Here is a 50668-nt window from a genome sequence, read left to right as displayed (position 1 = left end):
CCCCTACTCCCCTACTCCCCTACTGCCCTATTCCCTACACATTCAGCAACAAATACTCCCGCTCCCACGGGCTGATCACTTCCATGAAGGTCTCGAACTCCGCCCGTTTGATCGCCGCATAGGTGGCGGCGAAGGACTTGCCCAGATGCGCGCAGAGTTCCTCGTCGCCCTCGAACAGGTCGACGGCTTCGAGCAGGCCGCGCGGCAGGTCGATTTCGTCGGCATTGGCGGTGGTCAGCACGGGAGGCTCGGCCTTGATCTTGTTGGTGATGCCGATCAGCCCGCAGGCAAGCGATGCCGCCAGCGCCAGATAGGGGTTGGCATCGGAGGACGGGATGCGGTTTTCGACGCGCCGCGCCGCCGGATCCGAGCGCGGCACACGAAACGCCGTGGTGCGGTTGTCATAGCCCCATTTGTTGTTGACCGGCGCCGACGCCGCCTGCGTCAGCCGGCGGTAGGAATTGACATAGGGCGCGAACATCACAAGTGCGTTCGGCACATGCTTCTGCATGCCGCCGATGAAATGGAAAAAATCGTCAGTTTCCGAGCCGTCAGCGGCCGAAAAGATGTTCAGTCCGGTCTTCTTGTCGATGATCGACTGATGGATGTGCATGGCGGAGCCGGGTTGCCCCTGGATGGGCTTGGCCATGAAGGTGGCATAGATCTCGTGCTTGAGTGCTGCCTCGCGAATGGTGCGCTTGAACATGAACACCTGGTCGGCCAGTTCGATCGGGTCGCCGTGGCGCAGATTGATCTCCAACTGGCCGGCGCCCTCCTCGTGGATCAGCGTATCGATCTCAAGGCCCTGGCTTTCGGAGAAATGGTAGATGTCGTCGATCAGTTCGTCGAATTCGTTGACGCCGGCGATCGAATAGCCGGCGCCGCCGCCGATCGCGCGTCCCGACCGGCCGACAGGCGGGGTCAGCGGATAGTCCGGATCGGGATTCTTGCGCACCAGGTAGAATTCGATCTCGGGCGCCACCACCGGCTTCAGGCCGAGCTTGTCATAGGCGGCCACCACACGTTTCAACACATTGCGCGGCGTGAACTCGACCGAGCGTCCGTCCTGGTGGACGAGGTCGCAGATGACCGCGGCCGTCGGGTCTTCCTCCCAGGGCACCACCGTCAGGGTCGACAGGTCCGGCATCAGTTTGAGGTCGCCGTCGTCTTCCGGATAATGGAAGCCATTGCCATCCTCGGGGTAGCCGCCGGAAATCGTTGTCATGAAGACAGCCGAAGGCAGTGCCAGCGAGGTGTTGGAGGTGAATTTCTTCGATGGCATCATCTTGCCACGCGCAACGCCTGCCTGATCGGGCGTGATGCACTCGATGTCCTCGATGCCGCGCCACTCCAGCCAGGCGCTGACTTCCTTCCAGTTCTTGACGCCCCGTTGGTTTTTCACGAAGGCAGGCGTGCGGGCGCGTCCTCCGCGGCTCGACGGACGGACTTCCTTTTTTGCAGGCGGCATCATTCACCAGATTGGGTTGCGGATTGTGGAGTATAGCCGTGCCCTCCTATGGAAGGGAAGGGGAGCCGCGTCGGGCATTGGCTGACCGCGGTTGAAAATCACGCCAATCGGCTTAGTTTCGGCCGTCCCCTTCAATCGAGGCCCCAAATCTTAATCGAGAAATTGAATGCGGCCCAACGGCAAACTGACAACGATCGGATTCGATGCCGACGACACGCTGTGGCAGAACGAGCAGTTCTTCCGGCTGACGGAAAAGCGCTTTGCCGCCATGCTCGTCGACCATGGCGAAGCGGAGCACATCTCGGCACGATTGCTGGAGGCCGAAAGGCGCAACCTCGCCGTCTATGGCTTCGGCATCAAGGGATTTACCCTGTCGATGATCGAGACGGCGATCGAGGTCACGCAAGGCCGCGTACCGGCTCCGGTCATAGCGGAGATTCTCGATGCCGGCCGCGAGATGCTGAGCCATCCGATCGAGGCCTTGCCGCACGCCCGCGAGACGGTCGAAAAGCTTGCCGGCGCATTCCGCCTCGTGCTGATCACCAAGGGCGACCTCTTCGATCAGGAGCGCAAGCTGGCTGGCTCAGGCCTTGGCGATCTGTTCGACGCGGTCGAGATCGTCAGTGACAAGAATGCAGCCACCTATAGCAGGCTCTTCAACCGCCACGGTGATGGTCCGGCGAAAAGCATGATGGTCGGCAACTCGCTGAAGTCGGATGTGGTGCCGGCCATAGAGGCCGGCGGCTGGGGTGTCCATGTGCCGCATGAACTGACATGGGTGCTGGAGCATGTCGAGGCGCCGGTAACCGAATCGAGGTTCCGCCAGATATCCGATCTCGGACAACTGCCCGGACTGATCGAAAGCATCATCGATCCGTGATCGCCGGGCCTTACCTGGTTTGCTCAATTCCGGACGGAAAACCGCCTGCGTACTTTTCCCGCAATTGCCTTAGCGGCCGATCAGGCGATCGATCACCGGTTGCAACCGTTCGGGCGTGATCGGCTTGGCGACCACCACGTCGATGATACCAGACAGGCCCAGACTTTCCGTCGTGCCGTTCTTGGTTGACAGCAGGATTACCGGTGGCAGCGATTTGCCCGAGGCGCGGCGCAACGCGTCGATGCTGGACATCAGATTGTCGCAGTCCTTGTTGTCGGCGCCGCCGTCAAGGACAACCACACCGGGAATGAGCGACCGCAAGATCCTTGCCGCTGTGTCGGGAGATTCCGAAATCGGCTTGAGTCCGGATCGCTCGACGATCTTTGAAATCACCACGCGATTGATGGGCGATTTCCCGACGACAAGCACCTGCGACGGATCGCGGGTCGCCTCGGTGGTTGAGTCGCGGGTCACCAGATTCGGATGTCTTGGAGTCTCGCCTTCGCGATTCACCGGGCACACAAGTCGGCCAAGAAGCTCGCCCCTATTTCAATGCAGAGTTGAATCCGGAGCGCAATTGGCGTGAGATCGGAGCCTATGTCAAGTTGAAATAAAAGTGCCCGAAATCATCGCCGGGAGCAGTGAATTTCAAGCAACGCTACTGTACTCAACTGTCCACACGTGCATTTCATAAAAAGAAAATTCACCTGCGCAATGGATGCGCAGGTGAAGGGTCGGTTGCATGGATTCCGGTCAGCCGTGGCGCTGCTGCGTGACGATCACCGGGATCAGCAGATCGCCCCAGTTGCCGTCGCCGCCGTGATGTCGTGCCGAGCGCACGAGTTCCACCGAGACGCCCGCCTCGACCGCCTTCATCACCGACTGGTTGAGGCGGTGCAGGTCGTTTGCCAGCATGCGGATCGTCGCCTGCTGGTCGACGCTCATCGTCGTCGACTGTTCCTCGGCGCGTTCCTTGACGCGGCTTATCGATGCCATTGGTCTTCTCCTGTGTTCCCAGCCCTGTTGGGCGTTTCCTCTGTACTTTGCTGCTCGCTATTCCGCGGCCGGTTTGAACTGCGCGTGCTCGGTCGATTCATGCATGGCGGTGGTCGATGACTGGCCGCCGGTGATCGCCATCGACACGGCGTCGAAATAGCCGGTGCCGACTTCGCGCTGATGTTTGGTCGCGGTGTAGCCATCGGCCTCGGCCGCGAACTCCGCTTCCTGCAACTCGGAATAGGCCGCCATCTGCCGCGCCTTGTAGCCGCGCGCCAGTTCGAACATGCCGTAGTTGAGCTGGTGGAAGCCGGCGAGCGTGATGAACTGGAACTTGTAGCCCATCGCGCCGAGCTCCTTCTGGAACCTGGCGATCGTCGCGTCGTCGAGGTTCTTCTTCCAGTTGAACGAGGGCGAGCAATTGTAGGCGAGCAGCTTGTCGGGATGATGCTTGCGCACGCCCTCGGCGAATTTCCTGGCCTGCGTCAGGTCCGGCTTCGAGGTCTCGCACCAGATCAGATCCGCGTAAGGCGCATAGGCAATGGCGCGGGCGATGCAGGGCTCGATGCCGTTCCTGACATGGTAGAAGCCTTCCACCGTGCGCCCGGCGTCGTAGTCGACGAAAGGCTGGTCGCGTTCGTCGATGTCGGAGGTGAGCAGCTTGGCGGCTTCCGCATCGGTGCGCGCGACGACCAGGGTCGGCGTGCCCATCACGTCCGCCGCCAGGCGCGCGGCGTTGAGGTTGCGGATGTGCGCCGCGGTCGGGATCAGCACCTTGCCGCCGAGATGGCCGCATTTCTTTTCCGACGCCAACTGGTCCTCATAATGGACGCCGGCGGCGCCCGCCTCGATGAAGGCCTTCATGATTTCGAAGGCGTTGAGCGGTCCGCCGAAACCGGCTTCCGCGTCGGCGACGATCGGCGCGAACCATGTCTCGACGGAAAGCCCGTTGCCTTCGGACGTTTCGATCTGGTCGGCGCGCTGCAGCGTCCGGTTGATGCGCTTGACCAGTTCGGGCGCTGCATTGGCCGGATAGAGCGACTGGTCCGGATACATCGCGCCAGCCGTGTTGGCGTCGGCGGCAACCTGCCAGCCCGACAGGTAGATCGCTTTCAGTCCGGCGCGCACCTGCTGCATCGCCTGATTGCCGGACATGGCACCGAGCGCGTTGACGAAGTCCTCCTCATGGATGAGCTTCCACAGCCGGTTGGCACCCATTTCGGCGAGGCTCTGACGGATCTGCACCGAACCGCGCAGACGCTTCACATCCGCCGCGGAGTAGGGCCGTTCGATACCGTCGAAACGACCTTCCGGGGCCGATGGGACGAGGTTGTAAAAATCAGTCATTGGTCACTCCGAGGAATTGCTGAACTGTCTCAAGGCGTCGAGAATCTGGGGTCGTTGGGTATGACTGGATTTACATTTCTGCGCGAAATCAGCCACAAAAATCCGGGAAGCCGACGGAATATAAGAGAAAACCTGTGTTGCGTTTGACAGAGGTGCGTTGTAAATTTGTCATTATTGTAAAAGGCCAGAGCCCAGAAAGTTCATGTAAATTGCTGTAAAGGACAGTCCGTGGCTGACCAGAAGATCTTCGCCGGGCCGCGCATCCGCCGCATCCGCAATGCCAAGGGCCTGACCCAGACGGCGATGGCCGAGGGCCTCGGCATTTCACCGTCCTATCTCAATCTGATCGAGCGCAACCAGCGGCCGCTGACGGTGCAGCTGATCCTCAGGCTGGCTTCCGTCTACAAGGTCGATCCACACGAACTGCAGGGCGAGGCGAGGGGATCTGTCGCTGCCTTGAAGGAAGTGTTCACCGATCCCCTGCTGGTCGGCGAGTTGCCGGGTGATCAGGAACTGATCGAGCTTGCCGAGGCCGCGCCCAACGCGTCTGCGGCGGTGATAAAACTGTTCCGCGCCTATCGCGAGCAGGCCGAGCGCCTGTCCGACCTCAACGAACTGTTGGCGCGCGAAGGTCGGGCGACGGCGCTTTCCGGCGCCCGCCTGCCGATCGACGAGGTGCACGAGATTCTCGAGCGCCGGCCGAACCATTTCGCTGCCCTCGAGGAGGAGGCCGCGGCGTTCACCTCGGTGCTCGATCCCGGCGACGATCTGTTCGGCGCGCTGAAGGCCTGGCTGAAGCGAGAATATGGCATCGTCGTCAAGGTGCTGCCGGTCGCCACCATGCCTAACTGGCGCCGCCGTTATGATCGTCATTCGCAGCGCCTGTTCCTGTCCGAACGCCTGTCGCCGTTCGACCAGTTGCGCGAAGTCGCGATGGAGGCCTGCCTGATCCGCATGACGGTCGCGGTCGCCGGCGAGATCCAGGCGCTCAAGCTGAGCACCGACGAGGCGCGCCGCCTGGCCCGCTTCGAACTTGGCCGTTATGCGGCGCATGCGCTGATGATGCCCTATCAGGCCTTTCACGCGGCTGCCGTGCGCGCCCGCTATGACATCGATGTCCTGCGTTCGCGCTTCGGCGTCTCCTTCGAACAGGCAGCCAACCGGCTGACCATGCTGCAGCGGCAGGGTGCCTCGGGGGTGCCGTTCTTCATGCTGGAGGTCGACAATGCAGGCAACCGCTTCCGCAAGGCCGGCAGCCAGGGCTTTCCACAAAGCCGCTTTGGCGGCGGCTGTCCCAAGCTGCCCGTGCATGTTGCCTTCACCCAACCTGGCCAGGTCTTCGTCGAGGCAGTGGAAATGCCCGACGGCGCCGAGTTCCTGTGCATCGCCCGCACGCTGGAAGGGCCGCAAGGCGCGTTCTCGGAACGTCCGCGCCGCACCGCATTGCTGCTTGGCTGCGATATCGGCTTTCGTGACGAAATCGTCTATGGCGCGGCATTACCCGGTGCGGCAATCACCGCAAAGGCCGGCAGTATTGCGGCGACGCCGGTCGGGCCTGCCTGCCGGCTTTGCGAACGCGTCGGCTGCCTGGCGCGCGCCGAGCCGCCGGTGACGCGCCCGCTCGGCCTCGACGAGATGGTGACGGGCCTGAGTGCCTTCGATTTCCAGTGACGACATGAGTCGGCAAGAATATCTTTCGTCCGGCGGCGAAAGCTGCGGAGTCTTTCCTAGATAATATTGCCGAGTATTGCCGATCGAAATATTGATTCGGCGTTGACGACGAGGTATCAAGACGAACTACGCAAGGCTGGGGGGCGGCGATGGGCAGGACGGTTTTTTCGCTTGGGCTGACATTTGCCCTCTCAGCTTCATCTGCATATGCAGAAAAATCCTCGGATTTCTTCAGCTCCTACAAACAGTACAATGATGCCGGCAAGGCATTCCTGGACAAGATAGATCCAAAGACCGGACCGATAGACCTCGCCGAAGGCATTCACCTCGATCTCAAGGGCAAGTTCTATTTTCTGAATAAGAAGGACGCCGTCTCGGTCCTGACCGAGGCTTGGGGTAACCCACCCGATGCCGGTTCCGACGCGATCGGCATGATCTTCCCGAGCAATTATGACCCCATCGCCGACAACAATTGGGGAATAGAGCTGCGCTGGGAAAGATCGGTTATGTCGATGACGGCGACGCTGCCTCCATCAACTACAGCGAACTATTGAGCAGCATGAAGGCCGACACTTTGTCGGGCAACGATCAACGGGTGAAGGACGGTTTTCCGCCCGTCACGTTGATCGGTTGGGCTTCGCCGCCAGTCTATGATGCCGTCAACAAGCGTCTGCATTGGGCCAAGGAACTCCAGTTCGGAAACGACGCCGTCCACACGCTCAACTACGATGTCCGTTTCCTTGGCAGGGAGGGCGTCTTCGTGATGAGTTACATCGCCAATGTGGAGCAGTTGCCGGAGATAAAGCAGAGCCTGGATGAAGTGCTTGGCCTGGCGGGCTTCAGCACGGGCAAGAGATACACGGATTTCCTGCCCGGCACCGACACGGTCGCCGCGGTTGGGATTGGCGGCCTCATCGCCGGGAAATTGGCGGCAAAGGCTGGTCTTCTGGCGGTGGCGCTCATCGCCTTGAAGAAATTCGGCCTGATCCTGCTGATTCCGTTGGCCGGCCTTTGGCGGCTCATTCGGGGCAACAGGAACGCTTCCTCCTAGATTGGGATGATCAGCCAACCCCAGCAGGGCGAATTTGGTCCAGACGTCTGACCAGTGCGCCAAAGGGGAACATGAAGCTGGATCACGCCCGGCCGTTGCCGATGCATTAGGCGAAAATGGCACGTCCTTGTCGCCCATCGCGCATCGTGCACCGCCGGAAACACCGACAGTGGCAGCCATGACCAATACCGCATCGCCAATCGTCGCATCGCCAGCCGTGTCGCCGCGCGAGGAACGCGTCGGCATGCTTTTGGTCTTCCTGTCGGCGCTGATGTGGAGTTTCGGCGGCACCATCGCCCGCTTCATCACCGTCGGTGACAGCTGGACGGTCATTTTCTGGCGCTCCGTCTGGGCAGCCGCCTTCCTGGTCTGCTTCATGGTCTGGCGTGACGGCTGGCGTGGCACGTTGAAGCTGTTCCACGACATGGGTCTGCCCGGCCTTGCCGTCGGGATCTGCTTTGCCACCGCATCGACCGCCTTCGTCGTGGCGCTGGCCTACACCACCGTCGCCAACATCCTTTTGATGCAGGCAGGCGTGCCGTTGCTGGCGGCGCTGTTTGCCTGGGCGTTGTTTCGCGAAAGGGTCGGTGTCGCCACCTGGGTGGCAATCGCCGCCGTCATCACCGGCGTCGCCATCATGGTGTCGGAATCGCTGGATGGCGCCGTCTCGCCCATAGGCGATGGGCTGGCGCTGTTGATCGCGGTCATGTTCTCGGTCGCCACCGTCATCACCCGGCGGTTTTCCGGCGTGCGCATGACGCCGGCGACGTGCCTCGGCACCATGCTCGCGGCCGGCTTTGCCGTCTCGCAGGCATCGACCTTCACCGTGTCAGTCAGCGACATGGGCTTTCTGTTTGCCTTCGGCGTGGTCAATCTCGGCCTCGGTCTCGCCTTCTTCGCCACCGGCGCACGACTGATCCCGGCGGCCATCGCGGCTCTGCTCGGCACGTTCGAGCCGATCCTGGGCCCGATATGGGTCTGGCTCATCCATTCCGAGGTGCCGTCGGGGCGCACCATCATCGGTGGCGCGGTGGTGGTCACGGCGCTGCTCGTCCATATCGGGCTCGAATTCAAGCGCCAGGCACGGCCCGAACGCGCAGGGGTCACCGGGGTGCCGTCGCCTAATTGAAGCGGCCTGCAGCTTTGCCATTGACAACGTCGCTGCAGCACGGGCAGGCTGGGAATACGGCAACAACAAGACAGGCGTATCTTGCCAAGTCTCCCAGCCGGTCCGATCGGGACCGGACCATATCGTCGTATCTCTGCCCGCGCCACGGCGAAAGCCTATGACGGTATTGGCACGCCTCCCAGGCCGCCTCAGGGGCAACCAGCCATCTCATCGAACCGCCTGCATGGTCTCGGCAGTTCGCGCTTGTCGCCCCTTGGAAAGCTCAATAGTCTGAAGAAAATGCCGGTCGCGCTGATATCGCGACGAGCCGGTGAAGGAACACTCATCAAAGGAGAATAGCATGATCCGCAAAGCGCTCTGGCTTTCGGCAACTTCGGCATTCCTGACATTGTTCACCGTCGGCGGTCACGCCGCGGATCGTGTCGTCAACGTCTTCAACTGGTCGGACTACATCGACAGTTCGATCATCGACGATTTCACCAAGGAAACCGGCATCAAGGTCGTCTATGACACCTTTGATTCCAACGAAATCCTTGAGACCAAGCTGCTTGCCGGCGGCAGCGGCTATGACGTCGTCGTGCCCAGCGGCAATTTCCTTGCGCGCCAGATCCAGGCCGGCGTGTTCCAGAAGCTCGACAAGTCGAAACTGCCCAACATTTCCAACATGTGGGACACGGTTACCGAGCGAACCGCCAAATATGACCCCGGCAACGAATACTCGGTCAACTACATGTGGGGCACGGTTGGCATCGGCTACAACATCAAGAAGGTGCAGGCGGCGCTAGGCACTGACAAGATCGACAGCTGGGACGTCTTCTTCAATCCCGATAGCCTGGCCAAATTGAAGGACTGCGGCGTCTACGTGCTGGACTCGCCGGCAGATATCATCCCGGCGGCGTTGAAATATCTCAACCTCGACCCGAACAGCACGTCACCCGATGATATCGCGAAGGCCGAGGAGACCTTGCTCAAGGTGCGGCCTTACATCAGGAAGTTCCATTCCTCCGAATACATCAACGCGCTCGCCAACGGTGATATCTGCCTGGCGGTCGGCTGGTCGGGTGACGTGTTCCAGGCCCGCAACCGCGCGGTCGAGGCCAAGCAGGGCGTCGAAATCGGCTATTCCGTGCCGAAGGAGGGCGCGCAGATGTGGTTCGACCAGATGGCAATCCCCGCCGACGCGCCGCATGTGGCGGAGGCGCTCGAGTTCATCAACTACATGATGAAGCCGGAAGTTATCGCCAAGTCGTCGAACTACGTGCTCTACGCAAACGGCAACAAGGCTTCGCAGCAATTCGTCGACAAGGCATTGTTGGAGGATCCTTCGGTTTATCCCGATGCCGAGACCATAAAGAAGCTCTACACCGTCTCGCCATACGATCCCAAGACCCAGCGCGTCATCACGCGCACCTGGACCAAGATCGTCACTGGCCAGTAAGCAATCCGACACGGTCCCGGCAGCCACCTGCCGGGACCGTTTCTACCTGGGGCAAGAAGCAAGAAAATCAGGACGGAGTGGGACATGAAATCGCTTGGCAGCATCCGCAGGGATTTTGCACCGTGGAACGACCCGAATGCCAAGCCGTACATCCAGTTCGACAACGTCACCAAGAAGTTCGGTGACTTCACCGCCGTCAACAATCTGTCTCTGACCATCTTCGAGCGCGAGTTCTTCGCGCTGCTGGGCGCCTCCGGTTGCGGAAAGTCGACGCTGCTCAGGATGCTCGCCGGCTTCGAGGAGCCGACAGCCGGCCGCATTCTGCTTGACGGCCAGGATCTGCGCGGCATCCCGCCCTACCGGCGGCCTGTCAACATGATGTTCCAGTCCTATGCGCTGTTCCCGCATATGACGGTCGAGAACAACATCGCCTTCGGCCTTAAGCAGGACGGCATGCCGAAGCCCGAAATCGCATCGCGCGTTGCCGAGATGCTGAAGCTGGTCAAACTCGAGCAGTTCGCCAAGCGCAAGCCGCACCAACTGTCCGGCGGCCAGCGCCAGCGCGTCGCGCTCGCCCGCGCCCTGGCGCCGGAACCGGAAGTGCTGCTGCTCGACGAACCGCTCTCCGCACTCGACCTGAAGCTGCGCCAGGCCATGCGCGACGAGCTGCGCATCCTGCAGCGCAAGACCGGCATCACCTTCGTCTTCGTCACCCACGACCAGGAAGAAGCGCTCGACATGTCGGATCGCATCTGCGTTCTCGGCGATGGCGAGATCCAGCAGCTTGGCACACCCGCGGCGATCTACGAGGAGCCGTCGAACCGCTTCGTCGCCGATTTCATCGGCGAGACCAACTTCCTCGATGCTGACGTGATTGCCGTGGACGGCGAGCAGGCAACCGTGAAAACGCAGCTCGGCATGACTTTGACGGCCTCTCACAAGAAAGCGGTCGCCGGCCAGAAGGCCTTCATCTCAATACGTCCGGAGAAAATTAGCCTGCCCGCCCAGGACAACCCGATCGCTGTCGATGGCACGATCATGAGCACCAATTATCTTGGCGGCTACACATACTATCTGATTGAAGCGGGCGGCACCAAGCTGCGCATCTCCAAGCGCAACAGCGTCAGCCGCGGCCAGATGTTCGAAATCGGGCAATCGGTAAAAGTCGGCTTTGCCGCCGAATCCGTGCGGATCCTCGGCGCATGAAGGCACGCACAAAAAGTCCTGACTGGAATGTCCTCGGCCTGCTGCCGGCCCATCTCATCATGCTGCTGACGCTGATCATCCCGATCGGTATCATCATCGTGGTGTCGTTCTCGACGCGCGGACCTTACGGCGGGTTCGAATATGTGTTCACCACAGCGCCCTACAAGCAGCTTTTGTTCAACGAAGGCTGGACCGGCGAGATGGAGTTCAATCCGCAATATCTCATCGTTGTTGCCAGAACGCTGGTCCTGTCGGCCGTGACAACATCGATCTGCCTGCTTCTGAGCTTCCCGGTCGCCTATTTCATCGCGCTGCAGCGGCCGGCGATCAAAGTGCTGCTGATCTATCTCGTCACGCTGCCATTCTGGGTTTCGATGATCGTGCGCGTCTATTCCTGGATCATCATCCTTGGCAAGGATGGTGTCGTCGAAAAGACCCTTCGCGGTCTCGGCCTCGTCGACAACATGGACTCGCTGCTGTTCGGCAACACCGCCATGCTGCTCGGTCTCGTCTACAGCTACATTCCGCTGATGATCCTGCCGATCTTCGCCTCGATCGAGAAACTCGACCCTGCGCTCATCGAGGCGTCGCATGATCTCTATGGCAACCGCGTCACCACATTGCGCCGCGTTATCCTGCCCCTCACCCGGCCCGGCATGATCGCCGGCGCGATCCTGGTGTTCGTTCCAAGCCTCGGCGCGGTCCTGGAGCCGACCCTGCTCGGCGGCGGCAAGACAATGATGATGGGCAATCTCATCCAGCTGCAGTTCGGTGGCGCCCGCAACTGGCCGCTCGGCGCCGCCATCGCCATCGTGCTGATGGCCGCGGTCATGGTCTTCCTGATTTTCCAGGGTCTGCGCTCGATGCGCACCGAAGGCCTGGAGCGTGCGGCATGAACGCGGACGATGATGTCAGGCGCTATCCGGGCTTCGGTCTCTTCAGCGCGATCTTCTTCGCCTATCTCTATTTGCCCATCGCCGTCGTGGTGTTCTACTCTTTCAACGCGAACCGGATCGTCTCCAATTGGGGCGGCTTCTCATTGCACTGGTACGCCACCGCTTTGTCCAACGCGAACCTGATGACAGCGGTGAAGACCTCCCTGCTCGTCGCCGCGGTCGCCACAGTCGCCTCGACGCTTGTCGCGTTGATGGCGGCATTGGTGCTGGTGCGCGGCCGCGATGTCCGGTTCCGCCGCATCTCCGAAGCGGTGGTGAACCTGCCGCTGCTCCTGCCCGAAATCGTCGTTGCTGTCGCCGTCCTGATCCTCTTCTCCGAGATAGGGCTCGCCAACGGAATGGTGAAGCTGATGATCGCCCACACCACCTTCTGCATCCCGTTCGCCTTCCTGCCGATACGCGCCCGCCTGCAGGGAATGGACTTCGATCTGGAGGAAGCCGCCCGCGATCTCTATGCAACCGGTTGGGTCGCCTTTCGTCGCGTCACGCTGCCGCTCATCCTGCCGGGTGTGTTCGCCGGCGCCATGCTCGCCTTCGTCATCTCGATGGATGATTTCATCACCAGCAACCTGTTGAATTCCGGCGGCGCCACCACGCTGCCGGTCTACATTTTCTCGCTGATCAAGCAGGGCGTGTCGCCGCAGCTCAACGCAATCTCGACCTTGATCATGATTGTTTCGGTGGTGCTGGCGACCGTGGCCTTCCTGCTTCAGCGACGGCAGTAGCAGCGGCGTAGTTTTTCCTAATCAAGGCGTCGGGCAAATCGAATTTATCGAACCCGACGGTTTGTTATCGTCGCCCCTGGGAGAACAACAAACAGGGGAATGACATGACGACCAAAATTGCAGCGCTCGCCATGGCCGGTGCCATGAGCCTCGCCTTTAGCGTGCCCGCTCTCGCCGAGGGCAGCCTGGCCATCTACGCATGGGCGGATTCCATCTCGCCCGAGATGGTCACGAAATTCGAGAAGGAAACTGGCATAAAGGTCACGGTCGACGCCTTCTCATCCAACGAGGACCTGCTGACCAAGCTGCAGGCCGGCTCGTCGGGCTACGACATCGTCACGCCTTCGCAGCACTTCGTGAAGATCATGATCGATAGTGGGCTGCTCGAGGATTTCGGCGCCAGCTCGATGGCGGCCTACAGCCAAGTCCTGCCGGACTGGCAGAAACCGTGGTGGGATGCGACAGGCAATCATTCGATCCCGCTCGCCTTCGGCAATGCCGGCTACACCGTCAACCGCGACCTCTACAAAGGCCCGGTCGACAGCTGGAAGACCTACTTCGAGCCACCGGCGGAGCTGCGCGGCAAGATCGCCAGCCTGGCGCAGCCCGACGAAGTCATTCCGGCAGCGGAAAACTATCTCGGCATCAAATATTGCAGCGAAGACCCGCAGGAGATGAAGCGCGTGCTCGACCTCTTGCTGGCGCAGAAGCCATTCGTGGCGGCCTATTCCAGCGACAACATCGAAAACCGCATCGGCAGCGGCGAGGTTACCGCCCATTTCTGGTGGGACGGCAACACCATGAGGCTTCGCCGCAACGACAAGGCCAATGTCGAATACGCGATGCCGAAAGAAGGTCTGGTCGGCTGGCTGGATTCCTATGTCGTGCCGAAGGGCGCGGCCAATATCGAGAACGCCAAGAAGTTCATCGATTTCATGACCCAGATCGACAACGCGACGGCGCAGTACAATTATTACGGCCACTCTTCGCCGGTGAAGATCGACGAGAGCAAGGCGCTCTACAACAAGGAGAACGCTCCGGAGCTGTTCCCGACCGTTCCCGTCAAGATGGGCCAGGCCTGCTCGCCGGCGGCGCAGGAACTCGTCACCAAGGTCTGGACGCAGCTTCTGCAATGAGCCGCTCAGCCGGGGCGCGCGCCGCCCCGGCATCTCCATTCTCAAAGGGGCTGGCCATGCAGACCGAAAATCTTGACTACGATTACATCGTCATCGGCGCAGGCTCGGCCGGTTGTGTCCTTGCCAATCGCCTGAGCGCCAACCCGTCCCACAAAGTGTGCCTGATCGAAGCCGGCGGCAGCGATAGCGGGCTGCGGGTCAAGGTGCCTGCCGGCATCCTCTCGCTCTACGGCAATCCGAACTATGACTACTGCTATGTCGGCGTGCCTCAGCCCAACCTCAACGGCCGCAGGATTCCGGTCAATCGCGGCAAGGCGCTGGGCGGCTCCAGTTCCATCAACTCGATGGTCTACATCAGGGGCGCCGCGCAGGACTATGACGAGTGGTCGCGACTCGGCTGCGCAGGCTGGGCATTCAGCGACGTGCTTCCCGTCTTCAAGAAGCTCGAGCGCAACCTGCTTGGCCAGGACCCGCACTACCACGGTACAGGCGGGGAACTGCTGGTCGACAAGCCGCGCGATCCGAATGTGCTGTCGTCGATGTTCGTCAAGGCCGGCAACAATGCCGGTCTTCCGGCCAACAGCGACTTCAATGCCGAAAGCCAGTTCGGCCTCGGCATCTACAATGTCACCCAGGATCGCGGCCAGCGCTTCAGCAGTTTCACCGCCTTCATGCGCCCGGTGCTCGATCGCAAGAATCTCACAATCCTCAGCGAATGCGAAGTGATCGACCTCGATATAGCCGAGGGGCGCGCGACAGGGGTACGGGTGCGGTACAAGGGCGAGCAGAAGACGCTGTCGGCCCGCCGCGAAATCGTGCTTTCGGCCGGGGCGATCAATTCACCGAAGATCTTGCTGGCGTCCGGCATCGGCGCAGCCGCCGAGCTGCAGGCGATCGGTATAAAGCCGGTTGTCGATCTGCCGGGCGTGGGCAAGAACCTTCAGGACCATATCGACGGCATGATCACGGTCCGCTCCTCGAGCACGAAGACGCTCGGCCTGTCGCTGCCCAACTTGCCCCGCGTGCTGGCTGCGCCCTTCCGGTATTTTGCCGGCCGCAAGGGCATGCTCACCACCAACTACGTCGAAGCCGGCGGCTTTGCCCGGACGAAGTATGCGAACGGCATTCCCGACATCCAGTTCCACTTCGTGCCCGGCTATCGCAGCCATCGCGGCAGGCTGGTGGAGTACGGCCATGGCTACGCAATCCACACCTGCGTGCTCAGGCCCAAAAGCGTCGGCGAACTCAAACTGTCAGGCCAGGCATCGAACCGGGATGTGCTGATCGATCATCGCTTCTTCTCGAACGACGAGGACGCCAGGGTGTTGGTCGAAGGCATCAAGATCGCGCGTCAAATCTTTGCCGCATCCGAGTTCGACCCGATCAGGGGGACGGAGATGCTGCCGGGCAAGGATGTTCGCAGCGATGACGAGATCCTCGCCTATCTGCGTGCCGAAGCGCTCACCGTCTATCATCCGGTGGGGACGTGCAAGATGGGGACCGATGCGATGGCCGTCGTCGACCCGGCAACGCTCAAGGTGCGCGGTATCAGTGGCTTGCGGGTCGCGGATGCGTCCGTGATGCCGAAGCTGATCGGCGGCAACACCAATGCCCCCAGCATGATGATCGGGCACCGGGCAGCGGAGATGATCCTGGGCCGGGGATAATTTCTGTAGCGCAACTCCAGGAAAGGCGTGCAGCGGCCTTCCTTCAGTAGCCGCGCAAAAACAATGAGTTGGAGCGGTTCAGTGAATCAAACATTGAACCGGCGCTTTTGCAGCTGGGCTGCGGCGGGCACGCGCCGTCGAATTCAAGCGGCTTGATCGTCCCGCTCATCCGCCTCGCCGTTGATCTCGCGCAGCAGCCTTTCGATGTCGGCCTTCGGGAGACGGTTCGGCGAGTTGGTCGCGCATCAGCCGGCGCAACGTCGAGGTCAGCGAGCCCGGCGTCGCATTGTAGCGCGCCAGCAGTGCCCGCTCGCGGATGATCCCATCCAGGACCACCGAGTGCCATGTCGCGCATCACTTTCTCGTCGAGAGAAAGCGATCCCACCTTGGCGAGCGCCCGGCTGGGTCGCTTCGAGCAATCGAAAGCCGCGGTTGGGCTCGTAACTTACGACCCCTTCGCGCCTGCAATTGCACCAGAGCGTGAGGAACAGGTGTACGCGAGACGCCAAGGGTCGCCGCGACCTCCGCCTCGTTGATCCGCTCACCGACTTGAATTCGCTCGAAGAACTGAGCCCGAAGCTGATTGCGAATGCGTTCCTGGAGCGGCGAGGCTGCGGTCATACTGACCCTGCATGCGGGCCAAGCAGGATCGAAGCCGAACCGCATCCGAAGACATGGACACGACAAACATGGCGCGCCACTACATCGCAACTTGGCTATCGTGGCCTTGGGAGACGCGGTTTACCACCGAAATGAAATCCGCGACCAGCTTGTCCGGCGTGCCTCGATAATCGATGGCGATGACGCATTCCTGCATGGTCGGGCTTATTTGGCAGCCTGATCGTAGCCTTCGTGCTGTCGCTCAATGGCCCGAATATCTCGTTCTACCCGGCGCCACGCCTACCATGCCATCGGTCGCCTGGAGCGCACTGCGCTATGGCGTCAAGCCGGAGCTCTATGCGCTTCGTCGATCACCAACATTATGGTATTTGCCGCAATCGCGGTGCTTATTTCGTTGCACGCTCGGACAGAAACGGCCGATGGAGTGACATGTCATGCTTGTGGTGCTTTCGGCGGGCCGGAATTCTGGTGAGGCCTGCTTGCACGTCCTGCATTGTGCCCCAGGGGCTGGCGAATGACGATGGGGGTCCCCGACGAGAAAGTCGATTGCATCGTCATCGGCGCCGGCGTCGTCGGCCTGGCGATTGCGCGGCGGCTGGCGCTCGAGGGACGCGAAGTTCTTGTCGTGGAGGCCGAGGACAGCCCAGGGCTGGGCACGTCGAGCCGCAACAGCGAGGTCATTCATGCCGGCATCTACTATCCGAAGGGCAGCCTGAAAGCGCAGCTATGCGTCGAAGGAAAGAACGCGCTTTACCGCTATTGCAAAGCGCGCGGGATTCCGCACAAACGCATCGGCAAGCTGATCGTCGCCGCCAGCGACGCGGAGTTGCCGATTCTGGAGGGGATCCGGACCAAGGCTGCGGACAATGGTGTTGCGGACCTGGAGATGCTCAGCCGCGCGGATGTGGAACGGCTTGAACCTGAACTGGACGTTGCCGGCGCGCTTTTGTCCCCAAGCACGGGGATCGTCGACAGCCGCGCGCTGATGCTGGGGCTACAGGGCGATGCCGAGAATGCCGGTGCCACCTTTGCGTTTCGCGCGCCGGTTCTCGGCGGCAGCGTCGCCGAAACGGGCTGCGAGCTCCAGTTTGGCGGCGATATGGAAGGCTATAGGATCGCCGCAAATCTGGTCATCAATGCGGCCGGATTGTTAGCCCATCTGGTTGCCCGGAGCCTTGCGGGCGGGCATGGCGGCAAAATCCCAGATGTCACCTACGTCAAAGGCAATTACTTTGCGCTTGGACGCCGCCCGTCCTTCAACCATCTTGTTTATCCGGTTCCGGAACCAGGCGGCCTCGGAGTTCACCTGACGCTGGATATGGCCGGATCGGTTCGTTTCGGGCCGGACGTCGAGCCCGTCGATGAGGTCGGCTACGCGGTCGACGCAACTCGGGCCACACCATTTTACGCGGCCATCCGACGCTATTGGCCGGGGCTGAGGGACGGGGAACTGGAGCCGAGCTATTGCGGGCTGCGGCCTAAAACGAACGGGTTGCAGTTCGGCGATTTCGACATTCTGGCAGATCAGTCCGGACGGCTGATCAGTCTTTTCGGAATCGAGTCACCTGGCCTGACAAGTGCGCTCGCCCTGTCGGATAGGGTTGCCCAACTAGTCAGAACGACGAACTTCGTCTTGCTTTAGCCTTTGACCGCTCCAGCGGTCATGGATCCTGATATCTGCCGATACATCACAAGACCCAGCAAGGCCGGCGGCAAGGCGCCCAGCATCATGACCGCGGAAGCGGTTCCCCATTTTACGCCGCCGCCGCTTGCGGCGAAAAAAAACGATGCGCCGACCGTCATCGGGACGGCACGGCTGGTTGTCAGCATGAGGCCGAAGAGGAATTCGTTCCAGGCGGTGATGAAGCCGAAGATGAAGGTCGTGACCAGCGCCGGTCGGATGACGGGCCGGACGATCATCATCATCACCTGCAAGGAACTTGCGCCATCGACTTTCGCCGCCTCGTCGAGTTCGACCGGTACATCTGAAATCGCGTTCACCAGGATGACGAGCGCAAGCGGCGCGTTGACGATGGTCAGGATGAGCCCGAGCCCGATCCGCGTATCGAGCAGGCCCAGCCACTGGTACATCATGTAAAGCGGGATCGCGAAGATGATCAGCGGCACGGCGCGAAGATTGATGACGATCGGCAGGACCAAGCGCTTTCCCGCCTCGCTACGCGCGATCGCATAGGCAGCCGGGAACGCGAGCACGATCGCAAGGCCGGTTCCGATCAGCGCCGCCACGGTGCTGTTCAGCAGGTAGGCATAGATGTTGAAGCGGCTGGTCTGCGTCAGAACCTCCAGATAGTTGTCGAGCGTCGGTTGGCTGATCCACAAACCGGGGTTCGTCGAAAGCTCGCGCTGGCTTTTGAGCGATGTGATCAGCGTCACGATAATGGGGAAATTCATCGCCAGCACGGCGATGGCAAAAACGATCCAGCGCAGTGCCCTGACCATCGTCAACGCTTCCTGCGGCCGGCAAGCCGGTTAAGGCCGTGGAGAACGATGAACGACGCCAGGAACAGGATAACCGAAGCGGCGACCGCCTTGCCGATAGCCCCTTCCTTGAAGAAGGCCTGATAGATGTAGATCGACAAGGACGTCGTTGAACCGCCAGCGCCACTGCCGGTCAGCGCATAGACATTGTCGAACACCCGGAAACCGTCGATGAAACGGATGAAAAACGCGATGACCAGCGTCGGCTTCATCAAGGGCAGATCGATCCAGCGGACGATCTCAAACGGTGATGCGCCATCGAGCGAGGAGGCTTCGCGCACGTCGAGCGGTATGGCCGAATAGGCCATGTAGAAGAGCAGGAAGGCGAAAGGCGTCCATTGTAGCGTCTCCACGACGACAAGGGTGCGGAAGGCATTGTCGATGTCGAGGAAGGCCGGGCTGTCGCCAAACCATTCGAAGAGATAGTAGGGGACGGGGCCCGCGAATTCATGCAGCACCAGCCGGTACATGAGACCGACCATGGCCGGTGCGACCATCAGCGGCAGCATCAACGGCGCCATCAGGACTGGACGCTTGCTCAGAAGCGGCGCCAGGAAGATGGCAAGGAAAAGGCCGATCAGACATTCCGCCGATGCGGTAAGAATACCGAAGCGCAGCGAGAACCAGGCCGAGCTCCAGAATTCGCGGTCGTTCAACACCGCGACATAGTTACCGAAACCGCTCAACACCGGACTGCGCAAGGTCTCGAATGTGACGGTCGAAACGGAATAGATCAGATTGACGATCGCCGGAAAGCCGAGGAACAGAAGCAGGAAGCCGACCAGCGGCGTCAGATACATCCTGCCTTCGGCACGTGTCACAAGGGCCATGTCGATCCGCCAAACGCGCCGGACACCGGGCCTCGACCCGGCGTCCGGCAAATGGTTCATTTCTTGAGAAGGTCCTGCATGCCCGCCTTGGTGTGGGCGAGCGCATCCTCGAGGCTCTGCTGGCCGGACCAGTAGCCGGTGAACTCCTTTGCCTGCAGTTCATAGACCGGGAGCGCACTCGCGGACGTCGCTCCGGTCATGACATAGCCGTACTTGCTGGCGAATTCGCCGAGCTTGACGAGGTCGGGACGTTCCTTCGCAACCTTGGCGACGACATCGGGAGACAATGCCGGCGAACCGCCGCTGCGCGCATAGAGCAAGGCCGCATCCTCGGTGGCGAGCCACTTCAGGAACTTGACGGCGCCTTCCTTGTTCTTGGCGTTCTTGTTAAGGCCCAAACCAAGGCCGTGGATGTGATCGGCGCGTCCGTCGGGACCTGCCGGTGGCGCGACGATCCCGGTCACCTCGGCGACGGCCGGGGATTTTTCGGTGCTGGTCAGATCCGCCGCCGCGGCATTCCACTGCAGCGCCGTCGCGGCCTGGCCGGATGCGAAGGCCGCGTTGGTTTCCGCATATTCGTAGCTCAGCGAATCCTTGGGCGAAGAACCGGCATCATAGAGCTTCTTGTAGAGTTCGAGGCCGGTCTTGTAGGCATCGGAATCCACCGTGACATTGCCGTCCTTGTCCATCCAGTCGCCGCCGTAGGAACGCGGCAGGGACTGGAAGACCATCATGTTGAACAGCAGGTTCTTCATCTGCAGGACCGTGCCATAACGCACCGGGCTGTCGGGGTTCACCTGCTTGGTGAAATAGAGGGCGGTGGCCGCCCAGTCGTCCCAGGTCCAGCTATCCGGGTCTTTCGGCTGCAGGGGCTTGCCGAGATATTTCCGGGCGATTTCACCATAGGTCTTCCTGGCGGCGTCATCCCTGATCAAGGCGTCGATGAGATCCTTGCGGTAGTACATGAAGTGCAACGAAAGGTCTGTCGGGACGCCGTATTGCTTGCCGTCGAACTGCATCGTCTTGAGAACGGATTCGCCGAAAATCTTGGCCGCGTCCGCGCCAAGATCGACCGGCTCCATATAGGGCGCGTAGCGACCGAGCGAGTAGGTGGCGACGAGGTTCACGTCGAAGGCACTGGATCCGGCCGCCATGTCAGCCTGCAGCTTGTCGTAAAAGCCTTCCCGGTTGAAGAACAGCAGTTCCACCTTGTCGGCATCGCTGGCCTGCTTGTTGTAGGTTTCCACGGTTGCCCGCAGTGCGGTTTCCTCGGAGCCGCCAGGCCAGCCGAGCACGGTCACGGTTGCGTTGGCAAAGGTCGGCAAAGCCGTCCCCGCAAGGAGGGTGGCCATAAGCGCAAAAGATGTCCTGCTCAATTTCATGATCGTTCCCTTCTTTTTTGATGATTTTTGCATGACACGACCGGGGCGCCGTTACCTTGCCCATTCGGCAAGATCGGCAACACCGATGACGCCGGCGTGGCCTCCGAGCTTCGCCGCCACGAGATGGGGGGAAAGGCGCGGCGGGACCTCGCTCAGATGTGCGCGCACCCGGTCGAGATAGCCTTCTGCAAGACCGATGCTGCCACCGATGACGATCAATTTCGGATCGAACATCATCTGAATGTCCCGGCACAGCGCCGCGACCCGCGAGGCGCTTCGCGAGACGATGGCGCCGGCCCAGTCCTCGCCCTTCAGCGCGTGTCCGAACACATCGGCGGCGTCCGCCTTGGAACCGGCCTTGAGGGCCTCCGAAGCGATCCAGCGGCCGGACGTGCTGTCTTCGAGCGGAGCCCGGTCTTCAGACAGACCACGGATCAGACCGAAGTGACCGGCTAGACCGGACAGCAATCGGCCGTTGCAAACGATGCCGCCGCCAATTCCGGTAGAGATGGTCAGAAAGACGATGTCGCGACCTTGCCCGGCGCCGAATTTGTATTCGCCCCAGGCAGCCGCCTGGGCATCGTTGAACGCACAGACCGGCTTGCCGAAAACAGCGGATGCTCTTTCGACCAGCGGGTAGCCGTCGGGAATGCCAAGGGTTGCCGGATTCAATGCCGACCAGCGTCCATCCTGCACCAGTCCGGTCACCGCAATGCCGATGCGGCTGAAGCGGCTCGACCAGGCCGACGTACTTTGCGCCAAGGACGCAAGCCAGGCCTCGGGTCCAGCCTCTCGCGCAGTCGGCACGATCATGTCCTCGACCACCGTGCCATCGTTGACCAGCGCGGCCATCGTCTTGGTTCCCCCGATGTCGATGCCCAGGACGGATGGGCCCAGAACGGTTGGGCCCAGGACACTTGTGCCAAGGGCGGTTTGCGCGCCCCTCGCCGCATAGGCGTCGGAAAGCGCCTGGTGGAACCATGAGGTGACGTGCTCGGTACGGGTGATCGCCGAGCCGACAACCACGGCACAGGCGCCGGCGCGCGCGGCGGCAGCCGCCTGCTCAGGCGACCGGATACGCCCTTCGGCAATGACGTAGGGGGTCAGGGTTCGCATTTCAGCGATGAGGGCGATATCCGGATCCTGCGGCTCCGGCCCGCCGACATAGCCGGAAAGCGTCGTGCCGACGAAATCGACACCCGCGGCAAGGGCCCGGCGCGCATCGTCAAGGCAAGAGCAATCGGCCATGGTCAGCTTGTTCCTGGCCTTGACGGCTTTCACAAGCGCTTCGACAGGAACGGGACGGACACGCTCCGTCGCATCGAAAGCGATGATATCGGCGCCCGCCTCGGCCAGGGCCTCGACATCGGCCGGATAGGGTGTGATGCGCACGGGGCTGTCGGTGAGATCGCGCTTGACGATACCGATGATCGGCACGCGGACGGCCAGGCGGGCGGCCGCGACATAGGGCACGGATTCGATGCGGAGGGCCTTGGCTCCGGCTTCAACAGCGGCCCTGGCAAAGCCCGTCACGAATTGCGCACTGTCCATCGGGCCGCCGGGAACCGGCTGGCAGGACACGATGAGACTGTTGGCGATGTCTTCCCGCTGCACGTCGGCACTCCCTTGTCGCCATCACGATAAATGGAAAATACCAGATTACAACCAGTTCATAACTGGTATTATCTTTGCAGCTCGAAGACGAAATCGTAGACGTCGCCTTTGTAGCGTGTCTCGCAGTATTCCACGATCTGTCCGTCGGGGAGAAAGCAGCGGCGCTCGGTCATCAGCAGCGGTGCGCCCGCGTCACAATGAAGGTGCTTTGCATCCTCCAGCGACGCGCCGCGCGAGCGCATGCGCTGGATTGCCCTCTGAGGCAGGAAGCCGCGTGCATCAAGCGCTTCATAAAGGGAATCCTGAACCATCTCGGGCGAAGGAAGGAAGCGAACCGGCACGGCCGAGACCTCGACGGCGATCGGCGCGCCATCGGCCGTCCTCACACGACGCATGCGAACCACATTGGTATTGCCCGCAATACCCAGGGCCATCATTTCGGCCGGGGATGGACGGCTTATCTGCTTGGAAAGCCATAGACATCCAGGCTTCAGGCCGCGCGCCAGAATGTCCTCCGAAAAGCTCGTCAGCGTCGAAAGCGATTTCTCGACCCGCGACCCGATCTCGGTTTTGGAACCGTGCCGGCGATTGAGCTGCCCTTCCTCTTCGAGCAGCGCCAGGGCCTTTCTCACAGTGACTCGCGAGATCGACAGGGCTTCCGCCAGAACCCGCTCGCCTGGCAGAACCGCGCCGGCTTTCAACGCGTTGGAGCGGATCGCCGCCTCGATCGCCGATTTCAACCGTCTGTAAAGCGGCACATCGGACGCTGTCGCTTCCATTTCCCGACTGACAAGCCCGATCAGGTTCACGGTTGTCATTGCCCTTCCTCCCGCGCGAGAAGCACCCAGGATCAAAACATTCCTGACTGGACCTATACTGGTATTATCAATCCGGTGCAAACGGCCAGCGGACGGTGCTTCGCCGCGCCCTCAGCGCATCACGATCCCTTAGCGAACCCTCGGTGACAGCTTCATGGAGATGCGATCGCAGGCAGCCCGCAGGACCTCCAGAGTATAGGCATGGCGGCTTTCACGCGTATGGCGATTGATATAGGCGACGATGATGGAGGCGACGGCACTGCCGTCCGGCCCGATGACCGGACAGCAGATATCGGTGATGCCGACGAAGTCACGGCTCTCGCGCATCCAGTAGCCGTCCGCGCGGATGGTACGAAGCTGCTTTTCCAGCGCGTCACGATCCAGCGGCGCCGGTGAATGCGCCGCACATTCATCGATCATCCGCGCTGCGACCTTTGGTGACTGGAAGGCAAGTATCACATGGCCGGAGGTCGCGTCGGTGGCCAGGCGGCCGTAGCCGAGGCGCAGCGTGAACGCCATGTCCTCGCCGCCGGGAGCGGCCGCGGTCACGACGGTCAAGCCATGATTGAAGACGACCAGGTGCGGCGACTGATTTGAGTCCCCGGCAATCTGCGTCAGCTCGGGCATGGCGGCGGACATGAGATCCTGAGCGCTCGGCGTGTGCAGCCCCAGCTTGAAAAGCTTGTCGGTCAACGAATAGGCGTCGGTCTCGGCGTTGCGCTCGATATATTGACGCTCCTGCAGCGCGATCAGCATCCGGAAAATCTCATTCTTCGAACGGCCGAGGCCTTCCGCGATCTCCTTCATCGTCAAGGGCGCCCGCGCCTCCGCCAGCAGTTCCAGGACATCCAGACCCTTGGTCAGCGCCGGGGCCGAATAGGTCGGTTTGCCACTCTCTTTTGCATCATCTGCCATTCGAAGAATCCCCGGTGGTCCCGCACGATAGAGACAAGAAATCGGAATTGCCATTGGTTTTATATCCAAACTTGACACCATATATAAAACTGACATGATGACGGGGACAATGAATTTCGAGGCCGACCCGATGACCGTCCAGAGACCTGCAAACACTGTGCGCGCAACCATCATTCCCCGGAACAACAGTGTTTACACGTCGGTCGATTTCGATCGCGAGGGCAAGCAGATCGGTTTCTTCCATGTGCCTCAATCGCCGCACGACGATGCCTGGGGCACGGTCCGCGTTCCGCTCGCCGTCATCAAGAACGGTGACGGTCCGACGGTCCTGATCGAGGGTGGCAACCACGGCGACGAATATGAGGGGCCGATCGCGCTCGGCGAGCTTCTGCGCGAGATCGATCCACGGGATATTGCCGGACGCATCATTGCGATTCCGGCCATCAACATTCGGGCCGTCGAGGCCGGCACCCGCACCTCCCCGGTCGACGGGTTGAATTTCAACCGCAGTTTCCCGGGCGATTTCAACGGCACGCTGACAAGCCAGATCGCGGCTTACGTGCATGACGTCCTGTTTCCGATGGCCGACTACTTCCTGGATCTCCATTCCGGCGGTTCGTCCCTGATGATCCTGCCGAGCGCGATCATCGAGCCCTCCCCGACCGCGCAAGGGCATCGCAAGAACATCAAGGCGACGCTCGCCTTCGGGGCGCCGACCGTTGTCATGGTCGACAATCTCGGTGAAACCCGGACCTCGACCGCGTCCGCCAACCACCAGGGGCTGATCGTCATCGGCAGTGAGATGGCCGGCGGCGGCCTTGTCAGTCCGGATGCGCTGGCCATCTGCCGTAGGGGCATCCGCAATGTGCTGAAACATGCAGGCGTTCTGAATGGCGCGCCTGACATCGCCCCTGGCGCCAACGCGCGCGTGCTCAAGGTTCCCGGAAGCGAAGGCTATCTGCTTTCCGAGGAGGACGGTGTCTTCGAACCCTTGAGCCCGCTCGGCAGTGCCGTCAGCAAAGGCGACCTTGCCGGACGCATTCACTTCCTCCACACGCCGTCACGCGCGCCCATCGATCTCCTTCACCCCATCGACGGCATCGTTTTCGCCAAGCGTCAGCCCGGCCGCGTGCGTCCGGGGAATTGCTGCTTCGTGCTTGCCAACGAATATCCGGAGGCACTGACCGATGAGCCATGAGGACATCATGGCGGCTGCCCGGCGCATTGCCCCCTTCATACGGCGAACCCCGGTCGTCAAGCTCGACCATGCCACGGGCGCAAACCTTCAAAATGATGTCTATTTGAAACTGGAATGCCTCCAGGTGAGCGGCTCCTTCAACATTCGGGGCGCCACGAACCGGGTTAAAACGCTCGAGCCAAGCCGGATCGAAAACGGACTGATCGCCGCATCCGGTGGCAATCACGGCCTGGCCACCGCCTATGTGGCTGCCCGGGCCGGCGTTCCCGCCACCATCTACCTGCCGAACAATGCAAGCCCGCTGAAGGCGGAAAAGCTGCGCAAATGTGGGGCTGACGTTCGCTTCGAAGGCAATGTCTGGGATGAAGCGCATGAGGCGGCATTGGCCGAGGCAAAGGCGAGCGCCGCCTTCTACATGCATCCCTTCGCCGATGCGCAGATCGTGTCCGGTCAGGGAACCGTGGCGCTGGAGATGATCGATCAAATTCCCGATGCCGACATCTACATCGTCGCGATCGGCGGTGGCGGGCTCATCAGCGGCATGTCCGAAGTCCTGAAGCACGTCAAACCCGAAGCCAGGATCATCGGTGTCGAGCCGACCGGTTCACCGACCCTTCACGCCTCCCTGGCTGCCGGCCGTGTGGTTCGCTTGCCCGAGATAACGACGAAGGTGGCGACCATGGCCTGCGGCCGCACGGACGAAAGCATCTACGAGATCGTCGCCAAGCACGTCGACGACATTGTCCTTGTCGAGGATGCGGACATGCAGAAGGCCGCTGAATTGCTCTGGTTCGAATTCGGCATCGCCGCCGACCTCAGCGGCGCGGCATCGCTGGCCGCCTTGATGAGCGGCGCTTTCAAGCCACCGCGCGGCGCCCGCATCGCCGGGCTTGTCTGTGGCGCCGGTGTCGAGGGCCTGAATGGCTGAGGTTGAGCAAGGCCGGTCCACGCAGACGCGGCCCTGACATGAATACGGCACGAGTGCCGCGAAATACCGCCGGAATGCCTGTCACTGGGACGGTCGTCGTGCGGGACATGAAAAAGAGGCGAAGAATCGTCCTGTCGCAACAAGAGGAGAACTGAAACATGCGCATTTCCCTGAAAGCATCCATTGCTCTGCTCGCACTCGCCATCGCGACGCCCTCGCTTGCCGCGGAAAAGGTTTTGGGGCTTGCGGCAATCGACCTGCAGAACTCCTTCTTCGTCCGCATGAAGGAAGCGGGCGACGTGGCTGCCGCCGACTATGGGGTGAAATCCACTTGGCAGAGCGCCGAGGGCAGTCTGGAAAAACAGGTCAGCATCATCGAGAATTTCATCAATCAAGGCGTCAGCGCGATCCTGATCGATCCGATCGACAAGAACGCGGTCATTCCGGTCATCCAGAAAGCCACCGCCGCCGGCATTCCGGTGATCACCATGGGCAACAAGGTCGAGGCCGGCTCGAACTACTCGACGCTCTATCCGGACTACGACAACATGTCGATGGTTGCCCGCGCGCTCGGCAAGTCGCTTGGCGGCAAGGGCGAAGTCGCCCTGCTCGTCGGTTCGCGTGGCAACTTCGTGTCCGACACGCGCGAAAAAGGCTTTGTCGAAACCCTGAAAAAGGAGTTTCCGGACATCAAGGTTGTCGGCATCGAGCCGACCGGCTGGGACGCAGCCAAGGCAACCAATGCCGCCCAGACCTGGCTCACCACCTATCCGGATCTGAAGGCCATCGGCTGCATCTCCGACAGCCTTTGCCTGGCCGCCGATTCCGTTGCCAGCTCGATGGGAACTCAGTTGCTCTACGGCGGCTATGACGGCGACGCCGAGATGAAGCCGCTGATCGACGACGGCAAGATGGTGATGGACGTGCTGACCGGCGCCTATCGTGTCGGCTACTGGAACATCGCCGTTGCCGCTCGTCTGGCCAACGGCGAAAAGCTGCCGCAGGATCTCTACATGCCGACCTATTTCGTGACCTCGGATGCGACGGCCGCGAAGCTCAAGGCGGATGGCCTCACCTTCGAATACATCAACACCGACAAAGAGGCGGTGGAAGCCAAGAACTATACCGAGCAACTCGGTCCCAAGGTTCCGGCGACCGCCATGACCCTGGCAAAGTAACAGCCTAGAGCGGCTCAAGCGCCGGATGACGTATCATCCGGCGTCCCCTTTTCCTGACGATCGCCGTCGCCGCTCCGTGGTGACCGCATGATGCTCGATAAGAGGACCGACCCATGTTCCAGTCCTGGACCTCTCCGTTACTGCGGCGCAACGAACCGGTTCTCATCGCGGTGCTGCTGGTCGCCATCGCCGTCTTCGGCTGGATCGATCCGCGTTTTCTGTCGACCGGCAATCTTGTCAGCATCGCGCAGCAGAGTGCGGTCATCGCCCTCATCTCTTTTGCCATGACGGCCGTGATCATCGCGCGCGGCATTGATATTTCCGTCGGCAGCAATCTTGCCTGTTCCGGCATCGCCGCGGGTCTTGCCTACACGGCAACCGGCTCGGCGAGCTTGAGCCTTCTCGCCGCGATCGGTGGCGGTGCCGCAATCGGTCTGCTCAATGGAACGTTGATCGGCTTTGCCGGCATCTCCCCATTCATCGCAACGCTCGCCACCATGGCGTTTGCGCGCGGCCTGGCGCTCAGCCTCTCCGGCGCATCCAGCATCGCGGTCGCCGATCCGGTCCTGCTTTTCGCGGGACGCGAGACGATCGGCCTCCTGCCGGTCTCCGTCATCATCGCCGCCATCTGCCTGGGCCTCTGGTGGTTCGTGCTCAATCGTACGGTCTACGGACGCTGGATCTATGCGGTCGGCGGCAATGCGGGCGCGGCGCGGGCCTCACTGGTTCCCGTCGACCTCGTGCGCATCTCCGTCTACCTGATTGCCGGTGCGACGGCCGGGCTCGGCGCGATACTCACCATCGGTCGTCTCGGTTCGGCACAGCCGCTTGCCGGCACCGGGCTCGAATTTACAGCCATTACAGCCGCGATCATCGGCGGCACGAAACTGTCCGGCGGCCAGGGCTCCATCTGGGGAACGGCGATCGGGGCGCTGCTGCTGGGCGTCATCAACACCGGCCTGTCCTTCCTGCAGGTGCCGCAGATCCTGATCTATTTCGTGACCGCGAGCCTCATTCTGGTGGCCGTTCTTACCAGCCAGCCGGAGAGTGTCGCCGCCCTGTTCAAGACCGGTGGCCGCAAGTCCACCCCGTCGCCCCGCAACATCGCCGCAACACCGGTCGGCAAACACAGCATCGCCTTGCGCGGGCTTGGCAAGTCTTTTCCGGGCGTCAAAGCACTCGACGGTGTCAGCTTTGCCGTCTCGGCCGGTGAGGTGGTGGGACTTGCCGGCGAGAACGGGGCCGGGAAATCGACGCTGGTGAAGTGCATTTCCGGTCTGCATCGCCCGGACGAGGGTGAGATCATCATCGACGGCAACGCCGTCCAGTTCCACTCCCCCAGCGACGCCAGGGGCATCAGCGTCATCCATCAGCATTTCAGCCTTTCGCCGGACCTGACGGTGGCCGAGAATCTCTTCATCGGCCGCGAACCGCATACCCGCCTGGGATTTCTCGACCGGGCTCGGATGCGGCGCGATGCAAAATCCATCATGGACGAGCTGTCGCTCGATATCGACATTGGCGCGGAGCTGCGAACACTTTCCGTCGGGCACCGGCAGATGGTGGAAATTGCCCGTGCCGTTCTGTCCGATGCCTGGTTCTTCATCATGGACGAGCCGACCAGCGCGCTCTCCAACCGCGAGCGCGACCAGCTCTACGACCTGATCGACAGGCTGAGAGCTCGCGGCGCCGGCATCCTCTACATCTCGCACAAGATGGAAGAGATCTTCAGCCAGTGCGACCGCGTCGTCGTTCTGCGTGACGGGCGCTTCATCGGCGAGCGCCAGACCCGCCAGACCAGCGAGGCCGAGATCGTCTCGATGATGGTCGGGCGCGATGTCGGCGACATCTTCCCCTATCTCGAAGCGCAAGTCGGCGAAACCGCGATCGAAATCAGCAACATCTCCGATGGCAAGCTCTTGAAGTCGGCCACGCTCAGCGTGTGCAGGGGCGAAATCGTCGCGCTCGCCGGCCTGATGGGAAGCGGCCGCTCCGAGGTGCTCAGGCTGATTGCCGGCCTCGAGACCATGCATGGCGGCACGCTCAGAATTTTCGGCGGGCAGCAGACCGGCGGCGACACCAAGGCCGCCAATCGCGCCGGCATCGTCTACATACCGGAAGACCGGCACCTGGAAGGATTCGTCGGCACGATGTCGATCAGGGACAACCTGTCCCTCGCCTGGATTCGCGACAACAGTCACTTCGGCCTGCTGAGACCTCGCCGCATCCTGGCACTCGCCCGCGATCTCATCGGCTCACTCGGCGTGCGGCCGGCCCAGCCCGACAAAATGACCATCGAGCTTTCGGGCGGCAATCAGCAGAAGGTCGTCATCGGCAAATGGCTTGCCACCAAACCGAAGATCATCCTGCTCGACGAGCCGACACGGGGCGTCGACGTCGGCGCGAAGTCCGAACTCCATCACCTGATCGCAAGATTGAAGGCCGAGGGCGCGGCGATCCTCATGGTGTCGAGCGAGTTGCCCGAGGTTCTCGGCGTTGCCGACCGCATCGTCGTCATGCGCGAAGGCCACTCTGTCGGCACGCTGGCTCGTGGGGCGACGGAAGAAGACGTGATGACGCTGGCCTTCGGTGATCGCACGATCACGCCACCAGCCTGCGCACCCCGGCCAGCATCCAACCTTGCACCATGCCTGTAAGGAGAACCCTTTGAGCAAGCTGAAGATCGCCATCGTCGGTGCCGGCTACATGGGTCTCCTGCATGCGCAGGTGGTTGCCGCGAGCCCTGTCGCGGAACTGTCGGCATTCGTTGATCCGAATGCTGCCACGGGGAGCAAGGCCGCGTCGGATTTCGGTGCCCGGCATTTCCGCGATGCCGCCACCGCGCTGGCCGCCAATGCCGCCGACGCCTATATCGTGGCGGCACCCGACGCGCTGCATGAAGACGTCTGCCGCACGCTGCTCGATGCCGGCAAGCCGGTGCTGCTCGAAAAACCGATGGCTCACGATCTTTCCGCTGCCAAGGCGATTGCCAGAGCGGCGGAGAGAAACGGCGCGCGCCTGTTGGTCGGCCACATCCTGCGGTTCGACCCGCGCTATTGCGAGGCCGCGGCAGCGGTGAAATCCGGGCGGATCGGCGAGCCGATCCACGGCAGCAGCGGCCGTTTCACCAATCGCGAAGTCGGTCTTCGCATGAACGGAAACTCGAGCGTCTGCTTCTACCTCGGCGTGCACGACGTCGATGCGCTGCAATGGATCTCAGGTTCGGACATCATCGCCGTCTACTCTCGGCCCGTCGCCAAGCTCATGCCTTCGCTCGGGGTTCGCTCCGAAGACGCGATCTTCTCCACCGTCGAGCTGTCGAACGGAATGAGCGGACAGCTCTATTTCGGCTGGACGCTGCCACCGACCGTTCCGACCGGCATCTGGGCACGCACGGAAATCATCGGCACGGAAGGCATGATCGACCTCGACGTGCGCGACCACGGTCTACGCATCCTGTCGCGTGGACAGTGGTCGCAACCCGACGCCCTGCACTGGCCGACCGTCAATGGCCGTATCACCGGGGATCTCTTCGAGGAGGTCCACCATTTCATTTCGGCGGTTCGCGACGACACCCCTTTCGTGATGCCGGTCGGCGACGCCCTGCGCGCCGTCGCCGTCAATGATGCCATCCTGCGCAGCGTCAAATCAGGCCTGCGCGAACCGGTCGAAGATTGGCACATCCGATGAGAGGATCCTCATGACCCGCCAACAGAACATCTGGTGCAGGCGCTTTCTCGACCTCTCGCCGTTGATCCTGCTGGTCATCCTGCTGGCGATCTTCGCGCTCATCGACGCCCGCATCGTTTCAACCGCCAGCCTCATCAACATCGTCGCCCAGGCGACCCCGATCGCCATCCTGGCGCTTGGGGCTCTGATCGTTCTGCTGACGGCGGGCATCGACCTGTCCGCCGGCGTCGGCGTCGCCTTCTGCGCCGTCTTCATCGCCAGCCTGATCGACGGCGGCGCCGGCCTGCCGCTTGCCCTGCTCGTCGGCTTTGCCGTGATGGTGGTGATCGGCCTCGCGAACGGCGCCGTTATCGCATTGTTGAAGATACCGCCCTTCGTGACGACACTGGCCACAATGGTCGCGCTGCAGGGCGCAACGCTTGCGGTTGCCTCCAAAGGCGTCCTGATGCTGAAGGATCCGACGCTTCGCGCGGTCGGCATCGAGCGCAGCTTCGGCATTCCCAATGTCATCTTCGCAACACTGCTGATCGTCGCCGTAGCAGCAATCCTGATGCGGCACAGCCGTTTCGGGCTGCGTACCTATGCGCTCGGGTCGGATGCCGGGGCCGCGGAACTTGCCGGCATCCCGGTGACGAAACACACGATCCTCGTCTATTGCGCCTCCAGTATCTTCGTCTTCCTGACGGCTGTGATCATGATCAGCCGGGTGCCTGTCGTGACGCCCAATATCGGTGGTACCTCGCTGCTTCTGGACGCGATCGCCGCTGCCGTGCTCGGCGGCACCAGTATCTTCGGCGGACGGGGAACGGTGTGGGGCGCGGTCGTCGGCGCCCTGATCGTCAGCCTGCTGACGACGGCGCTTCGGGTGTTCGGCACGGACCCGTCCAGCCTCGAACTCTACAAGGGGGCAATCATCATGGTCGCTCTCCTGGCCGATTCCGGCATGACCTACGCCAAGGCCCGGCTTGTCGAGGCAGCACGATGAGCGAGCCAGTTCCGGCATTGCCGATCCCGCCTGGGTCCAGCTTTGCGCTGATGACCTCGCCGGATACGGAAAGACACGCGACAGCCGGCGTGCATAAACCCGTCGTCATTCTGCCGCTCGGCGCTGTCGAGCAACATGGCCCCCATCTGCCGCTCGGCGTCGATTGCTGGCTTGCGGAAGCGGTTGCGCTCGCCGCGGCGGAAGGACAGGCCTCCATGCGTGTCGCCGAACCTTTCGCCTATGGCTCGTCCGAGCATCATCGCTCCTTCTCCGGCACCATGAGCCTCAGCCCGCAGACCTTCATCGCCGTTCTCGTCGATCTCTGCACCTGCCTTGCCGAAGACGGCTTCCTGCCGGTCATGCTGAACGGCCATGGCGGAAACCGCGCCGCGATCCAGGTGGCGATCACCACCCTTGGCCAGCGTGGCATCGTCACCGCGGGTTTCTCGTATTTCGATCTCATCGCCGACGTGGCGGCGGAGGCCCTGCCCGATGCCGCTACAGGCACCGGTCACGCTTGCGCGCTTGAAACCTCGTTGATGATGCATGTGCTTGGCGACAGCGTTCGCCGCGATCTCATCCCGCCGGGCGGCACCCCGCCATCCTGGCCGGATCCTCACCTTTACGCCGCGCCTGCCGTCACCGTCTGGCGCCGTTTCGAAGCCATCCGCGGCAACGGCGTCATCGGTACGCCGTCGCAGGCGGGCGCGGAGGCCGGCAGCAGACTTTTCATCGCAGCCGTGGAACGCAGCCGCGCCGCCATTTTGAACATCCAATCCGAATTCGGCCAAAGGAACGCATGATGACAGTCCATTTCAAATCTTCTCTCGAAGGCCCCAACCTGCGCGGCATGGCGATCGTCTCGGAGCCGGAAGCAGCCGCCCGCATCGGCATCAACCGTATCGGCGGCGAGTGGATTGCCGGCAGCTCCGGCAAGTTCCTGAAAATCGACAGTCCGTCGACGGGCGAGCACCTCGGCTATCTCTCACTTTCCACCCGCGCCGATGTCGGCCGCGCGGTGAAAGCCGCCGAAGGCGCACGCGAGGCCATGCGCAAGATGGGAACCTTCGCACGCGCTCAACTGTGCATGCGCATCGCCGACGCGATCGACAGGCGCGCCGAGGAACTCGCGCGCCTGCTCTGCCTGGAACAGGGTAAACCCTTCCACAGCGAGGCAAAGGCCGAAGCATCGGCGGCAGCTCTCGGTTTCCGCAATGCGGCAGAGCAGATGAAGTGGCTGGAGACGGCGGCGTTTCCGCTTGCCGATGCCAACAAGCGCGCCTTCAGCTTCCTGCAGCCGAAGGGTGTCTTTGCCATCATCACACCTTGGAATTTCCCGCTCGCCCTGCCCTGCCTCTATTATCTCGGACCGGCCATCGCAACGGGCAACACCGTCGTCTGGGTGCCGGCGCCGACGACGTCGCTGATTGCCACGGCACTTGTCGAATGCTTCATCGAGGCGGGCCTGCCGGACGGCGCCATCAATCTCGTTCTGGGTGACGGTGCGGAGGTGGGCGACGAGGCGGTCGTTCATCCGGGCACCCATGCCATCGGCTTCACCGGCAGTTCTGTCACAGGCGCGACGATCGCCCGGCGTGGAGCGGGCAAGCCGCTTCTGCTCGAAATGGGCGGCAACGGTCCGACCATCGTGCTGGCCGATGCCGATATCGACATGGCCGCCGCCCAGGTCGGGGCCGGCTGCTTTGCCAATGCCGGGCAGATCTGCACGGCCACCGAACGCGTGCTGGTGCATAAATCCGTCCATGACCGTTTCATAGAAGGTCTCGTGAAAGCGGCCGCGCAGGTGAAAATGGGCGACCCTTTCGATCCCGCGACGACGATGGGTCCGATCAACAATGCGGTGGCCGTCGACAAGGTACTCAGCCACATCGCGGACGCCCGCGCGCGTGGCGCCGAGATCGTCACCGGCGGCAATGTGGCGTCGGGTTTTGCCACCAATCTCTATTTCGAGCCGTCGATCGTCACAGGACTGACCCGGGAAAGCCTGCTCAATGTCGAGGAATCCTTCGGGCCGATCGCACCCGTGCTGATCTTCGAGACCGATGAGGAGGCGATGGAACTTGCGGCGTCCAGCCCCTACGGCCTGTCGGCCGCGGTCTTCACCAGCACCATCAAGAACGCCTTTGCCTTTGCTGAAAGCCTGAAGGTCGGCATCGTCAACATCAACGAGATGAGCTGTTATTGGGAGCCGCATATTCCTGCCGGCGGCGCCGCCGGGACGCAGAGCGGCCTCGGCCGCACCGGGGGTCGGCACACGCTGATGGAAATGTGCGACCTGAAGACGATTACCGTGGATATCACCCGCTGACTCCAAGGCCCGCGCCTTGTGCGCGGGCTTGCCCTCGAGCTGTCAGGTGGACCGGCGCAGGCTGTCGGCCATTTTCTCGCCAATCATGATCGAGGTGAGATTGGTGTTTGCCTGGCAATCGAGCGGCATGATCGACGCATCGATAACCCGCAGTCCTTCCAAACCGTAGACCCGGCATTCCGGATCGACCACGGCCTCGCCGGGCCTTCCCATGCAACAGCCTCCGATCCCATGCTGCGCATCGGAAGACTGCGCCAGCAGGAAATTGTCGACCTCCTCGTCGCTTGCCGTTTCGAGCCATGACAAAGGCAGATCGGAATCCCCCAGCAGGACGCGCTCGGCGATCGCCTGGATCGGCGCCTGCCGGGCAATCTCGCCAAGGTGGCGATAGGCGATACGCATGCGCTGGAGATCCATTGGATCGTCCAGCATGTTCTCTTCCACGAGCGGCTGGTCGAAAGGGTTGGCGGAACGCAGTTGCACGGTGCCGCGGCTCTTGGCCTCCATCAGGATCAGATTGACCATCGCCTCGCCGAACTGGGCGCTGTCGGACTCCACGCCGATGCCGCCATGGTTCATGGCGACGTAGAGAATGTCGTCGCGCTCAGCGCCCGGCACGCCCGAACTCATCCGCACACAGCAGTTGGTATGCCGCGCGTCGACATCGGTCGCCTTGAATCCCGGCTTCAGCTTCAGTTCGATGCGGCAATAAGGATGGTCGAAGAAACCTTCGCCGACCGGCAGGTCGGCAAGCACCTCGATGTCCTTTCGTTTCAAGAGAGCCGCAGGACCGATGCCCGAGCGCTGCAGGATGACCGGAGAGTGGATGGCGCCGGCCGAGACGATGACCAGCGGCGCCTCGAATTTGCGAACTAGCCCGGCCACGATGGCCAAAACGCCGATCGCTTTCCTGCCATCGAAAAGCACCTTGTCCACCGTCGCCTGCCCGATGATGGTAAGGTTCGGCCGGTCGCGGGCAGCTTCCAGATAGCCGTCATTGACCGACACGCGCTTGCCGGCTCGACTGTTGATGGGATAGGTGCAAGCCCCTTCGGCATCCGGAGCATTGAGATCGTCATGCCAGGGATGGCCGAGAGCCATCGCGCTTTGGCGCATGGCCTTGTCGACGCTGCCCCAGCTTTCGACAGGCGCGCGGTAGATCGGAATCGGGCCGCCGCTGCCGTGAAAATTGGCCGCGATCGGGTCATCCTCCAGGCGGCAGAAGAAGGGCAGCACGTCGGCTCCCGACCAGCCCTTGCATCCGATTTCCTCCCAGCGGTCGAATGCATGGAGCACACCGCGAATGGCAATCTGCCCATTGACGGCCGTCGAACCGCCAAGCCCCTTGCCGCGCCAGTAGACCCGGTGTTCCTGCCGCTTCGTGCGACGAGCCATCAGGTCGGGATACATGTATTGTTGCTGAAAATGGTCGGGAAGAAGCAGGTTGAAGGGATTTGGGCTCGCCATCTCGGCAGGTTGCTCGCCGCTCCGGTAGTCCGGCCCCGCTTCCAGCAAAAGCACGTTCGTGGCAGCATCTTCGGTTAGCCGGGCAGCAAGAACAGCTCCGGCTGCGCCGGCTCCGATAACGATGACATCAAAGGGCATGCCGCACTCCCTACATCCGATCAATGCACGGCTGACTCGACCGCGACATCATGTTGATTTCATTTGCGCACGATCATCTGCTGGCATTCAGGCTCAGCGATGTACGCCGGAACCAACCACCTTAGCCGCGCTGCACGACTGCAAGATCATCATGATTTGTTTTATATGTAAATATGATTTCGTATATGAACTCCCATCTACTCCATATGGCGCGACGAACCCCGGTGCTCTCCGTCACTGCCGGCGATTCTCACACCGTCATCGTCCATCGCCTTTTGATAGCGATCGGCTCTCGACAAAAGCGGTATTTGGCGTGCTGCCCCTTCCGAGTCGCGCCCAGGGAACAACTGCTTCCATGGAAAGTTAGTCCATGGCTACACCGCCGGTGAGCTTTCATGACAATCCAAGGGAGACAAATCATGGCGACTGCAAAAAGAGCGACGACAAAAGGACTGGAGGCTTTGTTCCTCGATGGGCTGAAGGACATTTACTACGCTGAAAAGAAAATACTCAAAGCCTTGCCGAAGATGGCAAAGGGCGCCGAATCCGAGGAGGTGGCCGCGGCCTTTGAGAAACATCGCATGGAAACCGAAGGCCAGGTCGATCGGCTCGAGCAAGTGTTCGAACTTATGGACAAACCGGCCCGCGGCAAGACCTGTCCGGCGATCGACGGCATTCTTGAGGAAGGGTCGGAAATTCTCGACGAATACAAGGGTGACCCGGCGCTGGATGCAGGACTGGTCGGCGCGGCACAGGCCGTCGAGCACTATGAAATCGCGCGTTATGGCACGTTGGTCGCGTGGGCTGAACAGCTTGGCAAGAGCGACGTGGTCAAGCTCCTCAACGAGACATTGAAAGAGGAGGTCGCGACGGACGAAGCGCTTTCCGGGCTGGGCGAAGGCGGTGTCAATGAGCGCGCCCTGCAGCAAGCTGCCTGACTGGGCGTCGTCGCGCCGGCGCCAAGCCGCCGGGCGACTTCGCGACCCGGCCTCGCGCCCTCTTCGTCGGTACCCTTTCAGATGCAATCAGACCCACCCCGATACTTCGGGGTGGGTCTGCTGAAATCACACGCGATCAGCGGTTTTTGTGGCTTTGTTCGCCAGCTTTCACATGCTGTTCGTGGGTTCCACCACGCATGCCGGATCCATCGCCCTGCTGCCGTTGACCACCACCAGAGGCCTGCTGTTGCTGACGGTTTTTGTTGTCGGCGTTCTTGTGGCTCTGCTGGCCTGCCTTCACGTGCTGTTCGTGGCTACCACCTTGATTAGGCATTGTTCTTCTCCTTCACAATCCGCGAGGCGACAACCGCCTCGATTGCCTAAGACGAGTCAGGCGCGAACGTTCCCTCACGTAATATTTTGTGAAGACCATCAGACAAAGCCCACGGCGTTCGAAGGCGCCCGAGATGGATGCCGGATTTATTTCTGGCGTTGGCAACGAGTTCATCTTGGCCGTGACCGACGTTGCCGGCGGATCTCATGCCTGTGCCCACCAGGAGGAAAATGCATGTCATTCCGATCCGAGAGATTTACAACCACTTTGACCTATAGCGACGATGAAAGAGCGCAGTCCGCCGCAGCGCTCTATCAATACAACATCGCACAGACCGGGATCGACGACCGAGCTGATATCGGAGCGGAGCTTCGCGACCAGTCAGGAAAGACCTGGGGCGGGCTTTGGGGCAGGACGGAGCTTGGGCTCCTGTTTCTCGACATGTTCTTCCTGCCTGAGCAGTTGCGTGGCCAATCCTTTGGCTCACAACTTCTCACGACGATCGAGGAAGAAGCCATCCGGCGGGGCTGCAAGAAGGCCGTCGTGGAGACGAGCAGTTTCCAGGCGCCGCTATTCTACATGCAGCACGGGTTCGAGGAATTCGGCAAAGTCGAATTCGGGATCCCTGGACATGCCCGAGTCTTCCTTCGGAAAGATCTGCTGTAAGTCTTGGGACAGGGCGCACGGATGGCCATCGGCTAGTTGTTTCAAACGCCAGATGCTCTGGAACAAATCGACGAGTGCGGAGTTAAACGCGTCGCGACGCGCAGTCTTGCAGCGACGTGTCGAATAGAGTGCATCCCGCCGGAGAGGCAATGTGCGTACTGGACATTTCAGAAAGCCGATTATCATTCAACCTGGCCGGATAGACCGCGACAGGGTTGTGGTTTCGGTGTCGGACGCAGCCGAAGTGCTGCTGCGGGACTGGCCAAAGCCGACATCCGAGAGGCGTCTTGCCGCGATCAGAGCGTGCCTTGCCGTCATGCGAGGCGAAAAGCCTACAAAGACCGCACGACAGGCGTTCATCGTTGCGGCCAAGGACGCCAAGATTCTGCTGAGCGAGCAAGTCTGACCGTGGTGGGTCGCCTCGCCGGTGCCTGCAAGTGCGACTCTGCCGAGATTGGTTCGAAAGGGAGAAATCATGATCAAGGTTTCAAGTCCCACGCCTGCCGCGGCCAGAAGCGAAGTGCAGGCAGGAGCAACGCAGGACAAAACGCCGGGGTTCGATCCCGCCATTGCCCCGCTTGAGACAGACGCCGAAGCCGCGGACACGCAAAATCCGGTCGCTGGGACAAGTCCGCCGCGCACTCGCCCAAATTTCGAAAACGATGCCAGCTTTGCCAATGCCATGCGCCCGGTCGAAGGCGAGCCGGAACTGCGGCCCGGCGGCAACTGGCCGGTGTTGGTAATTGCAGCTGTCGTTTTGATAGCAGCCGTGGTTTTCCTGACGGCAAGCATGCTGCGCTGAGAATGATCCCGACGATGCGGCTCCACGACCTATTCCTGGAGGTCTGGTGCGCCCTTCATGCCTGAGAGTTCGGTCATTGGGCACAGCAGCCGCGGTCGCGCGGGATCGGAGATGTCGAGCTTGTCCCAAGGGATGCGGTATAGACCGTCGCGGCGGCGCAATCGGAAAAGATCCAGCACCGCCACACCTATGGCCGAGGCCGAAAGACGCTCGAAAGCGGCGTAGACCCCGACGTGGAATTCGGTGACGACGAAATCGTCACCGTCCCGTTCGGCGCGGATCTCCTCGATATAGCCGACATTCTTGCCGCGTTGCGAGAGTACGCGTCGCCCTGACAGATGCTCGAGATTGACCGTGGTCATCATCAAGCTCCCGGAATGCGCCCGATGACATGGTCGCGCAACCAGTCCTGCCAGGCGAAGATCGACGTTTCTCGCACGTCGATGTCGAACTCGATATCGATGCCGATATCTTTCACCTTCTGCCAGGCGATCCGATGCGGCTCGCCATGTTGCCTGCCACCCAGCTTGACCGCGAGCCGCGCTATCCAGCGCCCAGGCCGTGCGCCGAGACGACGCGCCAGGGTGATGGAGCCGAGCTCGATCGCAATGATCCGAGGCGGCTTGCCGGGCCGCAACTCCGCCACCAACCCGTCGACCTTGCCGATCTTGACCTGCTCGCGGTCGACCACCTGCTTGTCCAGGAGATCACGCAGCAACTTCATCATGTGCCTCCGAATATCTGCAGCGGGATGGTCACCACCGCCAGTACGAAGCCGAGCGCGATGATGAAGATGACGGCGGCATTCGACAAAATGCCATTGCGATGCTCGCCGACATAACGTTTGTCGTTCAGCAGAAACAGGAAAGGAACGACCGTCAGCGGCAGGCTGGCTGCCGTCAGCGCCATGGAGAAGATGGTGAGCCTCAGCGGATCGAGACCAAGCGCGATGGGAATAGCCGCCAAAAGCAATGATATCGTGTAGGTGGCGCTGAAACCCGGATCGTCGCGCGGCTTGCGATCCTCGCCCCAATTCCAGCCGAAACCCTGGGCCACAAGATAGGCCTGTTGCAACCCGACCTCTAGTGCGGCGCCGAAGCAGGCAATGCCGAGGGAGGCAACAAACAGCACGAAGCCCCAGAAGCCGAATATAGGTATCAGCATCAACGGCAACTGGTGATAGTCATCCACTTGGGTGACGCCATGCGTGGCGAGCACGAGAGCGGCCACGATCAACACGCCGATCGAGATGGTCCCCCCGAAAGTCATGCCCAACCCCGCTATGGCCCGATTGGCTCCGAGATAGCTTTTGTCCCACCGGTCCTCGATGGCCCCCGAGGAATAGAACATGAAGAGGTAGGGCGATATCGAGGCGCCGAGAATGCTGACCGCCATGAACCAGTAATTGGCGGCATCGTGGACCGGCAGCGAAGGCACGGCGCCCCTTGCGACTGCCGTCCAATCGGGTCTCAGCATCACCGCTCCGACGACGAAACACAGCGTCACCAGACCGAGAATAGATACGCCCTTCTCGATGAAGCCGAACGTGCCTTTCCAAAGCAGCAGCCACGCCAACAAAGTCACCGGCAGTGCCCACCACTGGAAGCCTATGCCGGTGGCAAATTCGAGTGCAATGGCGACGCCGCCGATCTCGGCGGACAGCACCAGGAAATTGACCAGCAGGGCGGCAAGCAACGGCCATAGAAAGACGTTGAAGCCGAATCTCTCGCGGATACCGTCGGAGATTGTGTGATGGCTCACGGCCGCGAACCGGCCGGACATTTCGACAAGGAAGATGATGCAGATGGTGCCGAGCACCACCGCCCAGATCAACTGGAAGCCAAACATCGCGCCTGCCTGCGCCGCCGTCGCCATGGACCCAACTTCGAGGAAGCCGCCGACGCTGGTGACGACGCCGAGGGATATTTCCATGAGCTTCTTCATGGCTTTGGCGCGAAATAGTTGGCGTAGGCGGTAGCGAGCGAACGCGACGCCAGCCGTAGATCCTGTTGCGCATCTTGGACTTCCGGCCGGTCGCCCGCCTGCAATCCGGCCTCTGCACGTGCCACCGCGACCGACAAATCGTTGACTGCCTTCGTCAGCGAAGCTTGCTCGGCGGGTTCACTGGTTTCGGCGGACCGGATTTGCGCCCCGGCATCGGCAAGCGTCTTGCCGATCGATTGCAGCGTACCCGCCGTGTATGCGGTCGGCGCCGCCCCTGCCGCCCAGGCGTCCAGCGCCATCAACACGGTCTGCGATGCGGAGGCCGCTGTTCGTGATTGCTGCTCGATCTGATCGGAAGATGAGCATGCCGACAACATCATCGACAGCAAGCACAAGCAGTCGAGCCTGAGATAGCGGCGTCTAACGATCAAATCAGGCGTTTGGTGCGCCACCGAATAGTCTCCCCCGACCCAACAAAACCGTGGCCGGCGTAAATCTGATCTAGAGCATTCGTCGGGTCCGTCAACGACCGCGCCCGCCGATCCGGAGCACGAGGCGGCGAGCCAGGTCCCGATCGGTTTCAATTGCCGCATCAGCGTAAGCTGAAGGTCAGGCGGGGCGATCCCCGTTCGGAGCGTCTTGGATTCTGTATTCGTGAATGAGGCCGAGAACCTGAGTTCTGACTGTGTCGCGCGCGTCGGGCTGGATGAAAAACATCAGCCGTTCGACCGCTTCAACGACTGCTTCGGGCAGATCCGAACCCGCATCGGTGAATTCGCTGCCATGCTCGTACATGTTGTCCGTCAGTTTCTTGTCGAGGTCGGAAAGGATGCCCATCATCCACACTCCAGATCCGTGCTGTATCGAACTCACTTCGGCACCGTCACCGCGACGTCGCCTCGCCTGTTGCTGCCGGCCGTCGATCACTGCTGCCCCGGCATTTCCGTGTTTTCCCTGGGATTTTTCTGGACGCCGGCAGCCGGGGCGGTATCCGCGGGGGCATTGCCGCCCTGGTTCTGCTCCGGCGCGCGTTTCAGCGGCGAGGTCTGCCAGCCCATATCGACGTAGAAAAAGCCCACGACGAAACCGACAATGATGACCGCCGCTATCACCAGCGAGATTATTGCGTTGCGTCGCTCCATAGGCCTAGCCACCACTTGGCTTGGGAGATGCCGGCTGGGTTGGCTGCGTACCTTGCTGGTCGCCGCCGGTGCTGGTCTGCGGCGTCGGGTTGGTGTCCGTCGTGGGATTCTTGTCGACGGGCTGGCTGTTCGAAGTATCCGTCTTGGACTTGGCTGGATCGGCATTGTCGTTGCACCCCGCCAAGGCGAGCAATGCCGCTGACATCAAGAACACTCCCCTCATGCTGATTTCTCCTGGCTGAGTCCGGGCGAAGCCGCCTGCCAATGACCTATCCGGTCGAACCGCACCGAGAGCCCCTGTTTGACCGCGCTTCTAGCCAGCAAATGGTCTAGCTCGGCGTCTTCGATCGGACTTCGTACGACTTGGCGAATGGCCTTGCAGGCAAGTTCCGTCGAGACGAAATCATATCTCCTGCTCCTGGCGACGACATATTGTTCGACCAGCATTTTCACGCGCCTGAGCGCGATTTCTTCGGCGTATTGCATTTTATTCCTCCTGCGCCCCGAACTGCCGAACGGGTTTGTTGTTCCCTCCTGGATCTCAAAACATCACCGTCGCCATCACGAAAAGCCCGCGCCTCCCGGACAGGGCACGCGCGGGCTGGACCAGGCTGAGGGGACCCGATCATGCAGCATCAAAAAGGGGGAGCAACGACGCTGCACGGACATCGAACTCGCATCGACCTGAGTTGTTCCACCTCTCCACGCCGCATCGTTCATGGCTCGGATGGCCGCGCATCAACCCGCACGGAACAATCAACCCCGATAGTGGTTCGGCCGAAGCGAGGTTCGGAGGACGTGATGAAGAATGAAAAGTTGGCCGTGGTGACGGGCGCCTCAAGCGGCATCGGCAAGGAACTCGCCAAACTGTGCGCAAGGGACGGCTACCATCTGATCATAGCCGCTGACGAACCTGCGATCCGGCAGGCCGCCGAGGCGCTCGGTTCGCATGGTGTGACTGTCGAAGCCATCGAGGCCGATCTGGCGACCGAGGAAGGTGTCGATCGTTTGATCGCCGGGATCGGCGATCGCGATGTCGACCTGTTGTTCCTGAATGCCGGACGTGGGCTCGGCCGTGGTTTCGTCGATCAGGATTGGAAAAAAATCCGCCGCATCATCGACACCAACATCACCGGGACCGTCTATCTCGCGCATCAACTCGGAGCCAGGATGGCACGCCGCGGCCGAGGCCGCATCCTCTTCACAGGATCGATCGCTGGTTTCATGCCCGGCACTTTCCAGGCGGTCTACAACGGCACCAAGGCATTCATCGATTCCTTCTCGATCGCACTGCGTCATGAGTTGCAGGACACAGGGGTCACAGTCACCGTGCTGATGCCCGGGGCAACGCAGACGCGGTTCTTCGAACGCGCCGAAATGATGGATACCAAGGTCGGCACCGATGAAAAGGACAATCCCGCCGATGTCGCCAAAGCAGGCTACGAGGCGATGATGGACGGTGAGGAACAAATCATCAGCGGTTGGAAGAACAAGCTGCAGGTCGCCGCAGCGCATGTGACGCCGGCAGGCACGCTGGCCGAACAGCATCGCAAGATGGCCGAGCCGGGTTCAGCGTCCAAAGACTGACCTTCGGCCTTCAAGCAAACCAAAAAAAGTCCGGCAGAGTCTTCTGCCGACCTTCTCCAAGCAGGAGCACCATCATGAAAGCGCTCACATGGCACGGCAAAGGCGACATTCGATGCGACCAGGTGGCTGATCCCACCATCGAGGATGATCGCGACGTCATCATCAAAGTCACCTGTTGCGCCATATGTGGCTCGGACTTGCATCTGATGAACGGATATATGCCGACGATGAAGTCGGGCGATGTGCTCGGACACGAGACGATGGGCGAGGTCGTGGAAGTCGGCAGCGGCCATTCGAAGTTTAGAAAGGGCGACCGCATCGTGGTGCCTTTCAACATCTCATGCGGCGAGTGCTGGTTTTGCCAGAAGGGGCTGTTCTCGCTTTGCGACAGGTCCAATCCCAATGCCAAGCAGGCTGCCGAAGTGATGGGACAATCCCCGGCTGGCCTGTTCGGCTATTCGCATCTGGTGGGCGGCTATTGGGGAGGGCAAGCCGAATATCTGCGCGTTCCTTTCGCCGACGTCGGTCCGATAAAGGTGCCCGAGGGAATGGACGACGAACAGGTGCTGTTCCTCTCCGACATCTTTCCCACCGGCTATATGGCAGCTGAAAACGCCGGCATTGAGCCAGGCGAAACCGTCGCCATCTGGGGTTGCGGTCCGGTTGGTCAGTTCGCCATCCAGAGCGCATGGATGCTCGGCGCCGGCCGCGTCATTGCCATAGACAAGGTGCCGGAGCGGCTGGTGATGGCTCGCGAGCACGGCAAGGCCGAGACGCTCGACTTCAGCAATTCCGATATCTACGACGCTTTGATGGCGATGACCGATGGCCGCGGTCCGGATCGCTGCATAGACTGTGTCGGGACCGAGTCGGATCCCGCCGCCAGTGCCGACTCCATGCTCGACAAGGTCAAGGCTGCCGTCTATCTCGGCACCGATAGGCCGCATGTACTGCGCGAAGCAATCTACTCCTGCCGCAAAGGCGGCACCATCTCGGTGCCCGGCGTCTATATCGGCCTCGTCGATCATATTCCGTTCGGCGCCGCCATGAACAAAGGACTGACCTTCCGGATGGGTCAGACGCACACGCAACGCTATCTCGAACCGCTCCTCGCCATGGTGCAGAAGGGCGACATTGATCCCTCCTTCGTGATCACGCACCGGGCAGACCTCGAAGCGGGACCGGACCTCTACAAGACGTTCCGTGACAAGCAGGATGGCTGCATCAAGGTGGTAATGCGACCGCATGGCTGAGATGTCGGCATCTCGCGCGGGGTCCACCTTGCGCGGATTCCCGCCAAGGATAGCACCGACGCTGCCGAGGCACCTGGAACTTTCGACCGTGGCGGCGGTTGACCCGCAGAATAAACTCAGGGCGACGAGACTGTCGTGCCCGCCCGCTGCGAAGGAAGCTATCGCCATGAGCAATGAGAATTCCACATCCAAACCCAGCGTCCGGTCTCCGAACGCCGATGCTCTGCCGCACCCGAGACGGGACGCCAGTGACACGGATGCCGGTGCCAAGCCGCTGACGCCGAAAACCGCCGGCACGTCCCGGCCATCGGCCCCGCCGCTGGACAATCCGGTTGCCAATCGAAACGCGGGGCGGCCGCGTCAGGCGAGCACCACGCCTAGGCCGACGGACAAGCCCCTGGACTGATCGAAACCGGCCTCTTGAATTCATAACGAGTGTTTGTCGGGACGAAGCGATGCCAGGTCGGCCAGGGTGTTGAGAAGTGCAGCGTCGCCTGCCGGCTTCGGCACGAATTTGCAGTTTCGGAAGGGTGTGGGAACGTCGCGCGGCCCAAATCCGGTCATGAAGGCGAAGGGGATGCCGCGAGCCAGCAATGTTTCGGCCACGGGCAGACTTGTTTCACCGTTCAATTGAATGTCCAGCAGCGCCACGTCGGCTTTGCCTGCATCGATAAGCTGACGAGCCGCGGCGGCCGACGAGACCGGGCCAATCACCGGATAACCCGCCGCACGCAGGCGTGACGCGATGTCTTCGGCGATCAGCCATTCGTCCTCGACCACCAGAACGCGCGGCTTGTCGTCGCTCACGGCGCCTCCTTGTGGTTTGCCGGAAACGCGATCTGGACGCTGAGGCCGTCCTTGTGGAACGCGGTTTCGACGTGGCCGCCGAGCCTGTAACCGATTTCTCCCTGCAATAGGGTCAGGCCAAAGCCGTTGTCCAACGGCGCCTTTACAAGAGGGCCGTCCTTTTCTCGCCAGCCAAATGTGAAACTGTCGTCCTCGATCGACCATTGCACACTGACCTTGCCATCGGTTTTTGACAAAGCGCCGTATTTGGCCGCGTTGGTGGCCAGTTCATGAATGGCCATACTCAGGGAAAGCCCCTGTTGCGGACCTAGTTTGACATCCTCGCCATCGAGTTCGATCCGCTCGATGCCGAATGGTTCGAGCTCCTGCTGGAGCAATTCCCTGACCGAGGCTTCCTTCCATCTCTCCCGGGTAAGCAGGCCGTAGGCCCGCGACATGGCATGCAGGCGACCGATCAGCGCGTCCGCGAACTCCTCCTTCGTATCAGAACTTTCCCGCGTGCGGCTTGCAATGCTGGCAATCACCGCAAGCATGTTCTTGACCCGGTGGTTGAGTTCCGAGATGAGCACCTGTTGATGCTCTTCCGCCTGTGCCAGCGTGGTGACATCGACAAGTGTCACCACCACGCCCTGGATCCTGTTTCCCTTGTCGCGATAGGGATTGATGCGGACCATGTGGAACAGGCCCCTGGCATCGCGTGCCAGATGGTGATTCAGGATCTCGCCCGTCTCGAACACCTTGTCGATGTGCTGCTTCAACTCGGGATAGTCGAGTTGGCTCGACAGATCCGTCAGCGGCCGGCCGACATCGGAGGGGCGCAGGCTGAAGAAGGATGACGCCGCCGGCGTGAAGGTGCGGACTACAAGGCTGCGGTCGAGGAAAATAGTCGCGATGTCGGTGCTTTCGAACAGGTTGCGCAGATCGCCGTTGGCGTGGTCGAGCTCTTCTATCTTGGCCGTCAACTCGGCGTTGATCGTGTTGAGCTCCTCGTTGAGCGACTGCATCTCCTCCTTCGAGGCTTCGAGTTCCTCATTGGTGGATTGCGCCTCCTCATTGACGGAGACGAGTTCCTCGTTCGACGATTTGACCTCCTCCAGCGCGGTCTCGTATTCCTCGATCGTCGATTGCAGGCGCTCTCTGGTGTCGCGCAGTTCCCTCTCGAGATCGGCGGTGGTGTCACTGTCACGGCTGCCGCCACCTTCGTTGGACCGGGCCTGGGTCGGCCCCGACGGTTCGAACAGGACGAGATAAAGCGGCTCGCCATTGCCGCGTTCGGCGAGGGGCTCGATCGTCAGCCTGATCGGCTGGACCCGTTCGTCGTCTTCCTCCACGGTCAGGTTTTCCCGCACCACTGTGCGGCGTGTGGTCGTCGCTTCGCGCAGTGCGGCGCGGAGGTCCAGCCGCAGCCCACGCCTTGCCATCGTCAGCAACTGCCGGCTGGGAATCCCTTGTGACGCTTCGAGATATCTGCCGGTCCTGGCCGAATAATAGACGACATCGCCGTCGGCGTTGACCAGGACATGCGGCGGCGCGAATCGTTCCAGCACCTGCGCCTCGACCGCCTGCCGCATGGGATAGCCGACAAGTCCCTTCTTCGAGACGGCGCTTTCCGATGGGAAGAGGTTGGAATGGCTTTCCCCGAGCAGGGCCGGCAGTCTGATGTGCGGTGAGGCATGCTCCCGCGCCTGGAAGATGCGATGTTTCTTGTCGATGGTGGCGAACAGATCGTCGTGCTGCCCGACGCTTTCTGAGGTGCCGAGGAAAAGGTAACCGCCCGGCTTCAGCGCATAATGGAAGACAGGGATGACGCGGCTTTGGATGATCGGGCCGAAATAGATCAGCAGATTGCGGCAGGAGACCAAGTCCATGCGCGAGAAGGGTGGATCGCGAATGACGCTGTGCGGCGAGAAGATGCACAGTTCGCGTATCTCATTGCTGAGGACATAGCTTTCGCCATCGCCGTTGAAAAACCGCTGTTTGCGTTCGGGAGAAAGACCTTGCAGCAAGGCTTCCGGATAGCGTGCCGCCCGCGCCACCGCCAGCGCCGGCTCGTCTATGTCGGTGGCGAATATCTGGACGCGCGGAACGACCGTAAGCGTCTCCATGTGTTCGCGCAGCAGCATGCCGATGGAGAACACCTCCTCGCCCGTGGCGCATCCGGGAACCCAGACCCGGACAGTGTCGCTGGCTGTCTTGCCTTCGAACAGTTGTGGTACGATTTTTCGCTCGAGCAACTCGAAGGCATCGGGGTCGCGAAAGAAGTTGGTGACATTGATCAGCAAATCGCGAAAAAGGTTCATCACCTCGCGAGCATCCTTTTTCAGCCAGTCTATATAGCCGCTGATGGAATGGACCTGGGCGATCTGCATGCGTCGCTTCACGCGGCGCAGGAACGTCTTGGTCTTATAGCCCGAGAAGTCATGGCCGGAGTGGCTGCGCAGAATGGCGTAGATTTGTTCTCGCACCTTGTCGATGTCGGGCGTTTCATCGCCATCGTCTTCCGCCAACCCGTCCAGCGTGTCGAAGCCGCGGGCGAAAGCCTCCAGCTTCGCCCCGATCTCCTCGGCAGTCACTGCGACATCGACGAGCCCACTGGCAATAGCGCTCTGCGGCATGTCGGGATTGCGCGGCCCGTAGCCGTCCGGCGCTTGCGCGACGATAAACCCGCCCCGCTCCTTGATGGCCTTGGCGCCCAGGGTTCCATCGGAATCACCGCCCGACAGGATAACGCCGACGGCATATTCGCCCTGGTCTTCACCCAGTGCGCTGAAGAAGATATCGATGGGCTTGCGCTCCTGGGTAAGCCCATTGGGCCGACGCAGGTGCAGCACCCCCGATTCAATGGCCAATGTCACGTTTTGCGGCATCACATAGACGTGGTCAGGTTGAACCACCGTGCCATCCTCGACCACCGAAACAGGCATCTCGGTGTAGCGGCTGACAACCTCATGCAACAGACTCTCCCTGTTGGGGCTGAGATGCGTGATGATGACGAACGCCATGCCGGGCTGGCCGGTCACGCCCTTGAAAAGGCCCTCCATCGCGGGAATGCCGCCCGCGGACGCGCCTATGCCCACGATGGGAAATCTAGTCGATCGGGCAGTCACGGCATGTCCCCCTTTCGCCGACCCGACATGAAGTCTCCTCAAGGCCGGATCGAACAGGACACAACCATATAGCGCGCAAGACGGATGGAACAAGACGTCAGGGATGACGTTGAACCCGATATCAATGGTGGTTCAATGGCAAAACGATCTGCTGACATAAAACTCCCGACGCCGGTGGTATCAGGAGCGCCTGGATCGCTCGAAGGTTCCCATGCGGGGCCCGTCCCGGATCGCATGCTGACGCTTGCGAAACGGTTGCAGGCGGCCTTGGATGACAGAATTCGCAAAGCAAATCCTCTGCATTCTAATCTCCGTTCCAAGAAAGGATGACGACGTGCGCGACCTGCGGGGGCTGCATATTCTGATAGTCGAAGACGAATGGACGATGGCGGGAGATCTTGCGCGGTTTTTCAGCAATATGGGCGCCATAATCCTTGGTCCCGCTGCAACCGTCGAACAGGCTTCCAAACACACCGGGACGGCCGAAGCTGCAATCCTCGACGTCAATCTCAATGGCCGACGCGTGTTTCCAATCGCCGATGAGTTGATGCGCCGGGGTGTCCCCTTCGTGTTCTTCAGTGGCGATGACGACATCGCCATTCCCGATCATCTCCGCTACGCCAGCAATTTGCGGAAATCCTCGGGCAGCCAGGCGGTGTTCAACGCACTCTTTCCCCCGCAGGCATCCGGGCGGGCGACCCCCGGACCGGACCCGTCCGACGACGTCTTCGCGCTTTTGCCCAAACTGCGACTTGCGGCGCGCCTTTTGCTGGGAGACGTCGACGCATCGGATCGGCTCGTCGAGAGGACGCTCGAGCAAGCGATCCGGGATGTCGACCGCAGACAGCTTGGTCAATCCACTGAAAACTGGCTCAACGGCATCATGCGAGAGATGGCGAAAACCCGCGGCGCAAAACTGATGCATTAGTTTTACCTTCCAAGGCCTCTCAGGCTGAAGTTCCAAGCCCCGGGGGCGTCATTGTTCACCACATCTCGAAAACTTGGCCGTACAGATAGGCCGCTTGACCGGCGTCATCAGCCCTTCTGATTGCGCTCGACGAATTTGTTGAAACGGCTGGCTTTCCCCTCACCGGTCTTGGCCTGATACAGAAAGGCCAGATCATTCTCGTCGAATATCCGGAAGAACTCGTCCCATTCGATGGGCTCGAATGCTTCCTCGGGCTCGCCGAAGTCGATCCGCAGTATACCGCCCTCGCCTTTGGTGCGCACCACCGCCGGCCGGCCGTCCCGCTCCTCGGCCCATTTGCGAATTTCGTCATGGTTGGTGGTCGTTTGCGACTGAGACATTGAAATCTCCTTTGATCGGCGTTGCCACATGGGACGCGCGGGCTGTCGGGCGTCCTAACAGCACAAGGGCGTCAATGTTCCAGCACAGCGCGGTGATCGCGGCGCCGGCTCCCAACGAAGCCGGCCAAAGGAACTTTGTTGAAGCAAAGGGAACAAACCTTTTGCCGAAAAGTTCGGGGCGCCGAGGTTACTTGTCTGAGGAGTCGTCGTGAAACGCATATTGGTTACAGGAGGCTGCGGCTTCATCGGCCGGCATGTCGCACAGGAACTCGTCGAGCAGGATTATTCGGTTCGCATCCTCGATGCCTTGCTGGAGCAGGTGCATGCGGGCGAAGCCGTCGCGCTTCCCGCCGGGACCGAGCTGATCAAGGGCGATGTCCGGGACCGGGAGGCGGTCGCCAATGCGCTGGAAGGCGTTGACGCGGTCATTCATCTGGCGGCGGAAGTCGGCGTCGGACAATCGATGTACGAGATCGCGCGCTATGTCGGCGCCAATGATCTCGGCACCGCAACGCTGC

General features: G+C 61.4%; 51 protein-coding genes. 28 read left to right on the top strand and 23 right to left on the bottom strand.

Translation table 11 applies throughout. The features are described from left to right. Positions 1–34: 34 nt before the first annotated feature. Entirely contained in the window at positions 35–1471 is a 1437-nt protein-coding gene (locus EOB59_RS16950; RefSeq protein ID WP_164895672.1) for a glutamine synthetase family protein, read from the bottom strand. 163 nt (positions 1472–1634) lie between these two features. Between EOB59_RS16950 and EOB59_RS16945 the strand changes: the two genes are divergently transcribed. After that, the gene (locus EOB59_RS16945; RefSeq protein WP_128288835.1) at positions 1635–2348 is read left to right on the top strand and encodes an HAD family hydrolase; all 714 of its coding nucleotides are present in this window, start codon (positions 1635–1637) and stop codon (positions 2346–2348) included. A 69-nt stretch (positions 2349–2417) separates the two neighbouring features. Here EOB59_RS16945 and EOB59_RS16940 read toward each other — a convergent pair whose 3' ends face one another. The 3 genes from EOB59_RS16940 to aceA form a co-directional block, all read right to left on the bottom strand. Then, entirely contained in the window at positions 2418–2870 is a 453-nt protein-coding gene (locus tag EOB59_RS16940; RefSeq protein ID WP_128288834.1) for a response regulator, read from the bottom strand. Between the two features lie 231 nt (positions 2871–3101). Continuing rightward, positions 3102–3344, bottom strand: a complete 243-nt coding sequence (locus EOB59_RS16935) for a hypothetical protein (RefSeq protein WP_112625246.1) — start codon at positions 3342–3344, stop codon at positions 3102–3104. A gap of 57 nt (positions 3345–3401) precedes the next feature. Next, on the bottom strand, positions 3402–4691 hold the full coding sequence (gene aceA, locus EOB59_RS16930; RefSeq protein ID WP_127268366.1) for an isocitrate lyase: 1290 nt from the start codon (positions 4689–4691) through the stop codon (positions 3402–3404). Positions 4692–4919: 228 nt separating this feature from the next. Between aceA and EOB59_RS16925 the strand changes: the two genes are divergently transcribed. The 11 genes from EOB59_RS16925 (at position 4920) to EOB59_RS16870 (ending at position 17933) form a co-directional block, all read left to right on the top strand. Continuing rightward, entirely contained in the window at positions 4920–6362 is a 1443-nt protein-coding gene (locus EOB59_RS16925; protein ID WP_127807877.1) for an XRE family transcriptional regulator, read from the top strand. 149 nt (positions 6363–6511) lie between these two features. After that, on the top strand, positions 6512–6916 hold the full coding sequence (locus EOB59_RS16920) for a DUF2167 domain-containing protein (RefSeq protein ID WP_128288833.1): 405 nt from the start codon (positions 6512–6514) through the stop codon (positions 6914–6916). After that, a complete protein-coding gene (locus tag EOB59_RS16915) occupies positions 6835–7413 on the top strand; it encodes a DUF2167 domain-containing protein (protein WP_128288832.1) in 579 nt (192 codons plus the stop codon). Before EOB59_RS16920 ends, EOB59_RS16915 begins: the two co-directional genes overlap by 82 nt. Before the next feature lie 178 nt (positions 7414–7591). Further along, positions 7592–8542, top strand: coding sequence for a DMT family transporter (locus tag EOB59_RS16910; protein ID WP_128288831.1), 951 nt, complete (start codon positions 7592–7594; stop codon positions 8540–8542). Positions 8543–8882: 340 nt separating this feature from the next. Then, on the top strand, positions 8883–9980 hold the full coding sequence (locus tag EOB59_RS16905; RefSeq protein ID WP_127268369.1) for a polyamine ABC transporter substrate-binding protein: 1098 nt from the start codon (positions 8883–8885) through the stop codon (positions 9978–9980). Positions 9981–10064: 84 nt separating this feature from the next. Further along, positions 10065–11186: an ABC transporter ATP-binding protein gene (locus tag EOB59_RS16900; RefSeq protein WP_128288830.1), complete on the top strand. Its 1122-nt coding sequence runs from the start codon at positions 10065–10067 to the stop codon at positions 11184–11186. After that, entirely contained in the window at positions 11183–12082 is a 900-nt protein-coding gene (locus tag EOB59_RS16895) for an ABC transporter permease (RefSeq protein ID WP_128288829.1), read from the top strand. The genes EOB59_RS16900 and EOB59_RS16895 overlap by 4 nt, the downstream gene beginning before the upstream one ends. Next, complete coding sequence (locus tag EOB59_RS16890; RefSeq protein WP_127292325.1) at positions 12079–12867, top strand: ABC transporter permease; 789 nt, start codon at positions 12079–12081, stop codon at positions 12865–12867. The genes EOB59_RS16895 and EOB59_RS16890 overlap by 4 nt, the downstream gene beginning before the upstream one ends. Before the next feature lie 104 nt (positions 12868–12971). Next, complete coding sequence (locus tag EOB59_RS16885; RefSeq protein WP_128288828.1) at positions 12972–14003, top strand: extracellular solute-binding protein; 1032 nt, start codon at positions 12972–12974, stop codon at positions 14001–14003. 56 nt (positions 14004–14059) lie between these two features. Further along, positions 14060–15670, top strand: coding sequence for a GMC family oxidoreductase N-terminal domain-containing protein (locus EOB59_RS16880; RefSeq protein WP_128288827.1), 1611 nt, complete (start codon positions 14060–14062; stop codon positions 15668–15670). A 1135-nt stretch (positions 15671–16805) separates the two neighbouring features. Continuing rightward, on the top strand, positions 16806–17933 hold the full coding sequence (locus EOB59_RS16870) for an NAD(P)/FAD-dependent oxidoreductase (protein WP_245486663.1): 1128 nt from the start codon (positions 16806–16808) through the stop codon (positions 17931–17933). Here EOB59_RS16870 and EOB59_RS16865 read toward each other — a convergent pair. The 6 genes from EOB59_RS16865 to EOB59_RS16840 form a co-directional block, all read right to left on the bottom strand. Beyond that, entirely contained in the window at positions 17930–18751 is an 822-nt protein-coding gene (locus tag EOB59_RS16865) for a carbohydrate ABC transporter permease (RefSeq protein WP_127321544.1), read from the bottom strand. The two genes, EOB59_RS16870 and EOB59_RS16865, sit on opposite strands and share 4 nt — an antisense overlap. 2 nt (positions 18752–18753) lie before the next feature. Beyond that, positions 18754–19620, bottom strand: a complete 867-nt coding sequence (locus EOB59_RS16860) for a sugar ABC transporter permease (protein ID WP_127399326.1) — start codon at positions 19618–19620, stop codon at positions 18754–18756. A gap of 56 nt (positions 19621–19676) precedes the next feature. Continuing rightward, positions 19677–20972: a sugar ABC transporter substrate-binding protein gene (locus tag EOB59_RS16855; protein WP_245486662.1), complete on the bottom strand. Its 1296-nt coding sequence runs from the start codon at positions 20970–20972 to the stop codon at positions 19677–19679. Between the two features lie 81 nt (positions 20973–21053). Beyond that, positions 21054–22616, bottom strand: coding sequence for a putative N-acetylmannosamine-6-phosphate 2-epimerase (locus tag EOB59_RS16850; protein ID WP_127396150.1), 1563 nt, complete (start codon positions 22614–22616; stop codon positions 21054–21056). 68 nt (positions 22617–22684) lie between these two features. Beyond that, positions 22685–23434: a GntR family transcriptional regulator gene (locus tag EOB59_RS16845; RefSeq protein ID WP_128288824.1), complete on the bottom strand. Its 750-nt coding sequence runs from the start codon at positions 23432–23434 to the stop codon at positions 22685–22687. A 129-nt stretch (positions 23435–23563) separates the two neighbouring features. Then, on the bottom strand, positions 23564–24403 hold the full coding sequence (locus EOB59_RS16840) for an IclR family transcriptional regulator (protein ID WP_164749416.1): 840 nt from the start codon (positions 24401–24403) through the stop codon (positions 23564–23566). Between the two features lie 40 nt (positions 24404–24443). Here EOB59_RS16840 and EOB59_RS16835 point away from each other — a divergent pair, with 40 nt between their 5' ends. The 8 genes from EOB59_RS16835 (at position 24444) to EOB59_RS16800 (ending at position 34657) form a co-directional block, all read left to right on the top strand. After that, positions 24444–25547 carry a succinylglutamate desuccinylase/aspartoacylase family protein gene (locus tag EOB59_RS16835; protein ID WP_245486661.1) on the top strand — a complete coding sequence of 368 codons (1104 nt, stop codon included), beginning with the start codon at positions 24444–24446 and terminating at the stop codon, positions 25545–25547. Beyond that, positions 25537–26475, top strand: coding sequence for a threonine/serine dehydratase (locus EOB59_RS16830; RefSeq protein ID WP_128288823.1), 939 nt, complete (start codon positions 25537–25539; stop codon positions 26473–26475). Before EOB59_RS16835 ends, EOB59_RS16830 begins: the two co-directional genes overlap by 11 nt. Positions 26476–26633: 158 nt before the next feature. Beyond that, positions 26634–27653 (top strand): sugar ABC transporter substrate-binding protein, encoded by a 1020-nt coding sequence (locus EOB59_RS16825; RefSeq protein ID WP_013530435.1) that lies wholly within the window; start codon positions 26634–26636, stop codon positions 27651–27653. A gap of 113 nt (positions 27654–27766) precedes the next feature. Next, positions 27767–30310 carry an ATP-binding cassette domain-containing protein gene (locus EOB59_RS16820; protein WP_127809675.1) on the top strand — a complete coding sequence of 848 codons (2544 nt, stop codon included), beginning with the start codon at positions 27767–27769 and terminating at the stop codon, positions 30308–30310. Positions 30311–30320: 10 nt separating this feature from the next. Continuing rightward, positions 30321–31343 (top strand): Gfo/Idh/MocA family oxidoreductase, encoded by a 1023-nt coding sequence (locus tag EOB59_RS16815; RefSeq protein ID WP_127809674.1) that lies wholly within the window; start codon positions 30321–30323, stop codon positions 31341–31343. Positions 31344–31353: 10 nt separating this feature from the next. Then, positions 31354–32328 carry an ABC transporter permease gene (locus tag EOB59_RS16810; RefSeq protein WP_023809451.1) on the top strand — a complete coding sequence of 325 codons (975 nt, stop codon included), beginning with the start codon at positions 31354–31356 and terminating at the stop codon, positions 32326–32328. Further along, a complete protein-coding gene (locus tag EOB59_RS16805) occupies positions 32325–33131 on the top strand; it encodes a creatininase family protein (RefSeq protein ID WP_127271522.1) in 807 nt (268 codons plus the stop codon). The genes EOB59_RS16810 and EOB59_RS16805 overlap by 4 nt, the downstream gene beginning before the upstream one ends. Then, positions 33131–34657, top strand: coding sequence for an aldehyde dehydrogenase family protein (locus EOB59_RS16800; protein WP_127395838.1), 1527 nt, complete (start codon positions 33131–33133; stop codon positions 34655–34657). Before EOB59_RS16805 ends, EOB59_RS16800 begins: the two co-directional genes overlap by 1 nt. Positions 34658–34699: 42 nt before the next feature. Here the strand turns inward: EOB59_RS16800 and EOB59_RS16795 are convergent, their stop codons facing one another. Further along, positions 34700–36262, bottom strand: coding sequence for a GMC family oxidoreductase N-terminal domain-containing protein (locus EOB59_RS16795; RefSeq protein WP_127380972.1), 1563 nt, complete (start codon positions 36260–36262; stop codon positions 34700–34702). A gap of 419 nt (positions 36263–36681) precedes the next feature. Between EOB59_RS16795 and EOB59_RS16790 the strand changes: the two genes are divergently transcribed. Beyond that, positions 36682–37200, top strand: coding sequence for a ferritin-like domain-containing protein (locus EOB59_RS16790; RefSeq protein ID WP_127268257.1), 519 nt, complete (start codon positions 36682–36684; stop codon positions 37198–37200). A 136-nt stretch (positions 37201–37336) separates the two neighbouring features. Here EOB59_RS16790 and EOB59_RS16785 read toward each other — a convergent pair whose 3' ends face one another. Further along, positions 37337–37534 (bottom strand): hypothetical protein, encoded by a 198-nt coding sequence (locus EOB59_RS16785; protein ID WP_127268256.1) that lies wholly within the window; start codon positions 37532–37534, stop codon positions 37337–37339. A 267-nt stretch (positions 37535–37801) separates the two neighbouring features. Here EOB59_RS16785 and EOB59_RS16780 point away from each other — a divergent pair, with 267 nt between their 5' ends. The 3 genes from EOB59_RS16780 (at position 37802) to EOB59_RS16770 (ending at position 39002) form a co-directional block, all read left to right on the top strand. Then, positions 37802–38200: a GNAT family N-acetyltransferase gene (locus tag EOB59_RS16780; protein ID WP_245486660.1), complete on the top strand. Its 399-nt coding sequence runs from the start codon at positions 37802–37804 to the stop codon at positions 38198–38200. 151 nt (positions 38201–38351) lie between these two features. Beyond that, complete coding sequence (locus EOB59_RS16775) at positions 38352–38606, top strand: DUF982 domain-containing protein (RefSeq protein WP_127809672.1); 255 nt, start codon at positions 38352–38354, stop codon at positions 38604–38606. Between the two features lie 69 nt (positions 38607–38675). Continuing rightward, entirely contained in the window at positions 38676–39002 is a 327-nt protein-coding gene (locus tag EOB59_RS16770) for a hypothetical protein (RefSeq protein ID WP_127809671.1), read from the top strand. A gap of 29 nt (positions 39003–39031) precedes the next feature. On the opposite strand, the gene EOB59_RS16765 is transcribed toward EOB59_RS16770, so the two are convergent. From EOB59_RS16765 to EOB59_RS16730, 8 genes are all read right to left on the bottom strand, one after another. Next, positions 39032–39364 carry a hypothetical protein gene (locus tag EOB59_RS16765; RefSeq protein WP_127809670.1) on the bottom strand — a complete coding sequence of 111 codons (333 nt, stop codon included), beginning with the start codon at positions 39362–39364 and terminating at the stop codon, positions 39032–39034. A gap of 2 nt (positions 39365–39366) precedes the next feature. Continuing rightward, complete coding sequence (locus tag EOB59_RS16760) at positions 39367–39726, bottom strand: hypothetical protein (RefSeq protein ID WP_127809669.1); 360 nt, start codon at positions 39724–39726, stop codon at positions 39367–39369. After that, the gene (locus EOB59_RS16755) at positions 39726–40946 is read right to left on the bottom strand and encodes a divalent metal cation transporter (protein WP_128288821.1); all 1221 of its coding nucleotides are present in this window, start codon (positions 40944–40946) and stop codon (positions 39726–39728) included. The genes EOB59_RS16760 and EOB59_RS16755 overlap by 1 nt, the downstream gene beginning before the upstream one ends. Next, positions 40943–41326 carry a hypothetical protein gene (locus tag EOB59_RS16750; RefSeq protein WP_245481900.1) on the bottom strand — a complete coding sequence of 128 codons (384 nt, stop codon included), beginning with the start codon at positions 41324–41326 and terminating at the stop codon, positions 40943–40945. The genes EOB59_RS16755 and EOB59_RS16750 overlap by 4 nt, the downstream gene beginning before the upstream one ends. Before the next feature lie 229 nt (positions 41327–41555). After that, entirely contained in the window at positions 41556–41786 is a 231-nt protein-coding gene (locus EOB59_RS16745) for a hypothetical protein (RefSeq protein ID WP_127395836.1), read from the bottom strand. Positions 41787–41869: 83 nt separating this feature from the next. Next, positions 41870–42088, bottom strand: coding sequence for a hypothetical protein (locus EOB59_RS16740; RefSeq protein WP_013533184.1), 219 nt, complete (start codon positions 42086–42088; stop codon positions 41870–41872). A gap of 4 nt (positions 42089–42092) precedes the next feature. After that, positions 42093–42311 carry a hypothetical protein gene (locus EOB59_RS16735; RefSeq protein WP_128288819.1) on the bottom strand — a complete coding sequence of 73 codons (219 nt, stop codon included), beginning with the start codon at positions 42309–42311 and terminating at the stop codon, positions 42093–42095. Next, a complete protein-coding gene (locus tag EOB59_RS16730; protein ID WP_027036323.1) occupies positions 42308–42574 on the bottom strand; it encodes a hypothetical protein in 267 nt (88 codons plus the stop codon). Before EOB59_RS16730 ends, EOB59_RS16735 begins: the two co-directional genes overlap by 4 nt. 315 nt (positions 42575–42889) lie before the next feature. Here EOB59_RS16730 and EOB59_RS16725 point away from each other — a divergent pair, with 315 nt between their 5' ends. Both EOB59_RS16725 and EOB59_RS16720 read left to right on the top strand, forming a co-directional pair. Further along, complete coding sequence (locus EOB59_RS16725; RefSeq protein WP_128288818.1) at positions 42890–43675, top strand: SDR family NAD(P)-dependent oxidoreductase; 786 nt, start codon at positions 42890–42892, stop codon at positions 43673–43675. A gap of 74 nt (positions 43676–43749) precedes the next feature. Next, complete coding sequence (locus tag EOB59_RS16720; RefSeq protein WP_128288817.1) at positions 43750–44928, top strand: zinc-dependent alcohol dehydrogenase; 1179 nt, start codon at positions 43750–43752, stop codon at positions 44926–44928. 426 nt (positions 44929–45354) lie between these two features. On the opposite strand, the gene EOB59_RS16715 is transcribed toward EOB59_RS16720, so the two are convergent. Beyond that, on the bottom strand, positions 45355–45735 hold the full coding sequence (locus EOB59_RS16715) for a response regulator (protein ID WP_127272254.1): 381 nt from the start codon (positions 45733–45735) through the stop codon (positions 45355–45357). Further along, a complete protein-coding gene (locus tag EOB59_RS16710; RefSeq protein ID WP_128288816.1) occupies positions 45732–48842 on the bottom strand; it encodes a CheR family methyltransferase in 3111 nt (1036 codons plus the stop codon). The genes EOB59_RS16715 and EOB59_RS16710 overlap by 4 nt, the downstream gene beginning before the upstream one ends. A 334-nt stretch (positions 48843–49176) precedes the next feature. Between EOB59_RS16710 and EOB59_RS16705 the strand changes: the two genes are divergently transcribed. Continuing rightward, the gene (locus EOB59_RS16705; protein WP_164895670.1) at positions 49177–49770 is read left to right on the top strand and encodes a response regulator; all 594 of its coding nucleotides are present in this window, start codon (positions 49177–49179) and stop codon (positions 49768–49770) included. A gap of 107 nt (positions 49771–49877) precedes the next feature. Here EOB59_RS16705 and EOB59_RS16700 read toward each other — a convergent pair whose 3' ends face one another. Continuing rightward, positions 49878–50150, bottom strand: a complete 273-nt coding sequence (locus EOB59_RS16700; RefSeq protein ID WP_023809470.1) for a hypothetical protein — start codon at positions 50148–50150, stop codon at positions 49878–49880. A 208-nt stretch (positions 50151–50358) separates the two neighbouring features. Between EOB59_RS16700 and EOB59_RS16695 the strand changes: the two genes are divergently transcribed. After that, positions 50359–50668, top strand: a 310-nt coding sequence (locus tag EOB59_RS16695; RefSeq protein ID WP_128288814.1) for an SDR family NAD(P)-dependent oxidoreductase, incomplete at its 3' end; no start/stop codon positions are given.

Origin of the sequence: Mesorhizobium sp. M7A.F.Ca.MR.176.00.0.0 (assembly GCF_004023165.1) — a bacterium.
In the GTDB taxonomy this organism is placed as follows: Bacteria; Pseudomonadota; Alphaproteobacteria; order Rhizobiales; family Rhizobiaceae; genus Mesorhizobium.
The sequence above is the reverse complement of the archived record's forward strand: the minus strand, read 5'-3'. Positions and strand labels throughout refer to the sequence as shown.

What these genes read in the sequence shown, in the direction of transcription:
- EOB59_RS16840 (WP_164749416.1), bottom strand. Translation starts at nt 24,403, where the DNA reads ATGGCAATTCCGATTTCTTGTCTCTATCGTGCGGGACCACCGGGGATT.
- EOB59_RS16760 (WP_127809669.1), bottom strand. Translation starts at nt 39,726, where the DNA reads ATGAAGTTGCTGCGTGATCTCCTGGACAAGCAGGTGGTCGACCGCGAG.
- EOB59_RS16825 (WP_013530435.1), top strand. Translation starts at nt 26,634, where the DNA reads ATGCGCATTTCCCTGAAAGCATCCATTGCTCTGCTCGCACTCGCCATC.
- EOB59_RS16800 (WP_127395838.1), top strand. Translation starts at nt 33,131, where the DNA reads ATGACAGTCCATTTCAAATCTTCTCTCGAAGGCCCCAACCTGCGCGGC.
- EOB59_RS16855 (WP_245486662.1), bottom strand. Translation starts at nt 20,972, where the DNA reads ATGGCCACCCTCCTTGCGGGGACGGCTTTGCCGACCTTTGCCAACGCA.
- EOB59_RS16740 (WP_013533184.1), bottom strand. Translation starts at nt 42,088, where the DNA reads ATGGAGCGACGCAACGCAATAATCTCGCTGGTGATAGCGGCGGTCATC.
- EOB59_RS16805 (WP_127271522.1), top strand. Translation starts at nt 32,325, where the DNA reads ATGAGCGAGCCAGTTCCGGCATTGCCGATCCCGCCTGGGTCCAGCTTT.
- EOB59_RS16920 (WP_128288833.1), top strand. Translation starts at nt 6,512, where the DNA reads ATGGGCAGGACGGTTTTTTCGCTTGGGCTGACATTTGCCCTCTCAGCT.
- EOB59_RS16820 (WP_127809675.1), top strand. Translation starts at nt 27,767, where the DNA reads ATGTTCCAGTCCTGGACCTCTCCGTTACTGCGGCGCAACGAACCGGTT.
- EOB59_RS16755 (WP_128288821.1), bottom strand. Translation starts at nt 40,946, where the DNA reads ATGAAGAAGCTCATGGAAATATCCCTCGGCGTCGTCACCAGCGTCGGC.
- EOB59_RS16795 (WP_127380972.1), bottom strand. Translation starts at nt 36,262, where the DNA reads ATGCCCTTTGATGTCATCGTTATCGGAGCCGGCGCAGCCGGAGCTGTT.
- EOB59_RS16885 (WP_128288828.1), top strand. Translation starts at nt 12,972, where the DNA reads ATGACGACCAAAATTGCAGCGCTCGCCATGGCCGGTGCCATGAGCCTC.
- EOB59_RS16735 (WP_128288819.1), bottom strand. Translation starts at nt 42,311, where the DNA reads ATGAGGGGAGTGTTCTTGATGTCAGCGGCATTGCTCGCCTTGGCGGGG.
- EOB59_RS16945 (WP_128288835.1), top strand. Translation starts at nt 1,635, where the DNA reads ATGCGGCCCAACGGCAAACTGACAACGATCGGATTCGATGCCGACGAC.
- EOB59_RS16830 (WP_128288823.1), top strand. Translation starts at nt 25,537, where the DNA reads ATGAGCCATGAGGACATCATGGCGGCTGCCCGGCGCATTGCCCCCTTC.
- EOB59_RS16950 (WP_164895672.1), bottom strand. Translation starts at nt 1,471, where the DNA reads ATGATGCCGCCTGCAAAAAAGGAAGTCCGTCCGTCGAGCCGCGGAGGA.
- EOB59_RS16895 (WP_128288829.1), top strand. Translation starts at nt 11,183, where the DNA reads ATGAAGGCACGCACAAAAAGTCCTGACTGGAATGTCCTCGGCCTGCTG.
- aceA (WP_127268366.1), bottom strand. Translation starts at nt 4,691, where the DNA reads ATGACTGATTTTTACAACCTCGTCCCATCGGCCCCGGAAGGTCGTTTC.
- EOB59_RS16935 (WP_112625246.1), bottom strand. Translation starts at nt 3,344, where the DNA reads ATGGCATCGATAAGCCGCGTCAAGGAACGCGCCGAGGAACAGTCGACG.
- EOB59_RS16905 (WP_127268369.1), top strand. Translation starts at nt 8,883, where the DNA reads ATGATCCGCAAAGCGCTCTGGCTTTCGGCAACTTCGGCATTCCTGACA.
- EOB59_RS16865 (WP_127321544.1), bottom strand. Translation starts at nt 18,751, where the DNA reads ATGGTCAGGGCACTGCGCTGGATCGTTTTTGCCATCGCCGTGCTGGCG.
- EOB59_RS16890 (WP_127292325.1), top strand. Translation starts at nt 12,079, where the DNA reads ATGAACGCGGACGATGATGTCAGGCGCTATCCGGGCTTCGGTCTCTTC.
- EOB59_RS16725 (WP_128288818.1), top strand. Translation starts at nt 42,890, where the DNA reads ATGAAGAATGAAAAGTTGGCCGTGGTGACGGGCGCCTCAAGCGGCATC.
- EOB59_RS16860 (WP_127399326.1), bottom strand. Translation starts at nt 19,620, where the DNA reads ATGGCCCTTGTGACACGTGCCGAAGGCAGGATGTATCTGACGCCGCTG.
- EOB59_RS16810 (WP_023809451.1), top strand. Translation starts at nt 31,354, where the DNA reads ATGACCCGCCAACAGAACATCTGGTGCAGGCGCTTTCTCGACCTCTCG.
- EOB59_RS16765 (WP_127809670.1), bottom strand. Translation starts at nt 39,364, where the DNA reads ATGACCACGGTCAATCTCGAGCATCTGTCAGGGCGACGCGTACTCTCG.
- EOB59_RS16845 (WP_128288824.1), bottom strand. Translation starts at nt 23,434, where the DNA reads ATGACAACCGTGAACCTGATCGGGCTTGTCAGTCGGGAAATGGAAGCG.
- EOB59_RS16870 (WP_245486663.1), top strand. Translation starts at nt 16,806, where the DNA reads ATGACGATGGGGGTCCCCGACGAGAAAGTCGATTGCATCGTCATCGGC.
- EOB59_RS16880 (WP_128288827.1), top strand. Translation starts at nt 14,060, where the DNA reads ATGCAGACCGAAAATCTTGACTACGATTACATCGTCATCGGCGCAGGC.
- EOB59_RS16750 (WP_245481900.1), bottom strand. Translation starts at nt 41,326, where the DNA reads ATGATGTTGTCGGCATGCTCATCTTCCGATCAGATCGAGCAGCAATCA.
- EOB59_RS16790 (WP_127268257.1), top strand. Translation starts at nt 36,682, where the DNA reads ATGGCGACTGCAAAAAGAGCGACGACAAAAGGACTGGAGGCTTTGTTC.
- EOB59_RS16730 (WP_027036323.1), bottom strand. Translation starts at nt 42,574, where the DNA reads ATGCAATACGCCGAAGAAATCGCGCTCAGGCGCGTGAAAATGCTGGTC.
- EOB59_RS16770 (WP_127809671.1), top strand. Translation starts at nt 38,676, where the DNA reads ATGATCAAGGTTTCAAGTCCCACGCCTGCCGCGGCCAGAAGCGAAGTG.
- EOB59_RS16910 (WP_128288831.1), top strand. Translation starts at nt 7,592, where the DNA reads ATGACCAATACCGCATCGCCAATCGTCGCATCGCCAGCCGTGTCGCCG.
- EOB59_RS16720 (WP_128288817.1), top strand. Translation starts at nt 43,750, where the DNA reads ATGAAAGCGCTCACATGGCACGGCAAAGGCGACATTCGATGCGACCAG.
- EOB59_RS16785 (WP_127268256.1), bottom strand. Translation starts at nt 37,534, where the DNA reads ATGCCTAATCAAGGTGGTAGCCACGAACAGCACGTGAAGGCAGGCCAG.
- EOB59_RS16835 (WP_245486661.1), top strand. Translation starts at nt 24,444, where the DNA reads ATGATGACGGGGACAATGAATTTCGAGGCCGACCCGATGACCGTCCAG.
- EOB59_RS16900 (WP_128288830.1), top strand. Translation starts at nt 10,065, where the DNA reads ATGAAATCGCTTGGCAGCATCCGCAGGGATTTTGCACCGTGGAACGAC.
- EOB59_RS16745 (WP_127395836.1), bottom strand. Translation starts at nt 41,786, where the DNA reads ATGATGGGCATCCTTTCCGACCTCGACAAGAAACTGACGGACAACATG.
- EOB59_RS16700 (WP_023809470.1), bottom strand. Translation starts at nt 50,150, where the DNA reads ATGTCTCAGTCGCAAACGACCACCAACCATGACGAAATTCGCAAATGG.